The sequence below is a fragment of the Microvirga arabica genome (assembly GCF_016811235.1).
GTDB lineage: Bacteria > Pseudomonadota > Alphaproteobacteria > Rhizobiales > Beijerinckiaceae > Microvirga > Microvirga arabica.
The window spans coordinates 1-57,484 of the sequence record NZ_JAFBID010000023.1; the positions used below are offsets into that span (position 1 = coordinate 1).

General features: G+C 58.3%; 52 protein-coding genes and 2 pseudogenes (1 of these 54 cut by a window edge). 33 read left to right on the top strand and 21 right to left on the bottom strand.

The annotated features are described in order from the left end of the window. Positions 1-776, bottom strand: a 776-nt coding sequence (locus JQC81_RS13610) for a hypothetical protein (RefSeq protein WP_203272351.1), incomplete at its 3' end; no start/stop codon positions are given. An 892-nt stretch (positions 777-1,668) separates the two neighbouring features. Here JQC81_RS13610 and JQC81_RS13615 point away from each other — a divergent pair. Next, positions 1,669-1,872, top strand: coding sequence for a hypothetical protein (locus JQC81_RS13615; RefSeq protein WP_203272352.1), 204 nt, complete (start codon positions 1,669-1,671; stop codon positions 1,870-1,872). A 90-nt stretch (positions 1,873-1,962) separates the two neighbouring features. Here the strand turns inward: JQC81_RS13615 and JQC81_RS13620 are convergent, their stop codons facing one another. Further along, positions 1,963-2,262 (bottom strand): hypothetical protein, encoded by a 300-nt coding sequence (locus JQC81_RS13620; RefSeq protein ID WP_203272353.1) that lies wholly within the window; start codon positions 2,260-2,262, stop codon positions 1,963-1,965. A 715-nt stretch (positions 2,263-2,977) separates the two neighbouring features. Here JQC81_RS13620 and JQC81_RS13625 point away from each other — a divergent pair. After that, the gene (locus JQC81_RS13625; RefSeq protein WP_203272354.1) at positions 2,978-4,420 is read left to right on the top strand and encodes a SpoIIE family protein phosphatase; all 1,443 of its coding nucleotides are present in this window, start codon (positions 2,978-2,980) and stop codon (positions 4,418-4,420) included. Positions 4,421-4,978: 558 nt separating this feature from the next. Here JQC81_RS13625 and JQC81_RS13630 read toward each other — a convergent pair. The 3 genes from JQC81_RS13630 to JQC81_RS13640 form a co-directional block, all read right to left on the bottom strand. Further along, a complete protein-coding gene (locus JQC81_RS13630) occupies positions 4,979-7,540 on the bottom strand; it encodes a bifunctional diguanylate cyclase/phosphodiesterase (protein WP_203272355.1) in 2,562 nt (853 codons plus the stop codon). Positions 7,541-8,001: 461 nt separating this feature from the next. Beyond that, on the bottom strand, positions 8,002-8,334 hold the full coding sequence (locus JQC81_RS13635) for a hypothetical protein (protein WP_203272356.1): 333 nt from the start codon (positions 8,332-8,334) through the stop codon (positions 8,002-8,004). 129 nt (positions 8,335-8,463) lie between these two features. Next, on the bottom strand, positions 8,464-8,739 hold the full coding sequence (locus JQC81_RS13640; protein ID WP_203272357.1) for a PilZ domain-containing protein: 276 nt from the start codon (positions 8,737-8,739) through the stop codon (positions 8,464-8,466). 262 nt (positions 8,740-9,001) lie between these two features. Here JQC81_RS13640 and JQC81_RS13645 point away from each other — a divergent pair, with 262 nt between their 5' ends. After that, positions 9,002-9,214, top strand: coding sequence for a hypothetical protein (locus JQC81_RS13645; protein WP_246520412.1), 213 nt, complete (start codon positions 9,002-9,004; stop codon positions 9,212-9,214). A gap of 176 nt (positions 9,215-9,390) precedes the next feature. Here the strand turns inward: JQC81_RS13645 and JQC81_RS13650 are convergent, their stop codons facing one another. From JQC81_RS13650 to JQC81_RS13665, 4 genes are all read right to left on the bottom strand, one after another. Beyond that, positions 9,391-9,600 (bottom strand): hypothetical protein, encoded by a 210-nt coding sequence (locus JQC81_RS13650; RefSeq protein WP_203272359.1) that lies wholly within the window; start codon positions 9,598-9,600, stop codon positions 9,391-9,393. 410 nt (positions 9,601-10,010) lie between these two features. Then, on the bottom strand, positions 10,011-10,172 hold the full coding sequence (locus tag JQC81_RS13655; protein ID WP_203272360.1) for a hypothetical protein: 162 nt from the start codon (positions 10,170-10,172) through the stop codon (positions 10,011-10,013). A 230-nt stretch (positions 10,173-10,402) separates the two neighbouring features. After that, positions 10,403-10,600, bottom strand: a complete 198-nt coding sequence (locus JQC81_RS13660; protein WP_203272361.1) for a hypothetical protein — start codon at positions 10,598-10,600, stop codon at positions 10,403-10,405. 926 nt (positions 10,601-11,526) lie between these two features. Beyond that, entirely contained in the window at positions 11,527-11,682 is a 156-nt protein-coding gene (locus JQC81_RS13665) for a hypothetical protein (RefSeq protein WP_203272362.1), read from the bottom strand. A 673-nt stretch (positions 11,683-12,355) separates the two neighbouring features. On the opposite strand from JQC81_RS13665, the gene JQC81_RS13670 reads away from it, so the two are divergent. The 3 genes from JQC81_RS13670 to JQC81_RS13680 all read left to right on the top strand — a co-directional run bounded on the left by JQC81_RS13670 (position 12,356) and on the right by JQC81_RS13680 (position 14,361). Further along, on the top strand, positions 12,356-13,351 hold the full coding sequence (locus JQC81_RS13670) for a glycosyltransferase family 2 protein (RefSeq protein WP_203272363.1): 996 nt from the start codon (positions 12,356-12,358) through the stop codon (positions 13,349-13,351). After that, positions 13,348-13,776, top strand: a complete 429-nt coding sequence (locus JQC81_RS13675) for a GtrA family protein (protein ID WP_203272364.1) — start codon at positions 13,348-13,350, stop codon at positions 13,774-13,776. Before JQC81_RS13670 ends, JQC81_RS13675 begins: the two co-directional genes overlap by 4 nt. Positions 13,777-13,848: 72 nt before the next feature. After that, positions 13,849-14,361, top strand: a complete 513-nt coding sequence (locus JQC81_RS13680) for an A24 family peptidase (protein WP_203272365.1) — start codon at positions 13,849-13,851, stop codon at positions 14,359-14,361. A gap of 610 nt (positions 14,362-14,971) precedes the next feature. Here the strand turns inward: JQC81_RS13680 and JQC81_RS13685 are convergent. Together JQC81_RS13685 and JQC81_RS13690 are read right to left on the bottom strand one after the other, a co-directional pair. Beyond that, positions 14,972-15,205 (bottom strand): hypothetical protein, encoded by a 234-nt coding sequence (locus JQC81_RS13685; protein ID WP_203272366.1) that lies wholly within the window; start codon positions 15,203-15,205, stop codon positions 14,972-14,974. A gap of 185 nt (positions 15,206-15,390) precedes the next feature. After that, positions 15,391-16,905, bottom strand: coding sequence for a type II and III secretion system protein family protein (locus JQC81_RS13690; RefSeq protein ID WP_203272367.1), 1,515 nt, complete (start codon positions 16,903-16,905; stop codon positions 15,391-15,393). Between the two features lie 695 nt (positions 16,906-17,600). Between JQC81_RS13690 and JQC81_RS13695 the strand changes: the two genes are divergently transcribed. The 18 genes from JQC81_RS13695 (at position 17,601) to JQC81_RS13780 (ending at position 37,222) form a co-directional block, all read left to right on the top strand. Next, a complete protein-coding gene (locus JQC81_RS13695) occupies positions 17,601-17,765 on the top strand; it encodes a Flp family type IVb pilin (RefSeq protein WP_376772405.1) in 165 nt (54 codons plus the stop codon). Positions 17,766-17,979: 214 nt separating this feature from the next. Then, the gene (cpaB, locus tag JQC81_RS13700; RefSeq protein ID WP_203272369.1) at positions 17,980-18,873 is read left to right on the top strand and encodes a Flp pilus assembly protein CpaB; all 894 of its coding nucleotides are present in this window, start codon (positions 17,980-17,982) and stop codon (positions 18,871-18,873) included. A 253-nt stretch (positions 18,874-19,126) separates the two neighbouring features. Then, positions 19,127-20,281 (top strand): CpaE/TadZ family protein, encoded by a 1,155-nt coding sequence (locus JQC81_RS13705; RefSeq protein WP_203272370.1) that lies wholly within the window; start codon positions 19,127-19,129, stop codon positions 20,279-20,281. A gap of 20 nt (positions 20,282-20,301) precedes the next feature. Continuing rightward, entirely contained in the window at positions 20,302-21,702 is a 1,401-nt protein-coding gene (locus JQC81_RS13710) for a TadA family conjugal transfer-associated ATPase (RefSeq protein WP_203272371.1), read from the top strand. 8 nt (positions 21,703-21,710) lie between these two features. Then, the gene (locus tag JQC81_RS13715; RefSeq protein ID WP_203272372.1) at positions 21,711-22,652 is read left to right on the top strand and encodes a type II secretion system F family protein; all 942 of its coding nucleotides are present in this window, start codon (positions 21,711-21,713) and stop codon (positions 22,650-22,652) included. 85 nt (positions 22,653-22,737) lie between these two features. Then, positions 22,738-23,589, top strand: coding sequence for a type II secretion system F family protein (locus JQC81_RS34125; RefSeq protein WP_203272373.1), 852 nt, complete (start codon positions 22,738-22,740; stop codon positions 23,587-23,589). Positions 23,590-23,620: 31 nt separating this feature from the next. Continuing rightward, positions 23,621-24,094: a tetratricopeptide repeat protein gene (locus JQC81_RS13725; protein ID WP_312887512.1), complete on the top strand. Its 474-nt coding sequence runs from the start codon at positions 23,621-23,623 to the stop codon at positions 24,092-24,094. 219 nt (positions 24,095-24,313) lie between these two features. Further along, complete coding sequence (locus tag JQC81_RS13730) at positions 24,314-24,805, top strand: retropepsin-like aspartic protease family protein (RefSeq protein WP_246520417.1); 492 nt, start codon at positions 24,314-24,316, stop codon at positions 24,803-24,805. 936 nt (positions 24,806-25,741) lie between these two features. Continuing rightward, on the top strand, positions 25,742-27,595 hold the full coding sequence (locus tag JQC81_RS13735; RefSeq protein WP_203272375.1) for a hypothetical protein: 1,854 nt from the start codon (positions 25,742-25,744) through the stop codon (positions 27,593-27,595). A gap of 238 nt (positions 27,596-27,833) precedes the next feature. Beyond that, on the top strand, positions 27,834-29,492 hold the full coding sequence (locus JQC81_RS13740) for a hypothetical protein (RefSeq protein WP_203272376.1): 1,659 nt from the start codon (positions 27,834-27,836) through the stop codon (positions 29,490-29,492). Between the two features lie 251 nt (positions 29,493-29,743). Next, entirely contained in the window at positions 29,744-30,895 is a 1,152-nt protein-coding gene (rffA, locus tag JQC81_RS13745) for a dTDP-4-amino-4,6-dideoxygalactose transaminase (RefSeq protein WP_203272377.1), read from the top strand. Then, positions 30,892-31,839, top strand: a complete 948-nt coding sequence (locus JQC81_RS13750) for a glycosyltransferase family 2 protein (protein WP_203272378.1) — start codon at positions 30,892-30,894, stop codon at positions 31,837-31,839. The genes rffA and JQC81_RS13750 overlap by 4 nt, the downstream gene beginning before the upstream one ends. A gap of 44 nt (positions 31,840-31,883) precedes the next feature. Then, complete coding sequence (locus JQC81_RS13755) at positions 31,884-32,222, top strand: GtrA family protein (RefSeq protein WP_312887514.1); 339 nt, start codon at positions 31,884-31,886, stop codon at positions 32,220-32,222. A gap of 125 nt (positions 32,223-32,347) precedes the next feature. Then, on the top strand, positions 32,348-33,085 hold the full coding sequence (locus tag JQC81_RS13760; protein WP_203272380.1) for a GNAT family N-acetyltransferase: 738 nt from the start codon (positions 32,348-32,350) through the stop codon (positions 33,083-33,085). Positions 33,086-33,196: 111 nt separating this feature from the next. Next, positions 33,197-34,702 carry a pilus assembly protein TadG-related protein gene (locus JQC81_RS13765; protein WP_203272381.1) on the top strand — a complete coding sequence of 502 codons (1,506 nt, stop codon included), beginning with the start codon at positions 33,197-33,199 and terminating at the stop codon, positions 34,700-34,702. A gap of 148 nt (positions 34,703-34,850) precedes the next feature. Beyond that, positions 34,851-35,507 carry a TadE/TadG family type IV pilus assembly protein gene (locus JQC81_RS13770; protein WP_281400272.1) on the top strand — a complete coding sequence of 219 codons (657 nt, stop codon included), beginning with the start codon at positions 34,851-34,853 and terminating at the stop codon, positions 35,505-35,507. 244 nt (positions 35,508-35,751) lie between these two features. Further along, entirely contained in the window at positions 35,752-36,159 is a 408-nt protein-coding gene (locus JQC81_RS13775; protein WP_203272383.1) for a TadE/TadG family type IV pilus assembly protein, read from the top strand. Between the two features lie 85 nt (positions 36,160-36,244). Beyond that, the gene (locus JQC81_RS13780) at positions 36,245-37,222 is read left to right on the top strand and encodes a hypothetical protein (RefSeq protein WP_203272384.1); all 978 of its coding nucleotides are present in this window, start codon (positions 36,245-36,247) and stop codon (positions 37,220-37,222) included. Between the two features lie 84 nt (positions 37,223-37,306). Here JQC81_RS13780 and JQC81_RS13785 read toward each other — a convergent pair. From JQC81_RS13785 to JQC81_RS13800, 4 genes and pseudogenes are all read right to left on the bottom strand, one after another. Further along, positions 37,307-37,495 (bottom strand): annotated as a pseudogene (locus tag JQC81_RS13785) (transposase domain-containing protein); the annotation flags it as partial. A 3-nt stretch (positions 37,496-37,498) separates the two neighbouring features. Then, positions 37,499-39,760, bottom strand: coding sequence for a recombinase family protein (locus JQC81_RS13790; RefSeq protein WP_203272385.1), 2,262 nt, complete (start codon positions 39,758-39,760; stop codon positions 37,499-37,501). Further along, positions 39,757-40,215, bottom strand: coding sequence for a DUF5372 family protein (locus JQC81_RS34690; RefSeq protein ID WP_512699541.1), 459 nt, complete (start codon positions 40,213-40,215; stop codon positions 39,757-39,759). Before JQC81_RS34690 ends, JQC81_RS13790 begins: the two co-directional genes overlap by 4 nt. Further along, positions 40,193-40,303: pseudogene (locus JQC81_RS13800) on the bottom strand (IS66 family transposase); the annotation flags it as partial. The gene JQC81_RS34690 and the pseudogene JQC81_RS13800, both read right to left, overlap by 23 nt. Before the next feature lie 374 nt (positions 40,304-40,677). Between JQC81_RS13800 and JQC81_RS13805 the strand changes: the two are divergent. From JQC81_RS13805 to JQC81_RS13820, 4 genes are all read left to right on the top strand, one after another. After that, positions 40,678-42,309 carry a hypothetical protein gene (locus tag JQC81_RS13805; RefSeq protein ID WP_203272387.1) on the top strand — a complete coding sequence of 544 codons (1,632 nt, stop codon included), beginning with the start codon at positions 40,678-40,680 and terminating at the stop codon, positions 42,307-42,309. Next, entirely contained in the window at positions 42,290-42,700 is a 411-nt protein-coding gene (locus JQC81_RS13810; protein WP_246520413.1) for a DCC1-like thiol-disulfide oxidoreductase family protein, read from the top strand. Before JQC81_RS13805 ends, JQC81_RS13810 begins: the two co-directional genes overlap by 20 nt. Positions 42,701-43,192: 492 nt before the next feature. After that, complete coding sequence (locus JQC81_RS13815) at positions 43,193-43,474, top strand: hypothetical protein (RefSeq protein WP_203272389.1); 282 nt, start codon at positions 43,193-43,195, stop codon at positions 43,472-43,474. Positions 43,475-43,479: 5 nt separating this feature from the next. Then, positions 43,480-43,854 (top strand): HNH endonuclease, encoded by a 375-nt coding sequence (locus JQC81_RS13820; protein WP_203272390.1) that lies wholly within the window; start codon positions 43,480-43,482, stop codon positions 43,852-43,854. A 104-nt stretch (positions 43,855-43,958) separates the two neighbouring features. Here JQC81_RS13820 and JQC81_RS13825 read toward each other — a convergent pair whose 3' ends face one another. Then, positions 43,959-44,570: a hypothetical protein gene (locus JQC81_RS13825; RefSeq protein ID WP_203272391.1), complete on the bottom strand. Its 612-nt coding sequence runs from the start codon at positions 44,568-44,570 to the stop codon at positions 43,959-43,961. A gap of 32 nt (positions 44,571-44,602) precedes the next feature. Then, a complete protein-coding gene (locus tag JQC81_RS13830; protein ID WP_203272392.1) occupies positions 44,603-45,223 on the bottom strand; it encodes a hypothetical protein in 621 nt (206 codons plus the stop codon). A gap of 917 nt (positions 45,224-46,140) precedes the next feature. On the opposite strand from JQC81_RS13830, the gene JQC81_RS13835 reads away from it, so the two are divergent. Next, positions 46,141-46,632: a hypothetical protein gene (locus JQC81_RS13835; protein WP_203272393.1), complete on the top strand. Its 492-nt coding sequence runs from the start codon at positions 46,141-46,143 to the stop codon at positions 46,630-46,632. A 1,306-nt stretch (positions 46,633-47,938) separates the two neighbouring features. Here the strand turns inward: JQC81_RS13835 and JQC81_RS13840 are convergent. Next, positions 47,939-48,922, bottom strand: a complete 984-nt coding sequence (locus tag JQC81_RS13840; protein WP_210347165.1) for a hypothetical protein — start codon at positions 48,920-48,922, stop codon at positions 47,939-47,941. An 843-nt stretch (positions 48,923-49,765) separates the two neighbouring features. Here JQC81_RS13840 and JQC81_RS13845 point away from each other — a divergent pair. Then, positions 49,766-50,140 carry a hypothetical protein gene (locus JQC81_RS13845; protein ID WP_203272395.1) on the top strand — a complete coding sequence of 125 codons (375 nt, stop codon included), beginning with the start codon at positions 49,766-49,768 and terminating at the stop codon, positions 50,138-50,140. Positions 50,141-50,615: 475 nt separating this feature from the next. On the opposite strand, the gene JQC81_RS13850 is transcribed toward JQC81_RS13845, so the two are convergent. The 3 genes from JQC81_RS13850 to JQC81_RS13860 all read right to left on the bottom strand — a co-directional run bounded on the left by JQC81_RS13850 (position 50,616) and on the right by JQC81_RS13860 (position 54,527). Beyond that, complete coding sequence (locus JQC81_RS13850; RefSeq protein ID WP_203272396.1) at positions 50,616-51,875, bottom strand: glycosyltransferase family 87 protein; 1,260 nt, start codon at positions 51,873-51,875, stop codon at positions 50,616-50,618. Positions 51,876-52,298: 423 nt separating this feature from the next. Then, positions 52,299-53,813: a UbiA family prenyltransferase gene (locus JQC81_RS13855; protein ID WP_203272397.1), complete on the bottom strand. Its 1,515-nt coding sequence runs from the start codon at positions 53,811-53,813 to the stop codon at positions 52,299-52,301. An 87-nt stretch (positions 53,814-53,900) separates the two neighbouring features. Further along, entirely contained in the window at positions 53,901-54,527 is a 627-nt protein-coding gene (locus JQC81_RS13860) for a TetR/AcrR family transcriptional regulator (RefSeq protein ID WP_203272398.1), read from the bottom strand. Between the two features lie 100 nt (positions 54,528-54,627). On the opposite strand from JQC81_RS13860, the gene JQC81_RS13865 reads away from it, so the two are divergent. The 3 genes from JQC81_RS13865 to JQC81_RS13875 all read left to right on the top strand — a co-directional run. After that, positions 54,628-55,341 carry a PspA/IM30 family protein gene (locus JQC81_RS13865; RefSeq protein WP_203272399.1) on the top strand — a complete coding sequence of 238 codons (714 nt, stop codon included), beginning with the start codon at positions 54,628-54,630 and terminating at the stop codon, positions 55,339-55,341. Beyond that, the gene (locus JQC81_RS13870) at positions 55,338-55,604 is read left to right on the top strand and encodes a YiaA/YiaB family inner membrane protein (protein WP_203272400.1); all 267 of its coding nucleotides are present in this window, start codon (positions 55,338-55,340) and stop codon (positions 55,602-55,604) included. Before JQC81_RS13865 ends, JQC81_RS13870 begins: the two co-directional genes overlap by 4 nt. A gap of 91 nt (positions 55,605-55,695) precedes the next feature. Further along, positions 55,696-57,484, top strand: the 5' portion of a protein-coding gene (locus tag JQC81_RS13875) for an acyl-[ACP]--phospholipid O-acyltransferase (protein WP_203272401.1). It continues 1,637 nt past the right edge of the window; only the first 1,789 of its 3,426 coding nucleotides appear in the window; it begins with the start codon at positions 55,696-55,698; its stop codon lies off the right edge, out of view.

A 57,484-nucleotide genomic window follows, 5' to 3' on the forward strand; every position in this document is an offset into this window, starting at 1 on the left:
GTGTCTCCACCCGTGTTCCCACCCGTGTTGCCGCCGGTGTTCCCACCCGTGTTGCCGCCGGTGTCTCCACCCGTGTTGCCGCCAGTGTCTCCACCCGTGTTCCCACCCGTGTTGCCGCCGGTGTTCCCACCCGTGTTCCCACCACCGGTGTTGCCGCCGGTGTTGCCGCCGGTGTTCCCACCCGTGTTCCCGCCACCGGTGTTGCCGCCACCAGTGTTGCCGCCACCGGTGTTGCCGCCACCGGTGTTGCCGCCGCCGGTGTTGCCGCCGCCGGTGTTGCCGCCACCGGTGTTGCCGCCACCGGTGTTGCCGCCGGTGTTCCCGCCACCAGTGTTCCCACCACCGGTGTTGCCGCCGCCGTTGCTCGCAGTGTTCTGTCCGCCGTCGTTGTTGCTGGAGCAGCTGGCCTGTCCTGTGGCCGGATTGATCCAGCCATCCTGGTGCAGGCACAGCGAGGGAACTCGTGCACGGGCCGGAGCCGGCGCCGGTAGGAAGCCCGACAGAGTTCCGGCGCGGGTGGCCGGGCTGGTGGCGCTGGTGTAGGTCACCTCAGCCCGGTACTGCGCACGAGCCTGACGCTGGGCTTGCGGAACAACCGCGCACCGGCAGACCGCCTGGCCACGAACGACACGGTGACGGCAGTTCGTGTAGTCCGAGGGATTGGCAACCGCCGGTACGCACTGTTGCCGAGAGACCGTCCCCTGGGCATACGATGCCGGTGAGTACGCGAGGAAGACGACGGATCCAGCGAGGGTCAGGAGACGGGTCGGGTTCATGGTGCGCTCACACAAAGGAAAATCGGTCAATTTCTGAACCATTTCCTATCAGGAGGCGCCTCTCTGTGGTTAGGCTTCTTCGGAGGTAATAGGCCTCCCTTTATCGTCCAGACTATCTCGAAAGGTATAGTAGAGCTCGGCCGAACTATCTCTTTGGTACAGGCCAAAAGTTATAGTCGCTGAGGCGCGCGGAACACGGCTGAGCCTTGATCCACACCAACTGCTCACGCCGTGACATGCTGCCTCTGCTGCCTTCTCTGATGCCAGATCCTCCAACAGGTGAGCCATGCTGTTCAGAGGCACGGCGACGAGGCTGATTGCACGCAGGCTGCCTGAAGTATGGGTAAAGGAGGTCAGATGTTCATCGCAGCAGTCGTGCCGTCGGTGGGATTGCATGCGTGCATCACGCAAGACGCCGCAGATGTTGCTGCTCCCTTACTCGCAGTCGGCATCGGCATGGTTCCTTCCGGTAACGACGCGAGGCCAGGGGCGTCAAGCCGCCAGCCTGTGAGGCTCGCGTGCTCGCCTTTGTCATGCTCGATCCACCACGCCATCAGTTCTAGGTGGACACAAGGGCGGGGGGTACTGGGCGACAGCCGTGTGGATCAGGCGTTCTCCCACACAATCTGTTTGGGCTGTGGCTCGGATCGGTGTTCGTTTGGCGGCGGCAGAGCCAGCTCAGGGTCTTGATCCGCTCTGGCTATCTCGACCGATTGCTGCCGTCCCAGCCAAAGCCGATCCAGGCAACGCTGGTACGAAGAAATCTCCAGGGTAAGGGTAGGGCAACTTTGGGGATACCCACTTTGATTGCTCGTGTCAGGCAGCAAAATTTGAAACAAACAGGTGTCGACAAAAGCAAATCAGCACGAACCGACATGCAATGGGGCAATCAATGGACAGTCAGGTGGAGGCCGTCGCACGGGCGTTTTACGCTGTCGAGCGCGAGGAGCAATCGTGGGACTATGAGTTTGACGTCGTCAAAGACACGTATCGCGGCCTTGCCCTTGAGGCGCTCCAGTTGCTCGATCAGCACCAAACCTATCGCACACCGGAGGCGAACACCTCCGGTGTGACTGATTGGCCTGCGGTGGCCTGATGTGAGGCTGGGGCGGACCGGTGCCAACGTCTGCTCCTGCCAACGATAATCCCAGTCAGGATCCTTCTGTGTCCTGAGTGGGCTCTCGTCTCAGCACCGGTGCACCCGCACCCGTGACCCTGAACCCACGATATAGCTCTGCACGTCGCATCCGGGACGGTCGATCGTCACGCGTGTGCTGGCCGGTGGCACGACAGATCCTGTCTCGCCGGGCAGGATCGATCCGGTCACCTCAACGTCGAGATTGGGGGCCCGGGTTGACGGAGTAGGCCAAGGCCGGCTGCTGGTTCCGTCAGGGTCGCGCATGTCTCCGGGCGCTTGAGCCTGAGATCCGGTCGGCAGGAGGACCGCCAGTAAGAGAGCGCCGGCGACAAAGCTGCGGCTGCGCATGAAGTGTCTCCTCACGTTGTGTTCTATGACAAAGTGCAGGACACTGCCTGGAGTTCCGCGTTCAGAGCCGTCGGATTGGCGGAAAATCGATGTGACAGACGACGCCGGACGGCACCGCGTCGCCTCTGATCTGCGTGGGCCAACCGGCCAACGGCGAGGATCGTCATCTTACGCGTCACCGCCTTGGGGCTTGCTCAAGACGTGAGTCAATGCGCTGAAACGCGTATGCAGAGATTGGGCGGTTTTGCTGGGGATTGGTGAAGCAAGGGTTAAAAACCCCCATGTGGCAGCAGGGGCGTGGATTGGCGACGGCTTCCGTCTCCGCGATGCAGACTGCCGGCGCTGCTGCCGTGTTATCCCCGCACGTGTTGTCCGTGAGGATATCCGTTTCCTCGGCGCTGCCGTGCAGTCTCTCCCTGAGTTTTAACTATGGGACAAACTTTCCCGAAACGGATGAGTGACTTTGCGCCCGATGTGACCGCAATAGGCTAAGAAACGGCTCCAGCTCTTGGACCATTCGTCGCAATGGACAGGCAGCAGGCACGCAGTATTGGGTCTGTTTATGATGTTTGACGATAAAGATTTTAAGCACCTGATCAGTGAGCCAACCAAGCGGCAGCGGGCCCAACCCGGCAAAGGCCATCCGGATGCCCATCCACTCCCGGGCGCCGACCCTCAAACGCGGTCTGCCTTCAAACCGGGCGAGGTGCGGCGGTTGCTTGAACATACGCCGGGCTTCATTGCCGTTGTGCGCGGGCCGGAGCTGACTTTCGAAATGGTCAATGCCGCGTACGCTGACCTCGTCGGCCGCCGCCCGTTGATCGGCAGGCCTGTTCGGGAGGCTCTGCCAGAGCTTGGAGAGAGCTTTTTCCATCAGCTCGAGCACATCTATGCAACAGGAGAGCCGGCGATTGGCCGAGGGGTTCCTCTGACCCTACAAAGGGAGTCCGGGCGCATCGAGTGCCGCTACATCGACTTCGTTTATCAGCCGATCACCGAGGCCGACGGGGCCACCACCGGCATCTTCCTTCAAGGGCAAGACGTCACGCATCAAAAGCGGACCGAGGAGCAGTTGCGGTTGGCTCTGCAAGGGGGGCAGATTGCGGCCTGGGAGCGGGATCTGGGAACCGATTTCGTCACCTGGTCCGAGAATGCCGAGGAGCTGTTTGGGATCAGGAGTGGCCCCGCCGCCGAATTTGCCAAGCGGATTCATCCGGACGACCGGCCGCAGCATCGCGAGGCGCTCGCCCGGGCTCTCGCGGGCGGGGCGCCGTACAGCCTGGAGGTTCGCTTCCTGAAGCCCGATGGATCGGTCATCTGGATTGCCCACCGGGCCGAGGTTCAGGATGGGCCGGAGGGCTTCGGGCGACTGGCCGGTGTCACGATGGACATCACGGCGCGCAAGTCAGCCGAGATTGAGCTGGCTGGTCGTGAAGCGCGCTACCGGCAGGATCTGGAGGCTGCGGCCTTGGTCCAAAAAAGCCTCCTGACGAGCAACGGAGCCGTTGGAAACCTGCGTTATGCGGGATTGTTGCAGTCATCGAGCTTTATCGGGGGAGATACCTTCAACGTTCTCCCGCATGAGGGTGGCCTGTCGTTCTTTCTCATTGATGTGTGCGGTCATGGTGCGGCGGCGGCCCTGGCCTCCGTCGCAGCGCACCGCTTGATCTCCGAGGCTGCGGTCATAGAGGCAGGGCGTCCCCCCGCCGCTGTTGTTCAGCAGGCAGCCGAGAGTTGGCCTGAGGCTCTGCCCTACTTCACTATGATTTACGGGCACATCGATCCAATCTCTGGCCAGGGTGCCCTGGTTCAAGCAGGCCACCCCCATCCGCTGCTGATCCGACGTGGGGGCGACGTTGTGCCCTTGGGCCAAGGTGGCGTTCCCATCGGCATCAATGCCAGCCTTGCTTACGAGACCAGCCCGTTCACGCTCCATCCAGGCGATGCTTTGCTCCTGTACTCCGATGGCGTGGTCGAGGCGGAGAATGCGGCAGGGGAGCCCTTTTCGGAGGAGCGCCTGCTGACCGTGATCGCCCAGCATGCGGCTGACCCCTCGGAGTTTCTGCTCGACACGATGGTGGACCGTGCGCTGCAGTGGAGCGATGCAAAAACCCCGCATGATGACATGAGCGCCTTGTGGATCAGGCGTGTTCAGTAGGGTGGGCACGCAGGGACCTGAGCTTGGAGAGGGTCGCGACAGAGCGTCGTATGGTGCTCCGCGGCTCGGGCAGAGGTCACTGCTGGCGTTGGCGCCGTTGTTCGCTGTCAGGGCCGGCCTATCCATGCGTTCAGGTTCGCTTCGTTTGCGACCCGCAGGGTCCAGCCCTGGAACGGGTCGTCCGTCAGGCCAATGAGCTCCCTTGTGTCAGGTGAGTACAGGGGCAGCGGCCCGCTTGGGACATGCCGAAGCTGGGAGTGAACCCTCTCCCGTGCACGTGATTGAAGCTACTGCCCGCCCTCGATCGCCATGTTCCTTTGCCGAAAAGCAACGTCTGGATCCGACACACCAGTCGCGTAGACTTTTGACCCATCCCGTCGCCACCGGTTGTTCCTCTGCGAGGTGCGGGCCCTGTCAACGAGTGCTCGAACGAGCGAAGGGCAGGCTGAGCACCCTCCCTTCTCCGGGTTGTGCGGAAGGCCTCAGCCGAGGAGGCACCCCGCTTCCGGAGGTCTGCCTCCCTTGCGCCGGACGCAAACAGCGGGCCAAGGGACGTTCCTATCTCTCAACGAGAAGCAGTCGCTTGGCTGATGTCTGCCGCGGGATCCAACCAGACAGAAATCCAGGCACGTCTGCGCCAGCGATCGGTCTTGCATAGAGGTACCCTTGAGCGGCGCTGCAGCCCATCTCTCGCAGTCTCTGCGCTTGGCCCGACGTTTCCACGCCTTCAGCCGTGACCTTCAGGTTCAAGCTCCGGCCAAGTCCAATCACGGCCGTGACGATCGCTTCATCGTCTGGGTCCTCCTCGATGCCGCGGACAAAACTCTGATCAATCTTGATGTGATCGACCTTGAACTGCTTCAGGTGGGTCAGGGAGGCAAAGCCGGTGCCGAAGTCGTCGAGAGCGACCTGCACCCCCCGAGCGCGGAATTTATCCAGAGCCGAGGAGACCATATGCGATTGTGCGTCGAGCAGGACCTTCTCGGTGATCTCAATCTCGAAGTGCTTCGGCGGGACCTTCGCGAGGTCGAGAATGCGCAGGATGTCCTCGGCCAAACTCGGCTGGATGAACTCGGTGTGAGACAGATTGATCGCCACATGGCCAAAGCTCAGGCCGCGGTTGAGCCAGCGGCGCATGTCTGAGGTCACCTTCCCGATCAGGCGCTTGCCCACCATGGTGGCCAGTTCGGGATCGTCAAAGGCATTGGCAAAATTGGCAGGGGTGAGGAGACCTCGGGCCGGATGCTGCCAGCGGGCCAGGGCCTCAAAGCCGACGATCTCGCCCGTCGAAAGGCAGACCCGCGGCTGATAGAAGGGTTGGATCTGATCGAGGGCGATTGCTTCGCGCATCTCTCGTCTGAGCGTGATCCGCTGCTCGGTCGCAGCCCGCATTTCCGGCGCATAGGTCACGACGCGGTTCCGGCCCTCGGCCTTGGCCCGGTACAGGGCCATGTCCGCATCCTTCAGCAACTCGGCCGCGTCCGTGTCGTGATCGGGAAAGGCCGCGATTCCGATGCTGGCATGACTGGCGATCATCTGGCCGGCGTAGGACACAGGTTGGCTCAGCTTTTTGACAACGCCTTCCGCCAGGGCGGCCGCATGCTCCAGACTGGACGAGCCCGCGAGCAGGACCACAAATTCGTCACCGCCGAACCTCGCGACCGTGTCGCAGTCTCGTGCCGTGGCAGACAGCCGAGCGGCGGTTTCTTTCAGCAGGGCGTCGCCCGCGTCATGGCCAAAGGAATCGTTCACATCCTTGAACTCATCCAGGTCGATCACCATCAGGCTGATGCTGGTGCCATCTTGCCTGGCCTCTCCAAGAGCCTGTTCAAGCCTCTTCTGGAACAGCAGACGGTTGGGGATGCCGGTGAGCGCATCGTAGTTTGCCGCCCGCCACAGCTCCTCTTCAGCCTGCTTGCGGTCATGGATGCTGGTTTGGGTTCCGATCCATTCCTGGACAGCACCCTTGTCATCCTTGAGCGGGATCCCCCGGGCTAGAACCCACCGGTAGTGGCCGTCGCGATGCTGAACGCGAAACTCGTCGTCCCAGGGCGTCGCCGACGCAACGGCCTGTTCCCATCCGGCTCTGACCCGTTCCCGATCCTGCGGATGAACGGCCTGGAGCCAGCCATCACCAGCATACTCCTCGGCCTCCTGGCCTGATGTCTCCGTCCAGCCCACGTCCCCCTTCATCAATCCCTCCGCCGTGGCGAGCCAGACGATGGATGCATTCGTCTCGATCAGGGCACGGTAGCGGCCCTCGCTGGCTTGAGCGCGCTCGGCCGCGAGCTTCTGCTCATGCATGTCCGTGCAGGTGCCGAACCAGCGCTCGATCTCACCCGTGCTGTTGTGGATGGGCAACGCACGATTCAGCGTCCAGTGATACTCGCCCGAATGATGGAGCAGACGGTACTCGATCTCGTAAGGGGTGCCGGTCGCCAGTGAGTGCTGCCAGTGCGCCCACGCCCTGGCCTGATCATCCGGATGAAGCAGACGGTTCCATGTATCCCCGCTTGTAGACCCAACCGGCTGACCGGTGAACTCGTACCAGCGGCGGTTCTGATAGTCTGGGGTGCCGTCCGAGCGGCTGGACCACACCATCTGGGGCATGGCCTCGGCAATCATCCTGAACCGGTGTTCCCCGTCCGCCCTGAGCTTGTTGGTCTGTCTGAGCTTGAGCTGGCTCATGACCGCATGGGCCAGGGCCAGAAGCGTTTCCATCTGAACGGACGTGAGCCCCTCAGAGCGGGCTTTGGTGTCGAGGACGCAGAGCGTGCCGAGGGGCAGGCCCTCCTCGGTGATCAGGGGAACGCCCGCGTAGAAGCGCAGGCGCGGTTCGCCTGTGACCAGGGGATTGGCGGCGAACCGGGGGTCCTTGGTCGCATCCGGCACAACGAACACGTCGGTCTGAAGGATGGCATGCCCACAGAAGGCGATCTCGCGTGGGGTTTCCCGAACCCCATTGACGCCGATCGCGCACTTGAACCACTGCCGCTCCTCGTCGATCAAGGAGACAAGCGCGATGGGGGCCTCGCAGACGTGCGCGGCGACCTGGGCGAGACTGTCAAACGCGGCCTCTGGATCGGTGTCGAGGATCTCAAAGCTGCGAAGAGCGGCCAACCGGCTCTCTTCCGCCCAAATCGGAACGCTGCTCGCGGTTACACGCACTGACATCAGAAACTGCCCAACGAAACTATATTTCTTTCTCTGAGGGATCATACCTCAGAAGAGGTACTGTCGCGAGGTGCGCGAGTGCCTCAGCGTGCAAGAATTTATGAGATCGCTTCGTGAAATGGACCCCACCGTCCGCAGGCCGATGTTCCGAGGGAGTGGAACTCACAGGCCCGGGGCATCATGGCATCGGTGATGTCGCAGCCGCTTGGAGCGGGGAGAGGCCTTCAGGGACGCGCGGCCTTCCATGAAAAAGCCCCTCGCGAGGGGTGCGCAAGGGGCCTGAAGGGCGAAGGCGGTGGGGTACTGGCCTTCGTGTGCGGTTAATGCGGGTCAGAGGCTTTCGTTCCATGCCAATCTGATGAGGGTCAGTTGCCAGCACCGTTGCCGTTGCTTCGTCGCGCGCGGGGCTAGCAGGCGTGCACCCGGACGGTTGCGCCCGACAGCACCTTGTAGGCTCGGGTCGTGCAGGAGGAGCGGGGGAGGGGCGGGGGGCTCAGGGGCTCTTCTGTGTCCAGGGCGGGCTGGGGCCAGGCCTGGATGGACCCTGTGACCTCGATATCCTCACGCGTGTCGATCAGAGGGGCGGGTTCAGCATTGACCGGGGTTGACGCTGGAGCGCTGGGAGCTGGAGTTGTACTCTCAGGGGGAGGATCGGCCCACAGGCGCCGCTCCTTGGCTGAGGCGAGCGAGCTTGCCGCGACCAGGCACACCACTGCTGCCACCACTCTCATCCCGCTCATGGCCACTCCGACGCTTTCAGACACGGGAGGAACGCGGCGGCCGGCGCCTTGGTTGCGGGCCATGGCGTGCGGGGCTGCTGATTGGGAGGAGGGGCAGCGCTGCCCGTCGACGCCTCGGGCGGATCCCGGCTAGTGGGTGAACATGACCCCGTACACGTCCCCGGTGGTCCAGATGAGCCGCACCCGGGCGGACGCGCCTTGCTCCGGGATCTGGAGGCTGAACTCGAGGGCGTCGAACTCCAGCGGGATCGCGGCCGGATCCGGGAACACGAGCCGGGCGCCGGTGGCGGAGAGGTCCCACAGGAGACAGTCGACGATGGGGACGTGATCCTCGCCCGCGACCCGTCCGGTGAGACGGGTGCGCACGCGTGCACTGGAGCGGCGCTCCGGTTGTCCTTGGTTCATGCTGATGGCTCCACCCTCAGGAACCATCATCATCGCAGGGGACGCTGGTGCGAGGCTTTCTGTGTGTGCGGTGTCAGCTTCTGGGTCTGCGGGGATGCACACCCCAGCAAGACATCGGGCGAATAGTAACCGTGTCTCTCTTTATTCCTAGCGGTGAGGGCCGCGATATGCCATAACAGACGAACAAACGTGGCAGGAGGGTATGATGGGGGCACGGGGGCGCTTCTGGCAGCGGGCCGTTCGGGATGAGAGCGGCGCGACGATGGTAGAGTATTCGTTTATGGCAGGCCTGATTGCCATGGTGGCGATGGCTGCTGTCGCAGCGCTCGGGCTTCAGTCAAAGGACCAGTGGGAGCAATCCCAAAATAAAATTGGCGGGGCCTTCTCAGCCAACGCTGGTAGCCCCAGCAGTAGCCCCGGCAGCGGTACGGGCGGTGGTGCTAATACCGACAATGCTGGCAGCGGCAGTAATTAAGCTGAGATCCAACGGGCCGCGGGGGCGTGAAGCCGAGAATCCTCTGAGTGTATGGTGCACAAAGAGATCTGCAGTTCTCTGCCCTCGGATGCTGATCAGCAAAGTCTGACCGAATGCAATAGGCTTGGTCAGCGGTTGGCCGCATCGGGCATCTAACGCTGTCCTCCATTTCCGTTTCAACACTGGCGCACCCGCACCCGCTCGCCAGAGCCCACGATGTAGCTCTGCACATCGCAGCCTGGGCTGGCGACGGTCACGCGTGTGTCGGCCCATGGCACGGCCGCTCCGACCCGCGGGGCAGGGTGGATCCGGTGCCTCAATGTCAAGATCAGGAACTCGGATCGACTGGAAAGCTTGCGCTGGAGGGGGCTCTTCGGGCCGCGCATCTCTCCAGGAGTTTGAACCTGGGGCGGTGGTGGGCCTGAATGCCATTAGGACAAGGCCCCGGCGAAGATTGCGGGGGGCATGATGTGTTCCTCAACTTGGGGTTTTTTGACAAAGTGCGGAACCGCGCTGGGATTTCGCGGCCCAAGCGCATGTGAGGAAAACGGTTTACGGCCGGTGGCGGAGTTTGCCCGTTGAAAAGACTTCCGGTGTTCCGCCAGCAGGGGAGGCTTGGGCCTGAGCGGCTGCTCAATGATGGCAGCTTGTTGCGAACGTCCTACTGGCAAGCCATCTCCCCAGCGTCGATCGTCAAGCAGACGCCTTTTTGCGTGCGTCGTGAACAATAAGGCGGTGTGGATGGCGCAAGAGAGCCCACACCAACCGTCAGACACCGGGCATCAGCCATAAGTGTCTATCCGATGCGCGCGAAGCGGTAAGCGATGCGCCGGTGCGTTCTGACATCGTTGGCGAGGCTCCAACCGAAGCGGAACATCACAGCCAACAGCAGGAGCACCGGAAACGGCTTGAGGTCCGCAATAAAGGCATGAATCATCAGATAGGTCGCTGCGTCCATAACGGCACTCCTTTTGCTGTGAGACGCGCAAAGGAGGCCGTTCGTTCCGCACCATGACGGAGGGGTCTCGACAGAGTACAGGGAGACCCCAGGGGAATAAGCCCGTCAAGCCTCGTCTGGGCCGAACGGCGTCGGGAAGTTACGCCATAGGGCCTGGTGTGGAGATGGGTAAAAGGCTGGCGGCTCGACAGCCTGGAGGGGCTGCTCTGGGGCTGGCCAGTTCTACCTGATCAGGAGAGCAGGATCGGACCTGTGACCCGGGCATCGAAAGGAATGGCGTTGAAGCGGCGGGTGATGCGCAGGTGCCTGCGCAGGCTGGCGGTCGCAAAACCGGCGACAAACGCCGCCACGACGATCATGAGGGCGGTCGTCCAGCTCGTGGTGATCAGAGCGGATGACAAAACGGTAAGCGTTGTGGTGAGCCCCATGGCGTCTCTCCTTGATGTCGCCGGAAGTCATTACCGGGACCTTAACGAGCCTTGCCAAAGATTCCTATTCGGTCAGATGCTCTAGAGCGTACGGCCTATGGGCTGATCCTTGGTCATCCAAAGTTATCTCAATGCATATCCCGCACTTTGGTGCGCAAAAACCTCCAGTGAGTAATCCAATTTTCAAATAAAACCTGGTTCAAAGCGGACCACGTTTTCATTAAAAATGATTTTACTTTGATCAACGCCTTGTTGATGCTTACAAATCATAAAATATGACTTGTGACGCTACATCCACATCGCGATGTTGCATGGAGATCGCAAACTATACCGAACGCGGGTAGTCAAAGAGGTCACATGCTTAGCTAGCGCAAAATCCCTTTGAAGCTGGAATATAGCTCGAAAGGTCTAGTCCAAAAGTTTTAGATGCGGCTTTGCCGTCACGAACGTGGCACGTGAGCTGTCAAAGATTGTCCGCCTAGATGGTTTCGTTGGCCAGTTGATCAGGAGGGTGGTCGTGCTGTTGCACTGTGCTGACCCTCGCATATCACACGCCTCAGCGACGCTAACATCCATAGCTAAAGCCCGGCATGCCCTTTGGCAGAGGGGCGCTCGCTCTACTGTCGTCGCCTTTACGGGCGAGCCAATCTTGATGAGAAACAGCGGGAGATTTCGGGGGACGGTGATAAGGAGCAATAGCCCGTTGGCTGCCCGCTGATAGCGCTCCAAGTATTAGATGTGGGAATTCATGTAATGGCGTCAGCTGGTTCGGATCACCTAAAGCGTGCTCCCCTGTCCTTGAAGCTTTCCCATGGATAAACATGGGGCATTCTTGATCCATGGACCTGCAGTGTCCCTGGTAGGACGGGGGCTCCCTAAAAATGCACGGATTGTAAAGGCCGCCATAGCGAGTGAGCCTCCATGTTTCATATCTTGCTGGCGAGCTTGAAGACGAGCAGCACGCCAGCAACAGCCGCTGCCAGCGCCAGTCCAAATGCGGTTGCCAGTTCAAATGGGGAAAGTCCCGCGCATCCCCCTGGGTAGCCGAGCAATCTACACCACCAAGTCGTCCACTCAGCCATGGCATGCTCCGACGAATTGCGCCTGACCTGTAAGCTTAACAGTAACTAAGTTTTTGACGTAATTCCAAGAGGCTGGCTCGGGGCCTCAACAGACCACTTGTATGATTGGGATAGGTAGGTGCGCCCTCTGAAGAGATAGTAACCAAGACGTCGACTACATAGGTTACGGTATAGTCGCGTCAGCATCCAGCGTCTAAGGTTATTCGTACAGGGGTGCAGTGCGGGATAATGCGAGGGGCAGATGGGTATAGCTATGAATTTCATCGAGGCAAAGAAAATGCGATCATTCCTTCAGGACAGGTCAGGAGCAACCTTGATGGAGTATAGCCTCTTCCCGGATCCGATCGTGGTGGTATATATCAGCACAATGACATCTATTAGTGCTTTTCTGATAGAGTAATTTGAGGCAATTCATTACCCTCTACTCTAATCAATGGAATTGTAATTCCGATCGCAGCCCGAGTTGAGGTGTTCGTACTGTGCTTTTGTTCTACATGTTACAAATTATAATACCTTTGGCCAAATTCCTAATTGGGTTTCTCCGAACGTTGCTGCTAGATCTGAAAGACAGATTGTCTTCTCCTCGCCCTTATTACATAACCGCGAGATCTTCAAATGCAGAGCATGTCTTCGAGTCTGCTCCGGCAACAGTGCAGACCTGTAGGAGCTGACGATGGGTACCAACGGCCTAGGTGAGCCTTGTCGTCCGGTGAGCTCAACGCACCTGACAGATTCTGCCGATGGACTAAATATAGCGGTTCTGCTCCCCTGCTTTAATGAAGCCTCGACAATCGGCAACGTCGTTCACAGATTCAGAGCGGCTCTCCCGCAAGCGCGAATATTCGTCTATGATAACAATTCTACTGACAGAACTGCCGGGGTAGCGCGAGCAGCTGGAGCCATCGTGCGAAGCGAGGGGCGTCAAGGCAAAGGAAATGTTGTACGGAGGATGTTCGCTGATATCGAAGCTGACGTGTACGTTCTAGCCGATGGGGACGACACCTATGATGCAAGTGCCTCACCTCGGATTATTCAGCATCTCATCAAAGGCGGCTATGATTTCATTAACGGCGCCCGCGTTTCCACCGTCGCTGAAGCATACCGTCCCGGGCACAGACTCGGTAACATCCTCTTGACGCAGCTCGTGCGTATCGTGTTTGGACGCCAATTCAAAGACATGCTGTCAGGCTACAAAGTCTTCTCGCGGCGGTTTGCGAAGTCTTTTCCGGCGATGTCGAGGGGATTTGAAATTGAGACGGAACTCACCGTGCATGCACTCGAACTTCGAATGCCATGCGATGAGCTTCCAACCGCGTACAAAGAGCGACCAGAGGGATCATCCAGTAAGCTTAGGACGTTCCGAGATGGTGCGAGAATTCTGGTTCTAATCGCAAGGCTGGTGAAAGATGAGCGACCCTTTCAGTCTTTCGGATTGCTGGGGCTCATGTTGGTGCTCTTGGCGATTGGGTTGAGCGTGCCTGTGATCACGACCTATCTTGAAACCGGCCTCGTTCCGCGGTTTCCCACTGCGATTCTGAGCGTCGGCCTCGTTCTGCTCGGGACATTGTCTTTCTTTGCAGGCTTGATCCTGGATATGGTGACAACCACACGCCAGGAGATGAAGAGGCTGATGTACTTGTCGATCCCATGGGTCGGAAAACGGGAATGAGTGAGAGGGGTGGGCCAACACGAACTCTGGATGAGGCAAGGACATTCTACAGATTTTGTGCTGTCGGCGCTGTTGGGTTTCTCACCGATGTGCTGTTGGCGCTGGCCCTCGTCGCAACCGGTATGAGCCCGCTGCTTGCTCGCGGACTGGCCATTCCTCCGGCGCTGTTCGTCACCTTCAATCTCAATCGACGATGGTCCTTCAAGCATGCCGCGGGCGGGAGTTATTTTCGGCAACTCGCGGCATACCTGGTGACGCAGAGTTTCGGCGCGAGTTGTAACTTCCTGATTTTCATGTTGGCTCTTTCAATGCTACCACAGCCATTCAATGAGCCGGCGCCATCGATTGTGCTGGCGTCAGGAGCAGCCCTTGTTGTGAATTACCTCGGCTCACGGTTTCTTGTATTTCGCCAAGGGAGAGCCTAGGGCGTTTCGGTTTGGGGACGCGGGCGTGAATGCCTGGTTCGGACGCCAACGGACTAAAGTGGTGTGGGGCACATGGCACATTTGATGTCTTATATTTTTCCTGCGCTCATGGCCTATGCCGCCCTGAGTGATCTCCTGACTATGAAGATCCCAAACTGGCTCACGGGTGGGCTTGCAGTCGTCTTTCCCGTCATAGCCCTTCTGGTCGGCATGGACATCTCAGCTCTGATCAACCACATCCTGGCAGGGATTGTCCTTCTGGCAGCAGGAGTGGCGATGTTTGTTCCTGGATGGATGGGGGCAGGGGATGCCAAACTGTTGGCCGGCATCGGACTATGGTTCGGATGGGGGACGGCGCTCATCGACTTTCTCCTCTTGACTGCCGTGGCCGGAGGCGGTTTGACGCTTGTCATCTTGGTCATACGGAGCATTCCGTTGCCCACGTTCGCCTTGTCCTGGGATTGGCTGCAGCGCCTGCATAACAAGAAAAAAGGGATTCCCTATGGAATTGCGTTGGCTGGGGCCGGGCTATTGGTTTATCCGACTTCGGGGATTGGGCATGCTCTGTTAAGTTTAGCGAACTAGAAGCTGCGTCAAAGGGGCCCGGTAGCAATCTCGGGAGGAGCGTTTCCCACTGAAATGCCAAAGCGCAGCTGCAGATCGCTCATCCCTATCCTGACCATGACTTAAGGGTGGTAGTCTCCTTCAATGACATCCCGTAGACCCAGTGCGGAGGTGCCGCGTTGTCTGGGTTACGACCGAGCTGCATGGCATCGTTGCTGTAGCTTCCGGTGCGCAAGGCCAACCAGAACGCAACCTACAGTGTGCTGACCTTTTGGCCTGCCCTCGATCGCGATCTGATGGCGGGCAATTTGGCGCCATAGAAAACTCGGGGCGGTGCGGCGCTGCGCTTCATCCCGCGGATCTTGGAAGCGTCGTTGAACGCTCTTGCTCTGTGCTACGAATCCCGAAGGCGCATTCGTGCAACACTCGTAAAGGATCGGCATTCAGCAAGGGTTTCTTGAGCAAGAGCGACAAGCGATTTGATGACAGACTTGCCCCGCTTTCGCTCAGCCGATACCACCACCTCGCGCTCTAAGCGGTTCTAGGCCAGTGCATCTTGTCCGCAATGATATGAGAGCGTGAGAGCTCGCCGACCGTCCAAACTAAGGAAGAGCCGAGCAGCTCAGTCTTCCTATGGGGTTCCGGATGAGGCTGGCGCACCGCCGCCATTACCGGCGGGGGCTTGGCCAGCGCCGGCGGCACCTGATCCAAGCTCGTACCGTCTGGTGGCACGGGCCAACCGCTCGCCGCTGAATGCGATGTCCTTGTTGCGAGCATGCGCTGGCCAGGGGTCGGTGACATGAGTGACAATGTTGGCTTGTACGGCCTCGCCGGCATTGAACGCGATGGTATCCTTCCGGTCCATGTACTCTGAGCAACCTGCCAGGGCTGGCCCAGCGAGCAGAATGCCGAGAAAAACCCGAGCTGTTAGTTGATACCTCGTCATGATCTGCGGACCTTGCTCAAATGCTGTCTTGACCACTCTGGCGTCACAAGCCGTGTCGCTGTCACGCTCGCATGATTCCCTATGGGAGAAAATATGGAAACGTTCTAGTTTTTGGCTCGAACCACAGTTGACGAAGCAGGGGGCTTTCCTGCCGCATATGCCGGTGCGACGCTGCCGGGCTGCGGCAGGACGTGCCCGAACGGGCCTTTCAGCCTCGTTCCGTTGGCTGTCACCCATTTCTGGGTTGCTGCGACGGCCGAAGGATCAATGGGCTGATCAACCTCAAGCTTGCCCGTGATGAAGAGGTCAGCGTCGTTGGCCGGCAACTTTTTATCAAGGGGCGTCGCGAGCAACTCGCCCGGCTTGGCCGGCTTCACAAGGTGTGGGGTCACGATCACCACGAGCTCGGTCTCGCGCGACTGAAACTCGGTGCTGCGGAAGAGAGCCCCGAGAACTGGCAACGATCCGAGCCATGGCAGCTGTTGGATGTTGCGGTCGGTCACGTTTTGGATCAGACCAGCGAGGGCAAAACTTTGTCCGTCCCGCAGTTCAACCTGTGTCGTGGCACGACGCACTGTGATACCAGGCACTGCAATTCCCCCTCCAGTGGGGACAGACAGGGTGCGATCAATGTCGCTCACCTCAGGCGTGAGAGTAATGTTGATCAGGCCATTCGACAACACAACTGGCAAGAAGTCGAGTTTGACGCCGAATTCTTTGTAATCAATCGTGATCGTCGGCGTGCCGCCGTCATCTGTTGTGCGTGCGATTGGAATCGGAATTTCGCCACCAGCATGGAACGATGCCCTGCCTCCGGATAAAGCCACTAAATTCGGCTCGGCGAGACGGCGAACAAGGCCCTTCGATTCCATTGCTTGGATCAGGATATCAAGACTTCTACTTCCATCAACCCAACTCGAGAGGACTTGCGCAAACGGAACACTGGATATGCCCACTCCGGTCGCAATGTTAGTCAGGCCAAGACCCCGCTTTGCAAGGAACTCAGTTTGAATCCCAAGTTCCCGGCCGGCAGTGCGGCTGACTTCTATGAAACGCACCTGCAGCATCACCTGCTGCGGCGACACAACTTTCGTCGCGTTGATCACGCCGCCAGGGGAGACGCTTCGGGCGATCTCAACCGCTCGATCCACCTCCTGGCTGTCGGCGGCCATTCCCTCTAAGATAACCTGTTCACCACTGCCACGAACTCTGATCCCGCTACCACCACCCGCACCGATCTTTTCCGCCACATTGGCGGCATCGGGGCCAACCTCAACGTCGACGACCCCGATGATTTGCTTTTGCTCGTTTAGGATCGAGACATTGGTCGTTCCGACCTTTTTACCCAGCACGTAAAGAGTCTGGTCGCTCAGCGGAATGACGTCGGCAATTTCAGTGGCTCCCACCAAGACATCCGTGAAGGGTTGCTCCATCCGAACAGTCTGGGATTTATTGATCGTCACCCGGGTTCGCACCAGTTTGGCGCCGCCCGGGGCTGCTTGGGCTCGTGCTTGCGCGTAGGCGGGGGCACTCCCGACCATTGGCTCGCAAACCATTCCGCCCACGGCCAGCGCAGTGACGACTGCTGGCAGAATTCGAGGTTTGGTTCTAGCCGCCATGTTGCCCCTCATAGATGGTTCGTAAAGTGCGGGTTAATCGCCGTTGCTACCGGCCGTTTTGGTGCACAACAAGATTAATCTGCATCCTTGGTTAAGAAGAATGCGGTTTTTGCCAGGCTCTGCGATGAAAATGTCACAACATGGTTTACCAGACGTTAAGTTGCTCAACGGAGCGTCCTTGGCAGCCGGCAGGAGGGCCGATGGGAGAACGGATCCTGTTGCGTGACGCCCCGCGTTCGAGGCTGGTTCCGGCGATTTGCTTGGCGGGAAAACGAGGATCTGGATACTTGCTGTCCTCCAAAGCGCTCTCGGCCTGCTAAACGAATAGCAGTCTGGCCATAGTGTAATAACTCATTGTTGCTTAGCTGAAGCTCGCTTGATCTGCAGAAAGCATCGGTCAGTAGGGGATGTCAGGCCAATCAAAGGGGGGGGTGCGGCAACGTGAGCACATTGCGCCTTGCCTCTCAAGAGTAGGGCGAAAACTGTTGAGAAATTAAGCACATACCTCTGTGGGAAATTAACCATAAGCATTGACCATCTCGCCGAGAAACGTACCTCTAAAGGGTAAGTGGTCTTAGGACTGTATTGACTCTGTTAAGACTTAAAGGTTCTTTGAAGGACATCAGATCCCTGTGGTCTGTGTTGAAGGGCTAGGGGTACTGGCCTCAAGGGGTAAATCGAAGATGACAAATCTTATGAAGCGTTTCGTTCGCAATGAAGACGGTGCGACGATGGTTGAGTACGGCCTGATGGTGGCGCTGATTGCTGTCGTGTGTATCGCTGCGGTGACCCTGGTTGGTACCGATGTTGCGGCGATGTTTAACCACGTCGCTAGCAAGATGACGGTGCCAGCGACTTAATCGTAAGGTCCCTCATATGACCCGCTAGGGCCGTCCTCTAGCGGGTCGTCTTGCAGGAAATAGGCGTCTCGGCTGATCAGAGGTGGTGCTTACGAAAGTCTTTATTCGTTGAGCACCTCTTCTCTCGTGGCGCCTTGTCAGATTAACCAAAGATGATTGACGCTACGTCTGTATTCCTGATGCGTAACTCAGGCGGCGAAACAAAGGCTTAAGGATGAAAGCTAGTTCCATAATCTCATTAGGTCTTGCAATCGTCCTCGGTGGAGGGGCCGCCTACCTGTCACGAGAATTTGTACAGTCAGGCGGCAGTAGTGCTGCAGCGGCTCTGCCGAGTGGCACGGCCGTTGTTGCAAGCCAGCCACTAGCGTTCGGCACGGCACTGACGCGAGACAACCTTCGTGAAATCCCATGGCCTTCGGAAAATATTCCAAACGGGGCTTTCCGCACAATTGATGAGTTTCTGAAAGATGGGCAACGTATTGCGCTGACTTCATTTCAGCCGGATGAGCCCATTCTCAGCCCAAAGGTAACAGGACCTAACCAACGTGCAACGCTCTCCACTCTGATTGAGGAGGGGATGCGGGCTGTGTCGGTACGCGTTGATGAGGTTCGTGGAGTTGCAGGCTTTATCCTTCCTGGTGATCGCGTTGATGTCGTTCTCATACGTGGGGACTCGGCAGATGTTCTTCTCCAGAATTCCAAGGTCCTGGCTATCGACCAGATGGTTGATGAGAGGACGCAGAAGCCAACAATTGCTAGAGCTGTCACGCTTGAGTTAAGTATGCAGCAGGCCCAAAAGGTAATCCTTGCAGAAGGGATTGGCCGGCTGTCGCTAGTCCTCAGGCAAGCAGGCGAAGCCGAGGCCTCACCGGCTCGCCGCGTCCTGGCTTCTGAGTTAGGTGTCAGTGAAGTTGTTGACAGCGTCCGAAAAGAAAAAGACGAAGAAATAGCAAAGCTCGAGGCGCGCTTGGCTGAGCAGACCGAAAAGGTCGCAGCCAAGGGGGAGCCCCAGCAGCTAGTCGTGCGGCAGCCGCTCGTAAATGTAATTCGAGATGCGACAAAGAGTGAGCAGTATACCGTCTATAGCGAGGCATCTAAGCGGCGGTAAGCTTGGCGTATACGGATGAGACCGCTTAATCTAGGTCGGGGCGGATGTTGGCAGCTGATCAAAAAATATGGTGGCCGCCTGCTTTCCATTTCAAGAGAGATCCCCCGTAGTCGGACCATCGGCTCAGGGCGAATGCGCTGATCTCAATAGCCTACTTTTCAGCGGAGCACTCGCGGAGACGCTTCTTCACATGGCCCGATTTTAAAACAGGTGCTAGGCTTTGTGCTAGCGAAGAAAAGATATTAGGTGGGGCGTGCAAATTATTGTTGTTTCTTCTAATCCCGGGGATGAGCGTGTCGCAACTCTGATTCGGTTGTTGCAGCACCTCGGACACTCGCCATTAGTTGTTGCAGGTTGGCATGAGGGGGCGCTTGGACAGAACCACTCTCGTAGCGCTAAGCTAATAGTTGTGACAAATACGAGCGGCGACGTAACAGTCGCCGAGGAAGCAATAGCCCATTTAGATGCTAGTCACAATGGCTCGTTCTTGATCTATGTTGCTGACACAATCAATCCTGAGATCTACAAGCGACTCATAAAGTCGGAACGGGGTGATTGGATCTCGTGGCAGGCACTTCCGCAAGAACTGTCAGATCTCGTCAGTAAGGTTATGAACCTGGCTGGCGAGGGTGAACTCGCTAAAGTTGTGAGTTTCTTCCCAAGCGCTGGAGGAGTTGGAAATACGACGTTAGCGGCCGAGGTGGGGTACTGGCTTGCATCAGAGAATAAGAAAGCTGGTCTAAAAGTCGCAGCGATTGACCTCAACTTTCAGGACAGCAGCCTCGCCGACCTTCTCGACCTCGAGCCACGACTCAACGTATCAGAACTAATCGACCGGCCCGAGCGGCTGGATGACCGCTTAATTGATATTTTTACCAGCCGTCACTCGCCAACTTTTGATGTATTCTCAGGCCCAACGCGATTTGACGGGCGCCAGAAAGCGTACTCAGCTGTCGTCTTTCCTTTACTCGACGCACTCAGCAAAAGGTACAACCTTGTGCTGATTGATCTCCCGCATCACTGGTCCCCATGGGTCGACAATGTCATCCAGGGATCCGACGGGATAGTCATTACTGGTGGGAACGCGGTGCCAGCAGTCAAGCAGCTGATCATGCGCATGAAGCACGTTGAAGCGCTTGAAGTCCCTCACGAGCAAATCAAAGTGGTCGTCAATAAGTGTGATGTCACATTCTTTGGGAAAATCCCAAGAAAAGCAGATATCGACCGTGTGCTGTCTCGCGGCAGCCCAATCTACGTGCCGCGCGATTCTGTGACTGCGAATGAAGCCGCGAACACCGGTCGACCGATGCTTGAGATTGCGCCGCGACGCTCGGTTTGCAAGAGCATTCGCGGGCTTGCGAACTGGGTGCAAACAGTGACAAGCCGACCTTCTGTGTCGGCCAACTAGCCTTAGTTTGGGGGAAGATGATGCGCTGGGGGATTTCCGATCGGTGGCGTACAGCCGAAGTCAAGGGCCAGGATTTGGTTGTCGCATTGACGCCCAAAGAGCCCGAGGTCAAGATTGAGAGCAAAGCTCCGGCTGAGCTCGCTCCACCTAAGCCCACTTTGATTGATGAGAAGGTAAAACTACACGGTCAGCTGATCGAAGAATTCAACCTCGCGCTCATCGACAAGGTCTCCCCGGAGGACCTCGCTCGCCAAGTTAAGCAGTTTGTGACAGAGTATGTCCAGCGGGAGCGTGTTGCTCTTAACCAAAAGGAGTTGGAGGGGTTCGCGGACGAGGTTCTCGACGAGATGATTGGTCTCGGTCCCCTTGAGCCTCTTCTCAAGGATGCCACTGTCAGTGATATTCTCGTCAACGGACACATGGCTGTATTTGTCGAGCGTTTCGGGCAGCTGGAGCCGACCCCTGTTCGCTTCAAAGATGAGGCGCATCTTCTGAGAATTGTGAACAAGATGGTTGCCACGATCGGCAGGCGCGTCGACGAAGCATCTCCTATGGTCGATGCACGCCTTGCCGATGGGTCGCGTGTGAACGTCGCTGTCAGGCCCGTTGCTGTTGATGGCCCGCTGGTATCGATCCGCAAGTTCTCAAAACGCCCGTTTTCACTTGATCGCTTGGTTGAGATCGGTGCGCTTCGCCCCGCAATCGCCGAGGTTCTAACGGCTGCGGTGCGCTGCCGAATGTCAATCGTTGTTTCCGGCGGAACAGGCTCGGGTAAGACGACGATGCTTAATGCGCTGTCATCGTTTATATCACCGAAAGAGCGCTTGATCACCATCGAAGATGCTGCCGAGCTACAGCTGCAGCAACCCCACGTTGCCCGTATGGAAACGCGCCCCCCCAACGTTGAAGGAAAGGGTGAAATCCGGCAACGAGAACTTGTCAAGAATGCGCTGCGTATGCGTCCCGACCGGGTCATTATGGGCGAGTGCCGCGGCGAGGAGGCATTCGACATGTTGCAGGCGATGAACACAGGCCATGAGGGCTCGATGACAACGATTCACGCCAACAACCCCCGGGACGCCATCAAGCGCCTTGAGCAGATGGTCGGTATGGCCTCCATGCCGATGTCGATGGCGGCAATCCGAGGACAGATTGCATCGGCCATTCAGATAATTGTCCAGCTGCAACGCTTGAGCGATGGTAAGCGGCGCTTGACGAGTGTCTCCGAGATCACCGGCATGGAAGGCGAAGTCATCCAAATGCAGGAAATCTTCAGGTTTGTAAGAGAGGGGATGGACGAAAACAATAACATCATTGGCTCCTTTAGGGCGACTGGAGTTCGACCGAAGTTCGCTCAGGAGCTAAAGGCGCACGGGATTGAATTGCCAGGTCATCTCTTCGATCCAACAGCTGCAATCTGAGATCTATCATGAATGAGCAATGGACATTCTATCTCCTGATCTTCGGAGCAGTCTTTCTTGCGTTCCAGGGACTGCGGGGGGTTTATGTCGAGCGGCGCGGTGCCCGCCGTGCCGCTGCACGGTTCGCCACAATCGATGACCATTTTGCGAAAAATCGTGAGGAAGTGGAGCTTCTCAAGAAGCGAAACGTTCTTGCTGGTCGCCATGGGATCTTAGGGCGGCTAAATCAGCTGTATGTTCAGTCCGGCTCGAACTTTAGTGTTTTTGGGCTGATCCTGACTTACACGATCCTGTTTGGCGCCATTTTCCTGGTCACATGGATGCTCAAAATACCTCTGGGCTTTGCAATCAGTAGCATCGTGCCGGCCATTGTGCTCCTACTAGTCCTTACAATAAAACGATCGCGGCGCATCGCGACCTTCGGAGAGCAGTTGCCTGACGTCATTGACATTGTTGTCCGAAGTCTCAAGGCAGGACATCCTTTACCTGTAGCAATATCTTTGGTCGGGAGAGAGGTGCCCGCTCCAGCCGGACCTGAATTTATGGTTGTCTTTGAGGAGATCAGCTACGGCAAGGAGCTTCGGGGCGCTTTGGATGGGCTTTACGACAGAGTCGGGCACCAAGATCTGCGCTTTCTAAGTACTTCTATCGCAATAGCGCATCAGACCGGAGGAAACTTGGGCGAGATCCTCGCGCGCCTGTCCAAACTCATCCGCGAGCGCTTCCGGATGAAACGTAAAATCAAGGCTTTGTCCGCAGAGGGACGCGCCGGCGGTTATGTGCTGACTGTTGTGCCGTTTGTAATTTTCGGAGCAGTCGCTGGGATCAACCCGGGCTATTACGGTGAGTATTGGGGGCACCCAACTCAGAACATGATGCTGGGTATTGCGATTGCGCTGCTCGCGATTGGAAATTTTGTCATCTACAAGCTCGTGAACTTCAAAGTGTAGAAAGCTGATGATACCCCCCAATCTGTCAATCTGGATTGTACCCGTCCTTGCTTTCGCATCGGTTGCACTCTTAGCAGTCTTCTTTGTGACAGCAGTATTCGACCGGCGAAAAGTCCGGGAACGCTATGCTGGAGCCGCATCCATCAGCGCAGGCGCTTCGGCGGGTACGCCTCAGGCAGATCCCGGGGCTCGCGTCAGAGTGGATGCAAAGAAGCTAGGGGTTGACTTCGGTGCGCAGAAGGAGCTTCGGGCAGCGCTGGTCCGTGCTGGATATTTCGGCCCACATGCCGTCACCATTTATAATGTCATTCGAGCTGTGATGGTGATCTCAGTCCCGGCCGTGGTTTTCCTGTTCATTCAGGCCCGGTTGGGACATTGGAGCGGATTGCTCAAATTCTCCGCCGTCGCAGGAGCTGTCATCATATCCTACTATATAGGACAAGGGTATCTCGACCGCCGTCGTGGCGCTCTAGAGGCGGAATACCGCCTCTTTTTCCCAGACTTTCTTGATATGTTGGTTGTTTGTGTTGACGCTGGTCTCAGCTTGGAGGCCGCTTTGGAGCGGGTCGGGTCGGAGCTCGGTCCGGGCAGTCACAAGGCTTTTCGCGTGAATCTACAACTCATGTTGGCTGAAACACGCGCAGGTAAGTCGACGATCGATGCATTGAAGGCATTTTCAGAACGCCTCGGATTAAGCGAGGCAAGTTCGCTGACAACACTGTTGCAGCAATCATTGGAACTTGGTACTGATGTTTCGGCCTCACTGTCGACCTTTAGCGAGGAAATGCGGGACAAACGCATGTCTAGGGCTGAGCAGAAGGCTTTCGCCCTCCCTGTCAAAATAACGGTGCCGCTTGCGCTTTTCATCCTTCCGACGATTTTTATCGCAATCATGACACCTGCGGTGATTAAGATATCGACAACACTGCTCGATTGAGGCAAAATCACGACCACTGGTGGAGACCCCCGTGCGTAAGCATCTTTTCAAAGCCCTTCCGCTCGCCATTTTGCTGGCGGGCTGTCAGTCCATTACAGGCTCCACAAGTGAAGGAATGATGCCTTCGAGTGAAGCATTCGTTTCGAGCAATGATCCGGCGTATCTTGGGCGTGAGCATTTTGCACGCGGCGACTATGCACTGGCTGAGCAGCACTTCCGCAAGGCGGTGGAACAGCAGCCATCAGACGGACCGTCTTGGGTCGGCTTGGCGGCCAGCTACGATCGGCTCGGTCGGTTTGATCTCGCTGACCGCGCCTACGACAAAGCCACACAGCTTTCAGGGCAGTCCTTCGAGATTTTGAACAATCGCGGTTTCTCATATCTGTTACGGGGTGATTCACGACAGGCCGCCGTGATGTTCAGTCGAGCCAAGGGTCAGCGTCCGAACGATCCTGTGGTCTCCAACAACCTACGCCTTCTTCGAACAGGGCAGGATCGGGGCTAGCTGTCTAGGGATTGAAGCGGATCTCCACGAGGAGGTGCTCTGGGGCGGCTCTCTCAGGTCCGGATTAGTTAAGATGTAGCTTCCGACCGTGAAGGGCTGAGTTGATGGTCTCCCGCAACATCCGACGCGCATGTCCAAAGGCGCACGGTTGCAAACACCGAGGGTCGGTCTATGAAGCTTTGGAGACCGCTTTGCTATATTGTCTTTGCAACAATCTCTATGTGTCTACAGGAAGGCGCATACGGAAAGGATGTGACTAGCCTGACACCGTTTGTTGGCGAGACCGCTCGTGAGTTCGAAGCTCGCAAACAGGGTCAGCGCAGTGCATCGGGTGCTCGCCAAGTTGGACTTAGCGTGCAGGCGGACTCGAGTGGGCACTTTTTTGTAGAGCTGACGCTTGAGGGCAGGCAAGTTCGGATGCTGGTAGATACTGGGGCGAGTGTCGTGACCCTCTCCTACGAGGACGCTCAGGCCTTAGTGCCCCGGATAAGCAAGAAAGACTTCACGCATAAAGTGCAGACCGCGAACGGGATTGTTGAAGCCGCACCAGTTCAGATTGCCACGATCCAGGTTGGAGATATCGTCGTCCGCGAAGTAGAGGCTCTCATCTTGCCGCCGGGTCGACTTAGGATAAGCCTTCTAGGGATGACGTTCCTGAAGAGGCTTAGTGCTTTTGAGATTTCTGGCGGCAAGCTGGTCTTGCGTCAGTAATCTGCTTCAAAAAGCGCAGATGCTGGTAGATCGCGGCCCGCTAGGTGGCCCAGACGCAATGTCGCCTCAACCGAGTTCTGTACCCTGCAGCGTCAGGAGGAAGAGCAGATGTCATACTCTTCCATGACACTGGAGCCTGTACGCGAGGGGCCAGAAAGAACCGCTCCAGCCATCCAAGTGTGCCTTCAAAGCGTTGGTAAGAATCCGCTTTGCCCAACATCTGCTGTCTAAACTCTTGCTGGGAACGTGCATACGCTAATCACAATCAATCGGTTTGGGACAATCGTTTAGAGCACAACCGGTAGGAGATCAATGCAATAGCAGTCCAACATAGGGATTGAAATGTATAACAAAGAAATATTGAGAGGGTAATCGCAAGAATGAAGGTCTAAAAATTCAGCTACGGGGATTCGTTGGTCTTACTTAACTGTTCAGGGCTTTGATCGAAGCCCTGTTGGGACTGCATTGACCGAGAATTGGTCGTTCACGATGGCCATAGCTAAACACCGTCATTAAAGAATTCAATACAGAGCTCGTGGCGTGATGTATCAAGGGCAGCTCCTTTCATCAGAGATGCGACTGACGCGAGCACCCATTCTATCTAATGTTCTTCTGCCGTTCACCCCTTATATCAGGTTGTGACTCAGTTTACCGGACCACAATGTGAAGCTGGTATATCAGCCTGAGATCTACCTTGTTGATCATGAGAGCGTTAGCCACGATTTCCTGAGTGAAGCCGAACAGCCCTCAACCTGTTCGACAGCGCTACCGCAGTGCCTGAGAGATGACTATCTATTATAGAAAGGTTAGTTACCTTTGCCTTTCTTGAAAACCAAACTATTGCATGCAGCATGATCGACCAATTACAGTCTCTCATCACAGTCGCACCCAGCAAGGCAGAGCAGCCCAGAGGTGTGTCAGCATCATAGGTGAATCGTGAGCATCGCTGCAAGAGAACTCGACCTTAAGGGGGAAGCAACCAGTCCAGTCAAGCGGAGGTTGTTTTCAACCCGCAGCAGCTATGTTCTCGCTTTTTGTACCGCTGTAATTCTCTACATAGTCGCGCAGCGCACGGCAATGAAGGATGTCATCTTGTACTTGGGCGTCAAGGATACAGATGATGCAATGCGTCTGCTAAATGTACGTGCTTTGCTCGCGGGTCAGGCATGGTACGATATGACGCAATATCGTATTCTTCCTCCAGAGGGTATATCGCTGCACTGGTCGCGCTATCTTGACGCTCCTCTGGCCGGTCTTCTCTTGGGCCTTACTACGGTTATGAGCCCTGCTCTGGCAGAGCGGACTCTTGCTGTACTCTGGCCATTCGGTCTGTTCGTCATTTACCTAGTATTGATTGGAGCGACAGCGCGGCGTTTATTTGGGTTGCCAGCCGCTTGTTACGCAATTTTAGCAGCCGGATTAGCCTCATCGATAAACTGGTTTGGAGCTGGGCGGGTTGACCACCACAATGTACAGATTCTGGCGATGCTTGCGATTGTATCTTCGCTGGCTATTGATGGGCGCCCGTACATCTTAGGGGGAATAGCCGGCACTGTCGCTGCGCTATCTCTCGCGGTAGGGCTTGAGGCCGTTCCTCTAATTATTGGTATAGGCCTGGCTCTGACCCTCAAATACATCGTCGGTGTGCCGAAAGCGAGAGAGCAGCTTGCCGCCTTCGGCTTATCCCTTGGCATCGTTACGCCAATTCTATTCGTCGGCCAGACCTCGCCCTCACTCTGGCTGGTGCCAACCTGTGACTCTCTGTCAGTGCCGTGGCTTGCGCTCTCAACTGCCGCAGCTGTCACATGTATGCTCTTGAGTGCGGTAGGCCGCGTCCTTCGCACGTGGCTGCATCGGGCTGTCTTGGTGTCCCTGACGAGTCTCGTGGTCTGCTTGCTCCTTTATCCTTCCCTACAGGATTGCATTGCAGGCCCTTATGCGTCTCTTCCCGAGAGCCAAAAAGAGGTTATCGGTAACATTACTGAGGCACTTCCATTCTACCATGTCCTTGCCACAGCACCGAGCGTTGCACTTGCAATCATTGCGCCTCTCGCCGTAGCTGCACTGATAATAACGATGCGTCTCTCGCGCCGAGACTTGAGGGCAGGCGGGCCAAACGACAGCTGGGCGCTCACAAAACTTTCGGTTGCCCTCTGGCTCGGCATTATGCTCGCGCAAGTACAGATCCGCGCTTCCATCATAGGGTGGGCTGTCTTTCCTGTAGCCGCTGGCTATATCGTCTCTGTACTCGTACAACGCTCAGGGATCCATCTGAGCTTTTCTGAGGTTGCCAAGAAACTCGGCCTAGGAACACTTTTGCTTTCGCAAACCTGGATCTTGATCGGCCTGCTCGTATCCTCTTCGAGCAAGGTAGGAGCCATCGACGCGGGTTGTCTGCACCCGTCCCAGATTTCTGCATTGAATGCATTGCCTCCGGCACGCGTGCTCGCGCCGCTCGATTTCGGCCCGCATATCTTGTTGCACACCCACCATGTCGTTTTTAGCGCCCCATACCATCGCAGTGCTCCTGCAGTGATCAATGGTGTTGCGCCATTCGCCCGTGACGAGACAGTGATGCTCGATGTCGTGAGGCAGTACCGTCCTGATTATATTATTGTTTGCCACGATCTAAACTACGGGGCTGAGGATAGTGTTGGAACAAGGCTAGCTCGTGGAGAAAGTAGGTTTTGGACAGAAAGGGTGGAGATTGCACAAACATCTTTGGTTGTCTGGCGTGTGATACCTGAAAGAGTGGGGAGGTTCTTTAAAGCAGCCTCTCCAGTCGAGTAGCTCTGTGCAAACTTGATCAAGAAGCTTCTGAAAGGACTGCGTCCGGATATGCAGTAAAGATTCTCAAGCGCCTTTTCATTTCAACATGCGTAAAAGGTTTCCCTCTTTTCAATGCTGGAAGAGGCACAGCGGCCGACGTCGAAGTGGTAGTATGAGGTGCCGATCATCAAGCAGGTGAAACAAAATTAGATCGTGTTATGGGTGGGAGATGAACGGAAGCATAGCGGAGAGATAGCAAGTGGCGCATCAAGAAACGAAAACATCCATGAACCTCTGCGCTAGAAATCTCCAGAGCTCGGATCTTCGGGGGCAGAACTCAAGCGAACAGATAAGAAACAGAGAGCTCAAGATTTTTTCGGCCGTATTGTCGGTCTTGTTGATTGTTCTACTGCCAGTCTTTTCAGTGACATATCTGCCAGGTGTCGATCTGCCAAACCACCTCGCTCGGCACTATATCGGTCACGCACTAAACAACTCACTAGACCTGCAGACATTCTATACCTTTGATTGGCGGCTCATCCCAAACCTTGCTGGGGATGCTATCGCGAGTCTGCTGGACGATTTTCTTCACATCCATGACGTCGGTCGGGCGATCTTCGCACTCAGCCTTAGTCTTTGGGTAATCGTGCCGGTTGTTCTCAACCGAGTTCTCTGGGGGCGTTTCTCGGCTTGGCCGCTCTTCGTAGCATTGGTTGTTTATAATGGCAACGTAGCATGGGGGTTTGAAAACTATGTCTTAGGTTCAGCTCTCGCTGTGCTCGCTTTCGTAGTATGGGTTGGTACAGACAAGATGCGTTTGGACTTGCGCTTGTTGCTTTTCACAATGATCGCTACTCTTGTGTACTTAGGACATCTGCTAGCATTTGGCTTCCTCGGGCTGTCAGTCGTTACCTATGAAGTAGGGCGATCTTTTAGAGCAGCCGACGTCACTAAATTCTTGCTGATTAAGAAAGTCGCCTTCACGATATTTCCTTTCTCTCCTGCTACAATACATTTTATAGCTGTGACGCTGCAAGCGCCACCTACGCACGGCTCAGGTACTGCGTATGATATGCCAAGGCAGCTCTTCCAGGCTCTACTATCACCAACATCTGCTTTCCAGGCGAGCGTTGACATAGTAGTATTTTTGGTCGTTTCACTGTCTCTCTACATAAGCATCCGAGTTTTTGGGTGGCTCAAGGTTCATCCCACAATGGTGCCAGTACTTTGGTGCACGGCATTAGTAGCTGCGATCATGCCGACACTGCTTCTAGGTGTCGGATTCACTGATATTCGTCTGCCGTTCGTGGTAGTAGCACTCGTAATAGCGTCTTGCCGATTCGAGGGAGGCAGGCTGCCACAGAGACTGCTTACAGTGCTGTTCCTTGGTGCTTTGTGCCTTCGAGTAGGAACTCTCTTAGTGTCGTGGAGAGCGCATGAGATAGAGGTCACTGAGCTTGTTGCGAGCTTCCGTCAATTGCCGATGGCGCCGCGCATTCTTGTAGTGTCTGCACCTGAAGAAGGTACGCAGCTTATCCACTATCATAGCGCTTCGTATGCCGTGATTGAGCGCCATGCATTTCTGCCGAATCTGTTCACAGGCGGATTCCCTCTCAAAACTGTTCCTGAATTACGGCGCCTTGATCACCCCCAGCCAACTCCCCTACCACTGCACTATTTAGATGACGCGCTTAGGGCAGGTGGGGATGCATTGTCTTACCTACCCGGTAGACCTCATGTTTTCTGGAGAACCTGGTGGCAGGATTTTACTCACGTTCTTGTATTCGGAAAGGGAGAACAACTTAACTGCCTTTCCAATCTGCTCAATCCGGTAAGCGACGGAAGCTTCTTTGTTTTGTACAGCGTGCAAACCCGTACACAAGCAGATCGCCGCCTCAAAGGAGTAGAAGGGTGCTAGAGAGGTTTGATCTCGGGGTTTGGTGAGGCATTGTTTTCTACGGAATGAAAGGATGCGCCATGGGCCGACGGGGCGGTCTCCCAGAATGTCTGCATCTGAGGAGCGTTGAGTGATGCTGCCATCCGCAACCATCAATGCAGATGTCTGCGAACGTACATAAAATGTACACGCCTGTGCTGGCTGTATCGTAGGCTGCCACTCGATAAATACTCACACCAACACAGGCTAGGAAGAAGTCGAGGAAGAGTAACGTGGTAGAAATTCCATTTAATCGTCCCACCCTGATCGGCAAAGAGATCACCTATCTTCGCGATGCGATCCGCCGAGGTCAATTATCCGGCGACGGCTATTTTACCAGCCGCTGCAACATGCTGATCACAGAACTGACCGGCGCGCAGAAGGTGCTTCTCACACATTCGTGCACGGCTGCGCTGGAAATGGCTGCAATCCTCTGCGATCTCGCGCCTGGCGATGAGGTGATTATGCCCTCCTTCACCTTCGTATCGACAGCCAATGCGGTCACGCTGCGCGGGGCGACTCCCGTCTTCGTTGACATTGATCCCGACACTCTCAACATCGACCCAATGCGGGTAGCGGACGCTATCACTCCACGTACCCGCGCTATCTTCGCCGTACACTACGCTGGATTTCCGGCCGACATGGACGCGCTGGCCAAAATTGCCCGAGCCTATGACTGTCTGTTGGTGGAAGATGCGGCTCAGGCACTGGGGGCATCCTATAAAGGGCGTCCGTGCGGCAGCTTAGGCGATCTGGCGGCTTTTAGCTTTCACGAAACTAAGAACGTCATCAGCGGTGAAGGCGGTGCGCTGACAATCAACCGTCCTGAGTTGAATGAGCGAGCAGAAATCATCCGTGAAAAGGGAACGAACCGGTCGAAATTCTTCCGGGGCCAGGTTGATAAGTATACTTGGGTAGATATTGGCTCGTCGTTCTTGCCGGGCGAGCTGATCGCCTCCTATCTTTGCGCCCAGCTGGAAATGGCGGAGATGATCAAGATCCGCCGGCTGTCGATCTTTGAGCGCTACATGGAAGCCTTCGCGCCGCTGGAGCAGGCGCAACGAGTCCGGCTGCCACGCTGGTCGGAGCACAGCACTGGCAACGGACACATGTTCTATCTTCTATTAAGAGACGGAGCGGACCGCGACGCCTTCATCGCCCACATGCGAGCTGCGGGGATCGGCACGCCCTTTCACTATGTGCCACTACACAGTGCCCCGGCGGGCCGCCGCTATGGACGCACCAGCGGCACACTCAGCATCACCGACAGGATCTCGGAAACACTGGTGCGGCTGCCGATGTTCTTCGAGCTCGGATCACAAGCCGAAGACGTCATCGATCGGGCGCATGCTTATTTCGACCCGGCAGGGGTGACTGCGCAATGACCGATCGACCCCTGATCAGCATCGTCTCACCGGTTTATGGCTGCCGCGATTGCCTACACGCCTTGGCTGACGTAGTCGGCCGCGCCTTTGAAGGTTGCGACTTTGACTGGGAACTGGTTCTGGTCGATGACCGCGCGCCGGACCAGCCGTGGTCCGTGATAGCGGAGTTGGCCGCTCGGGACCAGCGCATCCGGGGCGTTCGGCTAACCCGCAACCACGGCCAACACTTGGCGATATGGGCCGGGTTGGAAGCGGCTAGAGGCGACTGGGTCGCGGTGATTGACTGCGATTTGCAGGACGACCCCGGGATCATCCCCGCCCTGCGTGAAAGGGCCCTTTTGGAGGGCGCTGATGCCGTAGTTGTCGACCGAGGGGATTGGTCCGACACTGGTTTGCGTCGGCGCACCTCTCGGCTGTTCTACCAAACGATGGACATGCTGACTAAGATTCGGCTGAACAACAATATTGGCAACTTCGGTCTCTACAGTCGGCGCTTAGTCGATATCCTGCTCACCTTCCACGACAAGGAAGTGTTCCTGCCGGTTATGGTGTCACTCACCGGTCTGCCCCAAGTCACCTATATGCTTGATCGCTCCGGCCGCCATGCTGGCAAAAGCTCCTACAATCTGATGCGACTAATGCGAATGGCAGTAGCGATTATCATACGCTTCTCGGACCGGCCGTTGAAGCTGAGCATTATCATAGGGTTGACCTTCAGCAGCTTCGCGGCCTTGTGCACAGTGCTCATCTTGCTTGCTTGGGCAACCGGCGCGTTCACCGTTCCAGGCTGGACCAGCCTGATCCTGTCACTGTGGTTCTTGGCCGGGTTGATCCTGGCGGTGCTGGGAGTACATGGCTTCTATATCGGGAGGATCTTCGCCGAGGTGCAGGATCGGCCACGCATTTTTGTAGAGCGGACCACTGATAAGGAGAGCGTGCTGTGAGCCCATCCTCGGGTAGCGTAGGAAGACTGGGACGTTACGGCGTTGTGGGGGCCGTAACCAACCTGTCACTCTATGTGCTGTTTCTCCTTTTGGTCTGGGCCGGTGGGGCGCCCCTCCTAATCTCAGCGCTGTGCTATGTTCTAGGCGTGATAATGAGCTATCTTCTGAACCGCCGTTGGACCTTCGCCAGCCGCAGCAGCCACAGCCATGACCTGCCACGTTTCCTTCTGGCTTACGGCATTGGGCTCGGCACCACCCTAGTGTCGATGAACCTTCTAATTAACCTGCTCCGCCCGGCTATTGCTCAGATCCTGACCATCGGGGTCACTGCGTTATCGATCTATGCTAGCCTATACCTCATGCGCTTCGGTCAACCAGATTAAACTGCAGCAGGGCAGCAGGTGTAGGCACGGTTAGAAGTGTTGTTAGGCGCGAGAAGTCACTTCTCTTACCACATCCGTAGCAAACCAGCGTTATGCACGACACTGCAGCCATCAGAGACGGGATAATGCCACTTTGCCTGAATGATCTCGAAACCCGCCGCTTCGGGGTAACCTGTGCCCAAATTGACGGGCAGGCTGCCGAGTTGCCAAATTTGGTTGAGGTCAACCAGGCTGCCCGAGCGCAGAGAGTGGCTATGATCTCGACCCGCGTTGATGTTGGCGCTCTGGATCGCGTGCATGCACTGGAAGCCGACGGCTATCGCCTGATGGACACGCTGGTTTATTACGGCCGCTCCCTTCGGGGTTTGAGCAAGTCGCGCCCTCTGCCCGCGGGCATCACCTTGCGGCTTGCTACCCCCGAGGATGCTCCGGCAGTCGAACGCATCGCTCGAAGTGCTTTCAGGGGCTATTTCGGTCATTACCATGCCGATCCACGCCTCGATAGTGCCGCGGCTGATGCGGCCTATGTGCAATGGGCCGGATCTAGCGTCGCTCGTACCGACCTAACCACACCAGTTCTCCTGGCCGTTACGTCCAACGACATCGTAGGCTTTGTGACCCTACGTCTAAACACCCACGATGAAGGCGAAGCAGTGCTGGCTGCTATCAATCCCGACTGCCAGGGCACCGGGCTGTACGGCCACCTCTTCGAGCAGGCTCTCTGGCTCTGTGCGGACTGCGGTGCCGAACGCATGATCACCTCTACACAGATCAACAATTACGCCACACAGCGTGTCTGGGCTCGACTCGGACTCATGCACCAGCGCAGCGTGTATACCTTCCACAAGTGGCTCACCTCGTGACGCAACTTTGCTGATGTAAGGGGATAACAGGGTTACTACTCATCCAGAACGACATAATCTTAACCTACCTCCTTGGTGGTACTTACCTGATGTTGCCAAAAGGAGTTCAGCATGGAATTAGTAGGGCTTAATTCTCAGCGGGGCAGCAACATGCGATCAATCTTGCATCGGTTTCGGTTTGATCAAGATGGCGCTGTCATCGTCTGGTTTGCCATTACTCTCCCTGTTGTCCTTGGCCTGTTTGCTCTGTCGCTCGACCTAGGTCGGTTTACGAGCATGCACACCGAGTTAAAGCAAATGACCGATGCGGCTGCTCTCGCGGCTGCACAGGCGCTCGACAGAAGCAAAACGGCGATGTCGAAAGCAAATGCTGCCGGGGCCGCAGTCATCAATGGCTCCAAGTTTGCGGATGCTGGAGGGTCGACGGTTGCCTTCGTCTATGCAGATACCTACGCTAACCTTACCGCTGGGACCTACCTCGATCCGACCAAAGAGGCGGATCACATGAAGGCTGCCTGGGTCCAGGCGACCACAAATCCTGGAACTGTGAATGGGATGATCATCCAAGTTCTTGGCGGAAGCCCGACCATGACAACCGTGGTTCAGTCGACGGCCGCCTCTCATTCGGTTGCCTGTGAGGTTCAGCCGCTGTTTATGTGTTTGCCGCAGGGCGGAACCACTCTGAAAAAGGGGCAGCAGGTCATCGTGAAATCGCAGCCAGGAAGCTCATGGGGGGCGGGGAATTTCGGGCTTCTCGATCCTCCCTACACTGGGCTGAACGCGGCGCAGAAAGCAACAATGATCAAGAAGAACCTTGCCTCATCCGACCCAGATTCCTGCTACATCAACAAGCTCTCCGTGGCTCAAGGCGAGGTGGCGGGGCCTGTCCGCGAGGGCTTGAATGCGCGGATGGATATCTTCGACAATAATCCCGATGCAGTTGTCAAGGTCGCTCCTGGCCCGATCAACTTCAAAGGAGTCCAAGAGCTTCGCAACAGTGGCTCGCAGTGCGTTAAGGCGACTAGTCTCACGATCCCTGCCACAGGCGGAATGCCCCGCGATACAGCGTTTGACGGCCCCTACGGAAACGGAGGGCCAAATGGGACGAATAGTTGGGCTGCAGGCGCGGCAGAATATTGGTCAACGCACTACACGGATGCCTACCCGGGTTTTGAATCCCGCTTTGACATGTACTTGGCGGAGGCGGGCTATTCTATGGATGCTCAGGGCAACGTCACCCAGAGTTCTACTGCCTACACTCCCAAGTCGACCGATCCCGAGATTAACAGGAAGGGGCCGGTATGTGCGAAGGAAGAGGGCATCATCAGCGATGTGAGTAAGCATGGCGGCTGGGAGCGGCGGGTAATCTACGCTGCGATGGTTGACTGCGTGGCCCATGCCGATTGGCTAGCCCACGGAAACTCGTCCAAATCTCCCCTCGAAACTGCTGACATCGGTGTGTTCTTCATGACGGAGCCGACAAACGGCCAAGAGCTGTACCTGGAGTTCGTCAGGAGGATCACCAAGGGGTCTGGAAGCGGTAAGCTCCACAACATTGTCCAACTTTACCCGAACCCGGTCGACGGACCGGCGGGCGATCCGAATGATGGGAATTAAAAGTACGCAGTTCACCGGAGGGTGGCGCGGGGCTCTCAGAAGGATACTGAACGCGCCATTGCAGAGGACTACAGGATTACTTAATAAGAAAGTAGATGCTGTTTTTCGCTGGTGCGTATACTGTCTGAGGTGGGCGCACGGGGGCTTCATGGAACGAATTCGAACAATAATCCGCGACGCGACAGGTGCAACGGCCGTTGAGATGGCCTTGGTCTTGCCGCTCGTGCTGCTGCTAACCTTCGGCACCATTGAGGTGGCGCTGTTCATGTATCATTCGAACGCGGCGCAGAAAGCCGCTGAACTTGGGGCTCGGTGGGCTACCGTCAATGCGCCGATCTCCACAACTTTGAAACTCGATATCGCTGATACAACCTGGTGGAGCATCGGCTCCTTCGGCGAAAGCTGCCACACCGTAGCGGGCGGGTGTCAGCCCAACACGGGCGACGTTTACAAGTGCAAGTCCGGTTCCGCCGACTGCACCATGACCGGCATTTTGACAGTAATGCAGCGGGCCTATCCCGACCTGCAAGCAGGCGACATTCTCGTCCAATATGCGGCTTACAACCCAGCCACGGAGCACGTTCTCGGCTTTGTTGGCAGACCGGGTGGAATTCCCATGAAGGTCACAGTCACGATCTGCAAGCAGTTTCAGTTTTCGTTCCTGTCTGTTTTCGTTGGCGCGTTCCCTAATCCAGACGCACCGGGCGAGTGCAATACCGAACTCAACAAGCCGGATGGATTTTACAGCCCGGCCCGAACCACGCTCGTGACTGAGTCCTTCGGCCCGCCGCCGTCCTGGCTTTAAGATCAATGTTGACCAATCCCGGCCATTGTGGGCTGCCTCAAAGCAAAGTCAGATTGACGTGGTACTTGGTGTGAGAGCAGATGGAAAGATAACAAAGCAATCACGCGTCAATCGAAAGCGGATTGAAATATGATTGTTATCGTTGGGATGTCTCACTGAGCATTATCTCTGAACTGGAGGCGGTGGCTTGCTCAATAACAGGATATGGCCGTTTTGCCTGATGCGTGGTCGAGAGGGGAAGAGAATGCTTGCCAAGATCATTGCGGAGTTCCGGAACTCTGAGCAGGGAGCGGCAATCGTCGAGACCGCGATCGTGGCTCCGCTTGCGATTCTAATTCTGGCAGGCGGGTTCGAAATTGGACGTGGGCTGTCCGTCCATCATGCAGCCGACAAGGCTGTCCGGAACGCAGCACGTTATCTGGCACGGGTTCCAGCCACATCTGCAACAGAAGCTATGGCGAAGCAAATCGTCACCGCGGATGATCCCAATCTAGCTGATGCGACGGTTACGATGGATGCGACCCGGTTTACCGCCGGTGTGGTGAGCCTGACCGCCGTTGTCCCCTATAAGGTGACTCTCCTGTCTGCTGTGTTTTCTAAATCAACTGTTCAATTCACGGTCGCCCACGAGCAGCCGTATGTGGGCGAGTAGGACCTCGTGCGCTCGTCATACCTAAAACGATATCAATTGTGATCGACAGGACGATCGTTCGAGAATGCAGTTCAGGGGGGCTGAAATGAGTGAGTTTTCCTTCGCGGATCTGGTGTCCGACATCAAAGCCACGGGACGCCTTGGCCCTGAGAATGTTCTGCGGTTACGCCGGTCCATCTATGGTGGGAGGACAGTGACCCAGGCGCAGGTCGAGGGATTATTCGAATTGGATCGGACCTGCTCCGAGAAGAGTGATGCTTGGACGGATCTGTATGCCGAAGCCGTCGCCGATTTCCTCGTCGAACAGCAGGAACCAAGAGGCTACGTCAGCGATCAGAATGCGGCTTGGCTCATCGATCATGTCAGCCGGGACGGCCGGGTTGATACTGCGGCGGAGCTCGAAGCCGTCATAGGGGTTCTGGACAAGTCCCGCCAAAGCCCCGAGCGTCTGGTGCGCTTCGCCCTCGAGACCGCGCGCGACACGATCCTCAACGGGGCTGCCCCGGCCCGTCGCGGCGGAGAATACAGGCCCGGCGTCGTGACGGAGGCAGACGTCAAACTCCTGCGCCGGATCCTCTATGCCTATGGCGGGGATCAGCACATCGCGGTCTCCCGAGCCGAGGCCGAAATCCTCTTCGAGGTCAACGATGCCACATCGGAGGCGGACAACCACCCGGCCTGGTCTGATCTGTTCGTCAAGGCCGTGGCCAATGCGGTGCTGTTCTATGCCGGGTATACGGTGCCGACCCGCGAGGAGGCGCTGCGGCGCGAGCGCTGGCTTGATGAGCCGGCCGATCTCGGCGCGTTCTTCACCCGCATGCTTGAGGGATTGGCTGGCATTCTCACCGGCTATGGGGCTCCCAAGGCACCCCGTCATGAGACAGAGGCGTGGAGTGATGCCGCCGTTCAGGAGGCCCGTCAGGTGACCGCGGATGAAGCGCGCTGGCTGAGAGACCGCCTCCAGCGGGATGGCGCCCTGCATGCCAACGAACGCGCCCTTCTGGCCTTTCTGCGAGGGAAAGCGATTCACATCGATCCCGCCCTCTCCGCCGCGCTCCCATAACCGGGCCGTTACACGGGCTGCGCCAGATGCATTTTGACGGCAGCGCCACGACCACGGCTTGCATCCGGGCGGAAAGCGGTGTTCTCAGGCCACAGCCTTGAGGTTTGGCGTGGTGGCATAGGCCCACGGCAGCAGATCATCGAGGCGGGTGTTGAGATGGCCGGTAACGATGCGGCTTAGCACGTCGGTAAGATAAGCCTGCGGATCCACTCCGCACAGTTTGCAGGTCTCCACCAATGAGGCGATGATCGCCCAGTGCTCGCCGCCGCGATCCGGTCAGGCTTCATGATGCTGTTCCATTTTCTTGTGAGCGCTACCGGGATTGAGGCTGGGCGAGGCTCCGACGGGGCGCAGGCGCCATTCCCATTGGCCTGACGGCGCTGGACCGCGCGATGTGCGATACACGATAAACGCGCCCTCACGCACCCGTTGCCAGACGGCCGCCCGCGTCAGGCCCGCCTGCGCGGCCACCTCGGACAGGGCGGGCAGCCCAGTGACGTCTGCGGTCCCGTCAAGACGCGCAATGTCCTCCGAGGTCAGGCGAACCCAGATCTTCGAGGCCGACCGGCGTTGGTCCGTCGACAGCGCCCCATCATGAGCCCAGACCCGGATGGCCGCCCGGCTCTGGCCAAGGCACCGCGCCGCGACCGCAGCGGGGACGAACCCGTCGCTGCGGTCCTGCCGGTTTGTGGTGTCGACAGGGCAGCCGGTGGGAATCCTATGGACGCGGCGCATCGAGGCCACCCGATCATAGGTCCAGGGCTTGCCGGTCTGCGTTCGCAGTCCCTGCGCGTTCAGGCGATTGGCGATGTGATGGTCCGGGTGCTGCCCGGCAAGTTCGCGAATGAAGGCCAGCACGTCTGGGTCGGTCCGCAGATGCCAGCCAAGAATCGGACAGCGGACGGTATGCCGTGTTTCGGCCCCGCCGCTCCACAGCAACCGAACGTCGGCCGTCCGCGTGGGCGCATCCGCCGTGATACGAACCTCAACGATCGCCAAGCGCAGCAGGCGCTTGCGGTCCACCGCCGTCGTGGTCTCGGCGTGCCACAGCGCCGGAAGATCGGACGCGAGGCGGCGGACCTCTTCGGTTTCCTCCTCGGTAAGGGGCGACAGCTCGGTGCGCTGAAGATGCGCGTATTCCTGCTCCAGCTGTTCCACTGCGCCCAAAGCGGATTCCCAGCGGCGTTCCAGTTCGCGCGCAACCAACCGGTTGTCCGGGTCCACGGCATCATACTGGCGTTGTGCCATTCGTGCCTCGTAGCGTGCCCGCTCAAGGCGCAGGCGCCATTGGTGATCGATGGAGCGCCGCTCTTCGGCCAGGCCCTGCAACGCGGCAATGGTGGTTTCCAGGCCAGCGGGACGGACGGCGTCCAAAAAGGCTTCCGCGGCGATCCGGTCGACCTCGCGCGCCAGGAATGATTGACAGGCCGGTTCGGCATAATTGGCCTGTGCCCGGCGGCATTCATACCGGCGGTGCTGATCGCCACGGCCATAGCTGACGGTCATCCGGCTGCCACAGCGACTACAGACCACGAGCCCGTGGAGCAAGGCCGCACCCTCACGGGGCGCACCGCGGTTCTTGCACTCGAAGTTGGAGAGATTGTCTCGTAATTGACGGCGGTTCGCCAGATAGGCATCGAAGCTCAGGTAGGCGGGATAGACATCCTGAACGACGATGTCCCACTCCTCGGGAGGGCGGCGCCGTTCCACCAATGAAGGCGGATCGCCCGGTGCGGCCTCGCGCTTCACCCGACCATAGACGAACGTTCCCGCATAAGCTGGGTTGACGAGCATCTTCTGGATCATCTGATAGGACGGCTTCATCCAGGCGATCCGCCCGGCATCGGGACCCGATTGTACCAGCCGCGGCAACATCAGGCCATTGTCGAGGAAGTGGCGCTGTACGGCGCGTGCGTTGCGCAGCACGGCAAACCGCTCGAAGACCGTACACACGGCCTGGTGTACAGCATCATCGGGATCGATCACGGCGATCCCATCCGGACGGCGACGATAGCCGACCGGCAGGGTAACCTTCAGTTCCCCGCGCCGCGCCTTGTTGAGCAGAGCTCCGTGCATGCGCGTCTGGAGGATATGGAGTTCTGCGGCAAACAAGGTTCCCTTGACACCCAGCAGCAGTTGATCGTTCGGGCTCTGCGGATCGTAGATCCCATCCTCGTCAGCGATGAGCGTACGGAACACCGCACAGAGTTCGATCACTCGATGCCAGTCGCTGTTGCAGCGCGACAGGCGCGAGACTTCGGTCACCAGCACGATCCCGACCTCACCCAGGCCGATTGCCGCAACCAGGCGCTGGAATCCTCCGCGCTGCTGACTGCTGGCCCCCGACAGGCCGAGATCATCGTCGATGACATGAATGCTGGTTTCCGGCCAGCCCATCTGCCGCGCCCGGTCAACCAGATCGTACTGGCGCCTGGTGCTCTCCTGATTGTTCACGACCTGCTGCGGCGTGGACTGGCGGATATAGACGAGGGCCTGCAGACGCAGATGGCGAGGTTCGATCTTGGACGGCGCATTCATGAGGCACCTCCCTTTCCGAGACCCTGCGGCTTCTCAGGTGGCGGCGTAGCAACTCCGCCCACAGGGCCGCCATGGGATTGTGGATGTCGGCTGGCAGCGTGGCCCAGATCGGTGGCTTCGGGGCTGACATGATCGGTCTCCACGCACGGCCCTATGCCGTGCGCTCGCACCAACCGGACCAGGGCGCGCAGACTTCCCGGCGAGAACCGGAGCGGCGGCATGGTTGAACCTCCGTCCTTGGACAGGTCGGTCCAGGCTAACGGTATCCGCTCCCGTCGCCCATCCGGGAGCTCGACGACCGCTTCGTCCTCGCCATCCTTCTCCGCTAAGCTGATCAGGCGAACAGCTTGCAAGGCCAATGGGTGGTGCCAGGCGACGATGCGGATCCAATGATCCTGAGGGTTAAGTCGAGCAGTATTGTGACGTGGGCTTGTCCGAGCCCGCGAACAGCGCATTCTTGCGCGTCAAAGCCAAGGGCCGGATCGCCCGCTCGACCACGCTGGAGTCGATCTCAATGCGCCCGTCGTCCACGAAACGGGTCAGCCAACCTTCAGTGACGCCCTCGCAGTGGTGCGTTGGGCGATCTGGCGCGAACAGGCTTTCGTCACCTCACGCCCCAGAACCGACCGCACGAAAGTCCGCTTTGCTCAGCCGGACGCCTGGATCTACGCCCTCTAACATGCCGACTGAATGGCCAAAATCGAGCTTAGACTTTGCACCGACTGTTCGCATCAGCACGTCGCTGGACAATCGCGCCCTTAGAAGGGAGCGCCAACAAACCGACCTCAGCCTCATACTCACAAGCGTCATGGGCAGGACCTCATCCAATCGGTTGTTACTTGATCTTGGTAATTTACAAGGCCAAGATAGGAAAAACAGCCAGTTAGGCCTAAATTCAGTGATGTGGGGGCATTGGGATGACAGGAGCAGAAGCTCAAAGGCGGAGCTGGGCGGCGCTCGCTTGGGTCCCATCCGCTCAGACCGTGTGGCCAGTCTTTATTACAGTCGGTGTGCTTGCACTATTTCTAGTCGCTAAATTGGCGCTGATACTCCTTGTGGAATCCATAGCGCCTCTCCAAGGCTATTTGATTGTTTTTGGCGTATCTACACTAGCGGCATTTGCTGGCCGGAATGCGCATATCAATCACTCTTCGGAGATTTTCGCACGCCTCTCAGGAGCGACTGCTCTCGGCCTCGCTTTCTACCTCTTGGTAGAGCCGACAGTTTATCTGGCCGCTCAGCCCGATACCAGATTGGTATCTGCGATGCTGCGTGTTGGCGATTTTGCTGCATTTGCGGCTGCTGTTGCGGGAATACGTCGGCCCACTTTCCTAATCATGCCTGCAGTGCATGTAATCACAGCCCGGCTGCTAGTAGATGACGTGTCCGGACTACCCATGGGCAAGCATGATATACTATACTTAGCCGAGGCGGGAATATTCATAGCTCTCGGTAGTGTGGTGTCGAGGAGTCTCGCACGTGCTCGTCTAGAGTTAGAACCGGACGTTCATCGTAATCTCACACATTGCTTTGCATTCGTCGCAATCGGGTTCCATTTGGCTAACTACTTTTGGTCAGGGATAGGCAAGGTAATCCTTGACGGTAGACCATTTGAGTGGCTCCTGGCTAATGATGTTTCAAATTTCCTGGTGGTGGGGATAGAAAAAGGCATCGCGCCCCTCGGTAGTGTTCCGGCTCTTGCTCAAACCGTCCATGATGCACTCTCGTCAGGCTCACTGTTTTTCAATGGGTTCGTGCTCACGATCCAGTTGCTCGCCATTGTATCCATTGCCAGACTGATGTGGCTTCGCGTTGGCGCAATTTGCTACGACCTGTTGCACGTGGGTGTTTATGTCTTCGGGGGCGTTCTGTTCTGGCCTTGGATATGGATGAATGGAGCCGTCCTCTGGGCTATACGCGGCGAGAATGACCGCTCAGTAGGAATCAGTCCTAAGATATGCTGCGCCATCTGCATTCTCGTTTGTGGACTTCCAGTGCTCGGGGCTGCAAGTTGGCTTGCTTGGTACGATGTAGCAGACACGCGAATTTCTAATGTGGAGGCACAGACTGCAACATCTGCCAACTGGACGCCGGTTCCGCTTTCGTTCTTTGGTGCGCACTCATACTCCGTATCACACGGATACCTCGATAGAGGGCACCGCGCGGGACATTTTGACCCATCCGTGCCGGGTCTCGCATACAATTCGGCGCGACGTCGTGCTGATGGGAGCTGTGCTGTGCCTCAAGTGGAAGACCGACCAGAGAGCGAGCAGGCGCAGGTGGAGCGGCTCATGTACTTCGACTCCTTTATGCGGGCACGTCACCAAGCTGCAAAACAGGAAGCAAAGTGGTTTGGCAAGTACGCCTACTACCTCCGGCTACATCATCATCCAAGTAATCCTATGCTCTATAGCAACTTCCATGCACTCGCCTTGGATGACATTGTGCGTTATCGGCTCGTTACGCGCTCGGTTTGCCTCGCGCTGAAGGATGGCCACGTCACGCGCCGCATTCTGAAAGAGGATGCTCATGTCGTCGAGATCTACTGAGCCAATCTATGTTGTCTATGATGGCGCTTGTCCATTCTGCGCGCACTATGTGCGGCTGTTAAGACTTCGAGAGGCGGCAGGAGAACTCTACCTTGTGGACGCGCGAGCGCCTGAGACGTCAGCTGGTGTTGTTAATCAGCTATCTGCTGCCGGTTATGATATAAACCTTGGGATGGCGCTTGTACGAGGCAATCGAATTGCCCATGGCGACGAGTGCATTCATGAACTAGCTCTGATGTCTACAACGTCTAGCGCCTTCAACAGGGTGAATGCTTGGATCTTTCGGTCCCCTGCTCGGGCGAAGGTGCTCTACCCCGTTCTCCGAGTTGGCCGAAATGTAGCCTTACGCGTACTTGGTATCTCAAAGATCCAATCCGGTGAACATAGGTAAGACATTACTCCGTTCTTACGCCTGAATCGTGAGCGGTAAGCTGGCTGCATCTGGCGCGGCATGCCGGGATAGACGATCTTTCCTGACACAGAAGCAAGGAGCTTTCGGTGTCAGTTTCTATGGCTGCGCCTATGTCTGATGATAGAAACTTTTGACCCACCCTGCACCCGCAGCGGACCTCACGAACGGGTACCAAGCGTCAGATCTTGACCACTAGCAACTCTACTGGGCCCCACCGAGCAATCCATCCCAGAGCCACTTTGGTCACAACGAGGACAGGTCCGCATCGGCCTCAGCCTAGCTCTGTGAGGGCATAGCATCGGCACAGCGCAACCTGGCGTTGATCCTCCCAGGTTCTATAGTGCCTCTTGGGAGTCCCGGTCCTCCTGTGAGCCTCAACACTGTTCGGGGCGGACCATCTCAAACGCCGCAGATCACTTGACATCAGCTAATTAACGATATAACGTTAACTAGCTGATGAAAGGAGACCTTATGGCAAAAGCATCACGGGCCCGAAGCCGCAAGGCAACACCCAAGGTCAACCCTGCCGCCCCTAACAGGAACCCGGCCACGGTCGCATCCACTGGGGTGCAGGCGCGGCTGGTACGGGCAGACTTTGAGCGCGAGCAGGCATTCGCTCATCTCCTCGCCCGGTTCCACCGCGTCTGCCGTGAATGGGATGATCTCGTCCAACAGGCCGTCGGCCTCCTCGGCCATGACCTGCGGACAGATCCACCCCGGTCGCCGGCGTCCCCTCCCAAGGGCGCAGAGTAGCCGCCATGCCGTTCATCGACCTCCAGGATGTGGGCACACGACCACGGCGAAACCTGACCCCGCACCGCCGGCTCCAGGTGTGGGAGAGAGCAGCAGGCGTGTGCGTTCTGTGTGATCGCCGGATCGATGGGGTGCGCGAGCGCTGGATTGTGGAGCACATTCGGGCGCTCGAGCTGGGCGGCGAGGACGATCCTGCCAACATGGGGCCGGCGCATGAAGCCTGCGCTTTGACCAAGACCCGGGAGGATCATCGCCGCGCCGCCCGGGCCAAGCGGCAGAAAATCCGCCATCTGGGCGCTGACACCCCCAAGCGGCCGCTGCCCTTCGGCAAGGCCAGCCGGTGGAAGCGAACCCTGTCCGGCAAGATCGTTCGGCGCTGAGTCCGAGACACGTGTGCAGCGTGCTGCCCTCCCGGTTGATCCTTCCGCCCGGATTCGCTGGCGACCCAGCTGACCCGTCTCCCGCTGGGGGTGGTGAGCCGGTGTCACACCCTCAAAGATTTCGCCCGCATGCGCTCCAGGTCCCGGATGGCGCGGTCGCGGCGCGAGCGGGCCCGGCGCTCATACCGGTCCAGCCGCTCCAACTGCTGCAGCAGGTTGGTCCAGGCGGTCTCATTGACGAGGTCTCGGATCTTGTTCTCCTCGGGTGGAGGGGACCGCTTCATGTGCTGTTCCGCAATTTCGGCCAGTCGGACGACCGCTTTGATGTAGTCGTCCTGGCCATGGTGTTTGAGCGCCTCGCGCACAAGGGCACTGCTCGGCGGCAACGCCCACAGATCGGGCCTGGCCCGGCCGGCCGCGATATCAACATGGCGCATGAGCTCTACCCGGGCCCGTCGCGCCCGCTGGACATCGATCGCCGCTTCCGCCACGCGCACCGCGCGCACCAGAACCACGGGATCGTGCTGGGCCTCTCCGGCCAGCACCCCCGCCAGCTGGTTGATCTCGCGCTGGAGTTCAGGATGTGCCGAGGCGGGCTTTGACAGGCCATGCTTGAGGGCATTGAGGCGGGACCGAGCCCGTCCTGCCGCGCTGCGGGGTCCGGTGCTGCGCTGCGCATTGACCCGGCTGGCGGCAATCTGCTTGGGTGAGCGCATTGGTGATTTCCCTGGGCTGTTCCATTGGTATCTTAAGCGATGTCGGTGACATCATGGGCGATCGCGCGAAGCTGGCGGGCCAACGCCTCCTGCCGGCGCTGGATTTCAGCGAAGATCTTGTCGCGACGGACCTCGGCGGCGGTGATCATGCGCTCGATCCGCTCGATGTCGCTGAGCCGCTCGGCCAGGGCCACGGCCATGATGGAATCCAGATCGAGGCCCCGTCCGGCGAGGCCGCGTTTGAGCTTCTCCATGGCCTCGCCGTCGCCCCGCAGCCAGGCATTGACATTCTTAGGGCTCAGGCCCTCGTCCGCGGCCTGGTATGGGTCTCTGGTTTCGGTGATCAGGCGATCGGCGGCCTTTTTGCGGCTGGCCATGAGCAGACTGGCCTTGAGGCGTCGCAGACGCCGGACCTCCCAGATCAGGTCGGTCACGTCCTGGACCCAAATGGCCTGGATCGGATCCGCCGGGGCCACCGCCTGCGTCACCCGCGACAGGATCTCATCATAGTCGGCTTCGCTCTCACCCTGAAGGAGGGGCGGTTTCGCAAACAGAGGTCCCAGATCGCGGGGACGAACCTGCACGTCGGTGATCGCGCCGCGGGTGGCGCCGGGGTGGCGAGCAGCTGGTTGGGGTCTGGGTCGGTCTGCCATCGCGGTTTCTCACAATACGGGTTGCCCCTCGCCACAGGGCGCTCGGCAGCAGCCCTGCTTCAGAGACAGAGGGACGTTCCTCGTTCAAGGTTTACGGTTGGCGGTAATCAGACCCATGCCTGTGAGGCTCCGGCAAGTCTTTGAAGCGTGACAGTTTTATTTTCCGGTGGGTATCTCGGAATTCGGCCTGATCAACCGAAAGAATGTGGCTTCCGCTTGCGCCAAATAACGATGACCAAGAGGTCCCGTCATCTGGAGAATCGCCGATGACTTCTTGGCGATGGCTGGCGGTCGAAGTGGTATAAGCTTAGCAGTATTAGGTGGCGCCCTGTTCTTCCGGGCCGAAGACGTAAGGAGGTTTGCAGCGACTGGGTCGCGTGCTCGACCTGGATTGGCCTTGAGCACGTTGGGGCTGCCCGCACGAGGCATGCTGAAGCCTGTAGGTTCGGGACGGCAACCCGGTCTTGCCGCCGGGACCTGCGCCCGGATAGGTGCGGATGGCCATGCTCAGGCAAGGCTCTTCAGCCATAAGTGGGGACAATGATCGTCACCGCTCTCGGGACAGGAGCGGCCGTTCTCGCACTTGCAACCCCCTTATCCGTGTGGCAGTGCGATGATGGGTCGGGGGAGCTGGACATCCATTGCAGGGTCTCGCCGAGACGTCTGCTCCGCGCGGCGGTGGTCCTTGGCAGGATATCTGGCAAGCCACAGCGAGGGCGACTGCGGGAGAGGAGTTCGCTGCTCTCCATAAACGGAGTTCAGCGCATGAAGCCGCCGTTCACATGAGGGGCAGGGGGCAAATGATACGTGGCATCCTCATACTGCTTGGTCTGCTGCTGGCGCATCCTGCGACGGCTCAAGACTTTATCATCGGGGAGGGCGGATGGCATCTCGAGCGCCTGGCGGATGACTTCGTTGTGCTGCGCACCGATATGCAGCAGGTGAAATCGGGAGCCTTGGGGTCGCAAAGAGGAATCTTGATGTTGACCTGCGAGCGTCAGGCCCGCCGCATCCGGTTCCAGGTCGGCAGTGCGGCGCAACTGCCCACCACCCGGCAGTCTGAGCTCGGGCGCGCCCGCGTCCGAGGCGAGCGTGAGGGCGCCTCCCTCGTGCTGAAGTCCGTGAGCCCGGCAGTGCGCATTTTTGAAGACGGTAGCTTCGAGTTTGTTGAGGCGATCGGCTTCAGCGATCCGGTGATGCGGGAGTTCCTCGAGTTGTTGCAGCGGGTGCCCAAGAAACTCGAGATCCTGCTGTTCAAGGGCGCTGAAACGAGGGCGTTCCTGCGCGGGACGGCATCCCGCTTCCATGTGGTGCGGCTCGAAGAGAGCCTTGGCGCCGTCTATGGCTTCGAGGGTCTGTGCTTTCGCGCGCCGAAGTTCAGCCCTCAAAATCGCACGCTGCGGCCATGAAGCGATCGTCAATCGACGGGCTTGGCGCAGCATGCAGAGATTTGCGAACCATCCCGTCTGACCGTGATCTCCCAGCGCAGGGTTTTGTCTGACCAACCGGTTTCAGGATGAGCAGGGATTGGTTGTGCCGGCCTGCTGTCGTCCATCAGTGTGATGGGTCGCTTTCCCCTGCTCAACCCCGAGCCGGTGCGCTCGATCATCTGGTGTTTGCTGCCATCGGCGCGCCAGAGCGGACGTCCGATGACAAACGCCTCGATGCGCCCGCACCATGCTTGCCTCCCGATCCAGGCCAGCCATTCGGGGGCTTACCTGCGATGCCGCATAAAGATGTCGACCAGAACGTACATCGGCCAGGAGAGAAGGAATGCGACCTCATGAACGATGCTCTTGCGTTCTGCCAGCTCCTTGGGCGGAGCCATGGTCAGAAGCACCCCTCCAATCGCAATCAGGCAGTAGATGTTCCACACGAGATTCAGAATCCAAAAGAAGTTCCACCAAGATCGTTCTTGGAAACACCTTAAGCTAAAGCATTGTTCCAAAAGCTGCTAGATGTTCTGTCGATGCAATGCGTGGCGACACCGATGCATCCGACGGATTAGCTCGCCAGGATTTTAGAGTTCTATTCCTCACCATCGGTGCCATGCGCCAATAGGTCGCTCAGCTGCAGCTGGTCTACACAACTTAAATTTCTGAGAGCGGGCGATGAGGCGTACGCCCGTCTAGGCGCGCAGGCATTGCGAGTGGCCGCTGATCGCTCAGCATGGAATGATCCTGCCTGACCATGTCTGGCTCCAAGGACGATCCGTTCAAAGGGCAGGGGCCTCTTGGGGGCGCTCCGACGGGTTGGAACTTCTGCGGCTTGGCTCGGGCGACCTGCCGGTGATCTCCCGCGTTTTCGCGAGAGCGCAGGCCTCATGCTTCGGTCCCATGATCTCCGCAACATCCGCCCCGCCGAATTCCGAGGCCTAAGCAGGCTCCGCAATGCGCCGCTCGCGCACGCCATTGATCTTCACTCCGCATCGTACGCACCGGCCTGCCGTTCTCACACACTGTTAATCGGCGGTGAGCCTGCAGCGAAGTGTTGTGCCGTCGTCCTCACTCTCGACGAATACCATCACGGCCTCCGTTGGGTTCGGCTGAAAGCGATGTCAGATGTTGCTTGTGGGTCCTTGGTCGGCATCGGCAAGAAGAGTAATTATCCGCTCGAACAGCAGATTGAAGTCAGACAGGGAGGCTGAGGTTCGGGGTACGCAGCGGGGGGATGACCAACTGTCTTGCGCCAGTGTATTCCCTTGATACCCTGGGCCTAGAAAAGGCAGGTCCTCGCGTATTTCGCGAGGGTAAAGCTGGCCCTGGCGTGCTGCTTGGTTCTAAACTGCTTTCGCAAATCAGCCAAACGCTGCTCAGCGAGGGAGTAGTCGTCCTGCGGTGGCGAAATTGGCGTTGAAAGAGCTGGGACCTGAACCTCCGCTTTCTGCTCTGCCTCCTCGCCCCCGAGCTCCTCGTCAGCAAGATCTTTGACCTGCGAACCAGCCGCGTCATGGAATGACAGCATGCTCGAATGCTCACCCACACAGGCCGCATCTGCCGCATCAGATATCAGAGACAACAGAGCCGGAGGTTGCTCCACCACAGCAGAAGGCTTAGTGTCCGCTTGACGGAGCGCATCCTCAGGCTGAGACATCTCCAGCCCCTGTGTTACAGACAACGGGGCCAATGCCCCATCGCCAGAGATTCCGCCCTCGTGAAGAATGCATTCGCTTGTGGGGTTCTCAGCCCATTCCCTGTTTTCTGACCCAGAAACAGAGCTGGCTGTCAGAACGTCTGATGCCTCTAAGTGCGCCGCTTCAGGAACAGGGACTAGCGCCGGCGTGTCATAGGTCACGAGCACTTGGAAGGGGTCCGCAGGAGCGTCGGATTGAGCCTTCGCTCGTGCCACAATCATCACAGCGGTATGGGCCGCCTCCAGGCCAAAGCGCGCGTGAGTATCGGCAGCATCAAGCAAAGCGGCTGACCGGGCGTGCTTCTGCTTCAGAGGAAGCGAGCTTGCCTGAGCCTGCTCCACCTCCTCCAGTTGTGCCAGCGCCGCTGCAAGGCTGCGCCTGGCCTCGGCTGCCTTTTCCGTTGCTTTGGCGTGAACGTCCCGTGGAACCTCGCGGGGCAACTCGGCGAAGGCCTCATCGAAGGGTTCGATCGCCGCGCGGGCCTCGGCGAGCCCGCTGATTTGATCGATGATGGTGACAAGAGCGGTCACTGTTTCCTGCAGCTGCTCAATCAGCCCCGCCAACACATGGGCCGACACATAGCCGTGCAGACGCTCAACGAGAGCCGACAGGGATGCCGCCACCGCAGGGTCCGGTGGGGCAAGGCGCGCCGCATCGGCAAGAGCAATGATCTGGTCCAGATCGCTGGACCAATCACTCCCAGCCACTTGTTCATCCGGCCGAGAGCTGGAATCCATCACGGGCTGAGCAGGTGCTCCCGTCGGCGCAGCATGCCCTGTCTCGAGGGTCTCATCCGATTGCCAATACAGCGATGCTGACATGCGGGGCACTCATGAAGGGGAGATCTTCACATCTCCAGTGTTCAGAAAAGGCATTTCAAGCCTCCACAAGCGCGAACCATCGCGCCTCAGTCCTGAGCGGGTAAGCGGTCAACCGTTTTCTGCAGTGCCTCATCTCAGTTACATAGATCCCACCAGCCGACCGTAACGCGCTTGATGCGGCAGTCATAGTCAGCCAGAGGCTCTATGTCCTTCGGTCTATCTGCCTTGCTCCATCCTCTGAATCCTTAACGCCGTGGCGCACGTGCTCCCAAGTGCGACCCAGTTCAAGTCGGGGCAGGGCCGGTCCCCGTCAGGAGTGGGCGCTCGCCGTTGCTTGGACAACAAACGCGCGATCTGGAGCGGGCGCGGACGGAGCAAGGCCCCGGGGTTACCCCACCTGCCATGGGGAGCCATCCCACTCTGCGGGAACGCTTTCAGACCCGGCGCATTGAGCCAAGGGGCGTCATCGACGGTAAGGACGGGGCTTCCCATGCGCTCCGAGATCAGAACCACACTTCGCTTAGCCCTTCTGGCCTTCATGGCATCATACGTGTTCAACCTCGTGCTGATCATCGATCTGTAGGGACGATGGAAATCAAGCGGCATCACATCATTGCTCTCGTCGTGCTCCAGGTTTTGATGAGCATCGTTTGGGTGCTCGAGACCTGGCCCAGGAAGCCCACCGGCTACATCACGGCCCAGCAGACACTGCTGTGCCCATCCCCTGATGTGTGGGCACTGCTGGCCGCCCATCCGACCCTGGTGGAGGCCCTCCGCTGCCGCAGGCTTCCCCCAGGCGTGCGGGTGGTGCGCGCGGCTGACACAACCCTGGAGCCGCCGGGGGTGTGGCGACTTTACCTGTACGACGCGCTTGATGCCGGAGTGCTGGATGGCGGATGGGGCCGGAGCATGGATTTTCGTATGCCGGATGGTTCTGCGATCATCAATGCGACCATGGCTTAAGCGAACCTGTGTCGTGTCTGCGTCTACAAACAGGCATGCCTATCCAAGATCGGTAACAAAGGCTTTGCGTGCTGTTGGTTGGCCGAGCGCCTCGCGCTTGGCGCGTCAACGCCTGCAAGGTCCGGCGCTCCTGCCGCGCCTCCCGAGCATAAAGCCCCGTTTTCAATGCATTGCGGTGCCGCATGCTGCTCACCGCCGGAGGCTACAGTTCCCGTCTATGTCGCGCCTGCGACAAAGATCGTTTGGAAGGCTCTTATACCCAAGTGAAGAAGTTCTGACCCGCAGGATTAATTGGGGGAGTTGCCCGCGAGCGTGTCTCTGAAGTCAGAACTTTGATGGATGGGTATTATGCCTCACCCAGCCAAAACAAAGCGGCAGCCCCCTCGCACATCCGCATCATGACCGCCGTAAACACAAGACCAAGCTCAATCTGTCTAGCGCAACGCTCAAGGAAATTCTCAGCCGAGACTACGGTTCAGCAGTTGTTGATAGGGTAGCCATTAGCGTCAGGCCCCCTGTGCTCTTCCCAATCACGTCTTACGATGCGCCACACAAGTCCAAGCAGTGCAATGAGTGTCAGCCCCGCCAGAGACAAAGGTATGCCTCTGTCTGCACCAGTGAAATCAAGCGATATCTTTAAGTGGCTTTGGGCAAAGCCGAACGCACTGGTAACGAAGCTCAGACCATATAAGGAGAGCCGCTCCAGCCTACCCCCTAACCGGATAATGTCAGGTAGCAACAGTGCAATGCCAATTCCATAAATTGCCAGATCATAATCGTAGGCATAGGGGCTGATTAGGAGAGATGCGATTGCTGCTAGGCCGAGTGATTGCCGGAGCGGGACACCGCGACGGCATGCGAGACTCACCAAGAGAAGAGAAAGGACAGCGACGACAATTTGCACCGCCATAGCAACCGTTGCTGGAACACCGAGCGTGCGAGAGGCGGCGTAGGCTGAGACCATCCGGTGAAGGGGATATTCTCCCTTTCCGAGATAGGCCCGTGTCTCCTTAAGACCGTCGACGAATGCGGTCCAGATCTCAAACCCGAGTAGAGCTGTTGCGAGCGCTGAGGTGGCTATGACTACTGCCGCGGCGACCGCCGCGGAACGCCAGTGGCGGGAGATCAGGGTGTACACAGCAAAGGCAACCGCGAGATGTGGTTTGATGATCATCAAACCGAGCGGTAATCCAGCTATGGCTCGGCCATTTTGGAACCCTAGGCAAGTGAGGCCGATAAGAGTTCCGGTAAGAAACCCGTTCTGGCCACCTAAGAGTGTGATGGCGATAACCGGAAAGAGAAGTATTATAGCTAGGCCAAAGTACTCTTTCGCAAACACTTTCAGAGTAAGAAGATAAACGATAAATGTACCAATGACGAAAATACTATACGCAACTCCGGGTGGCACAAGAGAAAGTGGAGCTATCAATAGATTGAATTGCGGTGGGTAGGTCCAGGGCATAAAGCTGTCATCACCACTGAGGGTCTCTTGCGCTGCTCTCATTGTATGGGAATAGTACGCCTGATGGATCTCTCCTTTCCAAACCATCTCTGAAACTAGATAGAAGACGTCAAAATCAAGAAAACTTTCAGGGATCGTTCCCTTGCTAAATTCAGACGCTCTTTGGATTCCAATAAAGGCTAGGGCCGCCAGTATTCCAATGAGAACTGTAGCAATAAAATTAGTGGCACTGGATCTGGAAAGATCTTTACTATGTAACCAGTTCTTTATCATCCGGCGCAACTTTCCAGGTCTCAAGTTCGCTCAATCTAAGGAGCAATCCTGTGGCTCATAATACCGCCAAGCTAAAATCCCATGGACTTGCTGGCTTAGCAATGCACCAGAATTGGGCAGAGATGTAGGCCGCTAGGATGGGGCACGATTTCGTAGAGATGAAACCCCTGCTCGATGATAATCCTGACCCGTAGACTGGTTCATTTAGAAGACAATCTTTTCGGGCATTTTGCTCTTTGGAGAGCGTCAGCACTGAGCCAATCTTAGCTCAAGTGCCGAAGTCACAGTCAAAGCGAACCTTCCACTAAACCATAAAGATTGTAATTTGTCTTAACGCACTCTCTCTTGCGAGTTTTCGTCCTACGCTGGTAGCGACGAAGGAGAAAGGTTTCTGCGATCAACCAGCTTTCACATGAGAAAAGGTTACATAGCAGCAAATACTATGACGCAGGCGGCGGCCACCGTAAGAAGGCTGCCACGGTCCTTGAGGGCGAACACTACAGGATCGTCATCCATGATCCGCCGCCCGGCAAGCATCAGCGCCCGTGCTATCCAGAACATGAGCAGCGGGCCCACGAGCCAAAGGAGCTGAGGGCGCGAATAGAGTTCGTTGACGCTGTCGCTCGAGATGTAGAGGGCCAGGATCGTGACAGCGTTGAAGCCTGCAGCTGCAGCCAGGGCCGCTACAATGTCCAAGTCGCTGTTCTTGTAGTCGCGGCTGGTGGGGTCGGGCAAGTTGGCGTCGCGCCGAGCGGCCAGTTCCACGTAGCGCTTGATCAGGGCAAGCGACATGAAGATCATCATGCTGAAGGCGATCAGCCATTCCGATACAACCACCGATGCCGCGACGGCGCCTCCGATGACTCGAACCGAGTAGAGGCCGGCCAAGGTGATCACGTCCACTACCATCATGCGCTTGAGCACAAAGGAATAGGCGGTGGTCAGGGCGAAATAGCCAAGCAGCACGCCTAGGAACGACAGCGACACGGCGGACCCGACAGCCAAGGCCCCGAGAAAGAGAACGGGTATGGCCATCACGCCGTGCATCAGAGGAATGGCGCCGCTCGGCAGGGGGCGCTTGCACTTGCTGCGATGCCCCCGGTCGTCCTGCAGATCTACCAGGTCGTTGAGAATGTAGATGCTTGAGGCGCAGAGCGAGAAGGCAACGAAGGCCAGAACAGCCTGGGTTATGGCCTCCAGCGTGAACAGATGTGCCGCTAGAAGCGGGAGGAAGATGAGCGCGTTCTTGGCGTATTGATGCACACGCAACATCTTGGCCCAGGTCCGCCACGTCGGGCGCGCATGGTTCAGGTGCTCGGCATCAGGGCACTGGCGCGCAAGCCTTCTCCGCACGCCGGCAGGAGTGCGGATGGCGATGGACTTGGCAGCCTTTTCCCAGACGGGAAGATCTGCGGCGTCATTGCCGACATAATCGAAGCCGCGCTCGCCAAAGGCTTCGACGAGCTGCTGGGCCTTCCTGTGCCCGGCTAAGTTCGTGGTCTCGTTGGAGGCAAACCATCCCGTAAAGAGGCCAAGGTGGTCGGCGATGCTCTCCACCAGACGTTCATGGCTGGCGGAAGCGAGGTAAACGGGATGTCCTGCAGCTCTGGCCTGACGGATCAAGGCTAAGACCTCGGGATCATAAGGCAACGTTCCCGGATCGAAATCGACGGGTTCGGACAGGCGGTGCTTCAGGGCGGCCTTGCCACGGGAGAGTGCCGTCAGCATGTCGAGGATGGATTGCGGCCGGCGGCCCAATTCGGAGAAGGCGGTCTCGATCAGCAGATCGGAGGCAATCAGGGTGCCGTCCAGATCCACAACGAGAGGAAGATGCACGTTCTGGGTGCTGCGACGATCCCAAGGCCGCTCGCACGACTGATCGAGGCGGGGGCTGTAAGCGTTGGAGAAGAGAGGAGGTGTATCAGGTTCGTTTTTCAAATTTAAACTCTCTTTCGCTCAACAGCAGTGCCAACGGATCAGCCCAAGCACTCGCAGATCTAAGCTCATCGTAAACCCACAATTGCACTATGGCGACGAGAGAAGGCCACGCGCCAACGTTCTGACCAAGAGGTGGGCCATGTCGCGAACAGAATCCGGCCCGATTGGTCCCAGTCCCCCGGTCCGCCCCAGATAGACAATCCCATGAACCCCGGACCAGAAGGCCCTGGCTATGAGCGGGGCCGCGTCGGCGGGGACCCCGGCGTCCGCCAACACCCGCTCGAGCAGCGCAAACAGCGCGGTCATCTCCTGGGCCACCCCCTCGGGTGCGGCCTCCACCTGATGCTCAAACAGCGCGCACCAGAGCTGGCCCTCCCGTTCCGCAAAGGCGATGTAGGCATCGGTGAGCGCCAAGAGCCGCTCCGCCACGCTGGCCTGCGGCCGGTCGGCCCGCGCCAGATCCTCCTTGAGCGCCGCGAGGGTGGGCAGATTGGCCGCGACGATGAGGCCATCCAGGCTGCCAAACAGCCGGTTAGTGAACCCCGGCGAGAACCCGGCCCGCTGGGTGATCTCGCGCCCGCTCACGTGCCGCAACCCCTTTTCCTGAATCAGGCTGCGGGCGGTCCCGATCAGCAGGTCTCGATCATGCTCCCGCCGCTCGCGGTCCTTGGGGCCACGACCCGGCCCCTGAGAAATTTCATAAACACTGTTCATGATGCTCTTGATGTCCGCAAAAAATCTGCTACGTTGGTTTTGTAAACAGCGTTTACAGTATGCCTTATCGGCCTCCAATGCCAGAGAAAAGGTTGCAGCGATGTTACAAACAGTACTCACATTGATCCGAGGGGCCTGTGCCGACCAGGAGGAGGTCCTGCAGGCCACCGCGGCGCTCCCCTTGCTGCGGCAGCAGATCCGCGAGGCGGCCTCGGCGCTCGACACGGCCCGCCAGGACCTGGCCGCCGCGATGGCAGGGCTCAAGGAGGAGCAGCGCGTCCTGGACGGGATCAACGCCCAGATCGAGCGCCTCTCCACCGCGGCGCAAAAAGCGCTCCGGGATGACCGCGAGGATCTGGCCCGCCCGGCCGCCGTGCAGATTGCGGCCCTGGAGGATGAGCGCGCTGAGCGGGCGGCCAGCCTCCAGCAGCGGGAGGCCTGGGTTCAGGAGCAGCGCGCGATCGTCACGCAGGGCCGGACACGCCTGCGGCGTCTCGGCGAAGGCTACCGGTTCGCCCGGGTCGATGCCTCCTTGCGCCAGGCTGGCCTGTCAGGGCGCACAGGGGTGACCTCCTCGACCGGAAAGCTCGCCACCGCCGAAGCGACCCTGGCGCGGCTCAAGGAGCGCACCCGCCGGGATGCTGATTTCGATGAGGCCCTGCAATCGCTCCATGACGCCGATGATGCGGCCACCGCCCTGGCGGACGCCGGCTACGGCCCCGCACTGAAGACCGACCCCAACGCTGTTCTGGCCCGTCTCAAGGCCCAGGCCGGATCCCCCGCAACCCCGAAGACTCCAGGAGACCATCAATGACCCCGCAGACCCCCCACACCGCATCCTGGAAAGCGTTCACGCTGGTGAGCTTCGGGCTGGCGCTCGGCATGCTTGCCCTGGGGATCTACGCCTTGCCGGCCGACCTCTGGGCCAAGGGCTATCTGGCCATGGCGGCCGTGTTCTCGGTCGGCTCGACCTTCACGCTGGCCAAGACCCAGCGGGACGAATACGAGGCGCGCCGCCTGATCAACCGCATCGACGAGGTCAAAACCGAGCGGTTGCTGCGCGAAGACGCCGTCTAATCCCAACGGCGCCCTTGTGCTTCCGCGGGGCCTGCTGGACAATGTTCCTGCCGGCCCTTCCACCGTCGCTCCCCCACCTTGAGAATGCCTGATGTCCCAGCCCCAATTTCTGCCCCTGCTGCGCAACCGCAAATTCGCGCCATTGTTCTGGACCCAGTTCCTCGGCGGGTTCAACGATAACCTGTTCAAGCAGGCGATGAACCTGCTCATCGTGTTTCGTCTGGCGGCCTCGGGTGGCGCGGACCCGGCCATGCTGACGGCCCTGGGTGGGGCCACCTTTGTGGCCCCGTTCATCCTGCTGTCCGGTCTCGCGGGGCGTCTGGCCGATCGCTTCGACAAGGCCATGGTCGCCCGCCGCCTCAAGCTGGCCGAACTCGGCCTGATGATCCTGGCGGCCGTGGCTCTGATCTCAGGCAGCATGCTGTTCCTGTTCGGCGTGCTCTTCCTGCTCGGCTGTCAGGCGGCGTTGTTCGGTCCGGTCAAATACAGCCTGCTGCCCGCGCATCTGCGCGACGACGAACTCGTCACCGGCAACGCGCTGGTCGAGGGCGCCACCTTCATGGCGATCCTGATCGGCAGCATTGCCGGCGGCCTTCTGATCGGATCGGCCTACGGCGCTCCCATCGTGGCCGGCAGTGTGATCGCCATCGGGGCCATCGGCTATGTCACCGCCCGGCTGATCCCGCCAGCGCCCCCGGTGGCGAAGGGGCCGCCGTTGTCCTGGAACCTGATCAGGGACACGCGCGATCTCCTCGTCGAGGCCAAGGCTCATCGCGGCCTCTGGCTCTGCATCCTGGGCATCTCGTGGTTCTGGGTGGTCGGCGCTTCGGTGCTGGCTCTGGTGACGCCTCTGGCACGCGACGTCCTTGGCGGTGATGAGGCCGTGGCCAGTGCGTTGCTCGCCGTGTTTTCGGTTGGCATTGCCGTCGGCTCATTGGCTTGCGCACGCTACCTCAACGGCGAGATCACGGCCCGGCCGGTGCCGTTTGCCGGGTTGGCCATGACAGCCGTGCTCCTGGTTCTAGCGCTGGTGGTCGCGGCCCTGCCGCCCGCAGAGGCCACCGGTCTGGCGGCCTCTGCCGTGTTGACCAGCCCGCGGGCGCTGCTCTTGATTGGAACGCTGTTTGCCCTGTCGGTGGTTTCGGGCTTCTACGCGGTTCCGCTCTATGCGATCCTGCAGCACGATGCGCCGGAGGCGGCGAAAGCGCGGATGATCGGCGCCAACAACGTCATCAACTCGCTGATGATGGTCGCCGGAGCCGTTGTCCTCGGCATCCTGACCAGCGTGCTGCAAACACCCCCGGCGCTGGTGCTGTTGATCCTGGCCGGTCTGAACTTGGTCGCCGCCATCATTGCCATCCACCTGCTGTCCCGCATCGTCATGAAATCCGTGGTGCGCACCATGTTGACCGCCCTCTACCGGGTGGAGGTGAGGGGGCTTGAGCATGTTGCGGCGGCCGGCGAGCGGCGGGTGATCGTGGCCAACCACCTGTCGTTCCTGGACGGGCTCGTGGTGGCGGCCTTCCTGCCCGGTGATCCGGTCTTCGCGGTCGATACCCGGATCGCCCAACGCTGGTGGGTGAAGCCGATCCTGTGGCTCGTGGACTTTGCGCCGATTGATCCGACCAATCCCATGGCCATGAAGTTCCTGGTGCGTCAGGTCGAAGCCGGGCGTCCGGTGGTAATCTTCCCCGAGGGCCGGTTGACCGTGACGGGCTCCCTCATGAAGGTGTACGATGGCCCGGGCATGATCGCGGACAAAACCGGCGCCGATCTGATCCCGGTGCGCCTCGATGGCCTGCAGCACACATTCTTCACCCGCCTCAAAGGGCGTGTGGCGCGCCGTGCGCTCCCGAAGGTGCGTATGAGTGTTCTGCCGC

Coding starts and splice junctions, on each gene's coding strand:
- JQC81_RS13660 (WP_203272361.1), bottom strand. CDS start 10,600: ATGGGGCTCACCACAACGCTTACCGTTTTGTCATCCGCTCTGATCACC.
- JQC81_RS13710 (WP_203272371.1), top strand. CDS start 20,302: ATGCGCTGGGGGATTTCCGATCGGTGGCGTACAGCCGAAGTCAAGGGC.
- JQC81_RS13770 (WP_281400272.1), top strand. CDS start 34,851: ATGGAACGAATTCGAACAATAATCCGCGACGCGACAGGTGCAACGGCC.
- JQC81_RS13675 (WP_203272364.1), top strand. CDS start 13,348: ATGAGTGAGAGGGGTGGGCCAACACGAACTCTGGATGAGGCAAGGACA.
- JQC81_RS13620 (WP_203272353.1), bottom strand. CDS start 2,262: ATGCGCAGCCGCAGCTTTGTCGCCGGCGCTCTCTTACTGGCGGTCCTC.
- JQC81_RS13830 (WP_203272392.1), bottom strand. CDS start 45,223: ATGGCAGACCGACCCAGACCCCAACCAGCTGCTCGCCACCCCGGCGCC.
- JQC81_RS13850 (WP_203272396.1), bottom strand. CDS start 51,875: ATGATAAAGAACTGGTTACATAGTAAAGATCTTTCCAGATCCAGTGCC.
- JQC81_RS13780 (WP_203272384.1), top strand. CDS start 36,245: ATGAGTGAGTTTTCCTTCGCGGATCTGGTGTCCGACATCAAAGCCACG.
- JQC81_RS13790 (WP_203272385.1), bottom strand. CDS start 39,760: ATGAATGCGCCGTCCAAGATCGAACCTCGCCATCTGCGTCTGCAGGCC.
- JQC81_RS13645 (WP_246520412.1), top strand. CDS start 9,002: ATGGTAGAGTATTCGTTTATGGCAGGCCTGATTGCCATGGTGGCGATG.
- JQC81_RS13615 (WP_203272352.1), top strand. CDS start 1,669: ATGGACAGTCAGGTGGAGGCCGTCGCACGGGCGTTTTACGCTGTCGAG.
- JQC81_RS13845 (WP_203272395.1), top strand. CDS start 49,766: ATGGAAATCAAGCGGCATCACATCATTGCTCTCGTCGTGCTCCAGGTT.
- JQC81_RS13680 (WP_203272365.1), top strand. CDS start 13,849: ATGGCACATTTGATGTCTTATATTTTTCCTGCGCTCATGGCCTATGCC.
- JQC81_RS13670 (WP_203272363.1), top strand. CDS start 12,356: ATGGGTACCAACGGCCTAGGTGAGCCTTGTCGTCCGGTGAGCTCAACG.
- JQC81_RS34690 (WP_512699541.1), bottom strand. CDS start 40,215: ATGCGCTGTTCGCGGGCTCGGACAAGCCCACGTCACAATACTGCTCGA.
- JQC81_RS13865 (WP_203272399.1), top strand. CDS start 54,628: ATGTTACAAACAGTACTCACATTGATCCGAGGGGCCTGTGCCGACCAG.
- JQC81_RS13860 (WP_203272398.1), bottom strand. CDS start 54,527: ATGAACAGTGTTTATGAAATTTCTCAGGGGCCGGGTCGTGGCCCCAAG.
- JQC81_RS13825 (WP_203272391.1), bottom strand. CDS start 44,570: ATGCGCTCACCCAAGCAGATTGCCGCCAGCCGGGTCAATGCGCAGCGC.
- JQC81_RS13815 (WP_203272389.1), top strand. CDS start 43,193: ATGGCAAAAGCATCACGGGCCCGAAGCCGCAAGGCAACACCCAAGGTC.
- JQC81_RS13635 (WP_203272356.1), bottom strand. CDS start 8,334: ATGAGCGGGATGAGAGTGGTGGCAGCAGTGGTGTGCCTGGTCGCGGCA.
- JQC81_RS13695 (WP_376772405.1), top strand. CDS start 17,601: ATGAAGCGTTTCGTTCGCAATGAAGACGGTGCGACGATGGTTGAGTAC.
- JQC81_RS13650 (WP_203272359.1), bottom strand. CDS start 9,600: ATGCGCGGCCCGAAGAGCCCCCTCCAGCGCAAGCTTTCCAGTCGATCC.
- JQC81_RS13820 (WP_203272390.1), top strand. CDS start 43,480: ATGCCGTTCATCGACCTCCAGGATGTGGGCACACGACCACGGCGAAAC.
- JQC81_RS13870 (WP_203272400.1), top strand. CDS start 55,338: ATGACCCCGCAGACCCCCCACACCGCATCCTGGAAAGCGTTCACGCTG.
- JQC81_RS13810 (WP_246520413.1), top strand. CDS start 42,290: ATGTCGTCGAGATCTACTGAGCCAATCTATGTTGTCTATGATGGCGCT.
- cpaB (WP_203272369.1), top strand. CDS start 17,980: ATGAAAGCTAGTTCCATAATCTCATTAGGTCTTGCAATCGTCCTCGGT.
- JQC81_RS13685 (WP_203272366.1), bottom strand. CDS start 15,205: ATGGACCGGAAGGATACCATCGCGTTCAATGCCGGCGAGGCCGTACAA.
- JQC81_RS13760 (WP_203272380.1), top strand. CDS start 32,348: ATGCCACTTTGCCTGAATGATCTCGAAACCCGCCGCTTCGGGGTAACC.
- JQC81_RS13765 (WP_203272381.1), top strand. CDS start 33,197: ATGGAATTAGTAGGGCTTAATTCTCAGCGGGGCAGCAACATGCGATCA.
- JQC81_RS13640 (WP_203272357.1), bottom strand. CDS start 8,739: ATGAACCAAGGACAACCGGAGCGCCGCTCCAGTGCACGCGTGCGCACC.
- JQC81_RS13775 (WP_203272383.1), top strand. CDS start 35,752: ATGCTTGCCAAGATCATTGCGGAGTTCCGGAACTCTGAGCAGGGAGCG.
- JQC81_RS13730 (WP_246520417.1), top strand. CDS start 24,314: ATGTGTCTACAGGAAGGCGCATACGGAAAGGATGTGACTAGCCTGACA.
- JQC81_RS13690 (WP_203272367.1), bottom strand. CDS start 16,905: ATGGCGGCTAGAACCAAACCTCGAATTCTGCCAGCAGTCGTCACTGCG.
- JQC81_RS13715 (WP_203272372.1), top strand. CDS start 21,711: ATGAATGAGCAATGGACATTCTATCTCCTGATCTTCGGAGCAGTCTTT.
- JQC81_RS13665 (WP_203272362.1), bottom strand. CDS start 11,682: ATGGCTGAGTGGACGACTTGGTGGTGTAGATTGCTCGGCTACCCAGGG.
- JQC81_RS13655 (WP_203272360.1), bottom strand. CDS start 10,172: ATGGACGCAGCGACCTATCTGATGATTCATGCCTTTATTGCGGACCTC.
- JQC81_RS13805 (WP_203272387.1), top strand. CDS start 40,678: ATGACAGGAGCAGAAGCTCAAAGGCGGAGCTGGGCGGCGCTCGCTTGG.
- JQC81_RS13750 (WP_203272378.1), top strand. CDS start 30,892: ATGACCGATCGACCCCTGATCAGCATCGTCTCACCGGTTTATGGCTGC.